We start from the raw sequence: 56,751 nt of genomic DNA, 5'->3' as shown, positions 1-56,751 counted from the left end.
TTGCGAGATCCAGCTGTGCGTGGAAGAGGGGCCCGCCGCGATCGCCGTGCACGACTCAGGCCCGGGCATTCCGGTGCAGCAGCGCGAGCAGGTGATCGAGCCCTTCCACCGCATCCATCCGCGCGGGCGCGGAGCCGGCCTGGGCCTGCACCTGGTGGCCGAGGTGGCCCAGATGCATGGCGGCCGGCTGGTGGTGGGAGAGTCCCCGCTGGGCGGCGCGCGCATGCAGCTGGTGCTGCAGGCGCCGCCCCAGGCCTTCGTCAGGGAATGATCTTCAGCTGCTGCGCATTGGGCGGCAGCTGGTAGCTCCAGGTCTCGGTGACGGGCCGGCCGTCGGGCTGGCGCAGCGCGGCGCGCAACTCCACGGGCTGGGCCGGGTCCTTCACGCGTGCGCGGATCAGCAGGCGCCAGCCGCGGATCGGCGGGTTGGGCTGCAGCTGCGTCTCGAGCACTTCGGCATTCGCGCTGACGCTCACGTCGGGCGTCAGCGTGGTGCCCGGCGGCAGGTTGGCCAGGGCCGGGCCTTCGAAGTCGATGTTCCAGGCCATGCTGCCGTCGAGCTGGCGGATCAGGTTGCGCTGCAGCCGCTCGCCCGAGGTGTGGAAGGTCTGGCGCACCCAGCCGTTGTTGGCCGCATGCAGCGCCGGCTCGTTCATGGTCCAGTGCATGCGGTAGGCGAACTGCAGCATCTGGCCGCGGCGCGCGGGCTCGGCCGGCACCCAGTAGGCCACGATGTTGTCGTTGGTCTCGTCGATGGTCGGGATCTCCACCAGCTCCACCGTGCCCGCGCCCCAGTTGCCGTGCGGCTCGATCCAGGCGCTGGGCCGCAGGTCGTAGCGGTCCTTCAGGTCTTCATAGCGCCAGAACTCGCGCCCGCGCTGCAGCAGGCCGAAGCCGCGCGGATTGCGCACCTGGAAGCTGCTGGCCTGCACCTGGTGCGGGTTGTTCAGCGGGCGCCAGATCCACTCGCCATCGCCCGTCAGCATGGCCAGGCCGTTGGAGTCATGGATGGCGGGGCGGAAGTTGCGCCGGTCGCTCAACTGGTTGGGCCCGTACAGGAACATGCTGGTCAGCGGCGCGATGCCGATGCGCGTGATGTCCGCGCGCAGGAAGATGTTGGACTGCACGTCCACCACCGTGTCGCTGCCCGGGCGCAGGATGAACTGGTAGGCGCCGGTGGCGCGCGGCGAATCGAGCAGCGCGTAGATCACCAGTTCCTGGTCCTGCGCGGCGGGGCGGCGCACCCAGAACTCGCGGAAGTTCGGGAACTCCTCGCCGCCCGGCGGCACGGTGTCGATGGCCAGGCCGCGCGCCGACAGGCCGTACCACTGGCCCTGGCCGATGACGCGGAAGTAGCTCGCGCCCAGCAGGCTCATCACTTCGTCCCACTTGCCGGGCTGGTTGACCGGCGAGAGCACGCGAAAGCCCGCATAGCCCAGCTGGGCCGTGCTTTCGCGGTTGAAGTGCAGGTCGCCGAAGTCGAAGCGGTCGGCTTCGTAGCGCAGCTCCTGCACCTGGTCGCCCACGATCTCGTTGATGCGCACGGGCGCGTTGAACTGCATGCCCTGGTGATAGAAGCTCAGGCGGAAGGGCGCCTGCTGGTCGGACCACAGCAGCCGGTCGTTGCGCGGCTGGATCTTCATGTAGTCGGCGAACTGCAGGCTGCTGAATTCGGGCGGCAGGTTGCTCTTTGGCGCCGCATAGGGCTGGTCGGCCAGCGCGCGGGCCTTGGCCGAGACCTCGTCGAGCGAGAAAGCCAGGGCCTGGCTGGCCAGCAGGGCTGAGGCGGCCAGGGCCGCCGCGAGGCGGGGCAGCAGGCGCTTTTTTGTGGTGGTGGTGGTGGTGCCGCTGCTGCGGCTGGAAGCGGGCAGGTTCATTCTTGGACAAAGTGGGGCGCCCGGTGGCAGGGCCTGGGTCGCAGGCAGGCGCCACCGCTTGGGCAATGGAGGCAAAGCTTAGCAGCGGCCGGCCCGGCCGGCGGGTCGGACAAGGGCGCAGGAGCCGTGTCACGAGGGGTCTGGTCCCACAGGCGCGCGTTGGACCATGGCCTAACATCCGGCGCACTTTTGTCTGTCACATACGAAGCGATGATCCCAACTTCCGCGCCGAAGACGCTTGCGCTGGCCGGCCTGGCCCTGGCCTGCGCCGCCGCCTGGGCCCAGCCCAAGCCTGCCCTGCTGAACGACAAGAAGGCCTTCGTGGCCGATCTGCTGGGGCAGATGACGCTGGAGGAAAAGGTGGGGCAGCTGCGGCTGATCAGCATCGGCCCCGAGATGCCTGCGCCCCAGCTCGAGAAGGAAGTGGCGGCCGGCCGCGTGGGCGGCACCTTCAACTCGGTCAACCGCAAGGAGCAGCGCCCGCTGCAGCAGGCGGCCGTGCAGCAAAGCCGCATGAAGATCCCCATGCTGTTCGCCTACGACGTGCTGCATGGCCACCGCACCTCCTTCCCCATCGGCCTGGGCCTGGCCTCGAGCTGGGACATGGACGCCGTGCGAAAGACCGCGCGCCATGCAGCCATGGAAGCCAGCGCCGACGGCATCGACGTGACCTTCGCGCCCACGGTGGACATCTCGCGCGACCCGCGCTGGGGCCGCACCTCCGAGGGCTTCGGCGAAGACCCGCACCTGGTGTCTCAGGTGGCGCGCGCGATGGTGCAGGGCTTCCAGAACGGCTCGCCGGCCAAGCCCGACAGCATCATGGCCTCGGTCAAGCACTTCGCGCTCTATGGCGCGGTCGAGGGCGGGCGCGACTACAACATCGTCGACATGAGCCCCATGCGCATGTACAACGACTACCTGCCGCCCTACAAGGCGGCCATCGACGCGGGTTCGGGCGGCGTGATGATCGCGCTCAACACCGTCAACGGCCAGCCCGCCACCTCCAACACCTGGCTCTTGCAGGACCTGCTGCGCAAGGAGTGGGGCTTCAAGGGCGTGACCTTCTCCGACCACGGCGCCATCACCGAGCTGCTGCGCCACGGCGTGGCCAAGGACGATGCGCAAGCGGCCGAGCTGGCCATCAAGGCCGGCGTGGACATGAGCATGGCCGACCAGGTCTATCTGAAGGAACTGCCGGGCCTGGTCAAGTCGGGCCGCGTGAAGATGGCGGTGCTGGACAACGCCGTGCGCGAGGTACTGGGCGCCAAGTACGACATGGGCCTGTTCCACGACCCCTTCCGCCGCATCGGCAAGGCCGAGGACGATCCGGCCGACCCCAAGGCCGCCAGCCGCCTGCACCGCGAGCCCGCGCGCGACGTGGCGCGGCGCTCGCTGGTGCTGCTGGAGAACAGGAACCGCACGCTGCCGCTGTCCAAGTCGGCCAGGGTGGCGCTGATCGGCCCGCTGGCCGACACGCCCATCGACATCATCGGCGTGTGGTCGGCCCAGGCCCTGCCTGCGCAGGCCGTGACCCTGCGCACCGGCATGGCCAAGGCACTCGAAGGCAAGGGCCAGCTGCTGTACGCGCGCGGCGCCAACGTGACCGAAGACAAGGCCGTCGTCGAATACCTCAACTTCCTGAACTGGGACGCGCCCGAGGTGGTGCAGGACAAGCGCACGCCGCAGCAGATGATCGACGAGGCCGTGGCCACCGCGAAGCAGGCCGACGTGATCGTGGCCGCCGTGGGTGAGGCGCGCGGCATGTCGCACGAATCGTCGAGCCGCACCCGGCTGGACCTGCCCGAGAGCCAGCAGGAGCTGCTCAAGGCGCTCAAGACCGTGTCGGTGGCCACGGGCAAGCCGCTGGTGCTGGTGCTGATGAACGGCCGCCCGCTGGCGCTGAACTGGGAAAAGGCCAATGCCGATGCGATGCTGGAGACCTGGTTCGCGGGCACCGAAGGCGGGCCGGCCATCGCCGACGTGCTCTTTGGCGACTACAACCCCTCGGGCAAGCTGCCCATCTCCTTCCCGCGCTCGGTGGGGCAGGTGCCCACCTACTACAACCACCCGCGCCTGGGCCGGCCCTTCACGCCGGGCAAGCCGGGCAACTACACCTCGCAGTACTTCGACGAGCCGCAGGGCGCGCTCTACCCCTTCGGCCATGGGCTGAGCTACACGCAGTTCGAGGTGTCCGACGTCCAGCTCTCCGGCGCGACGATGGCGCGCGGCGGCCAGGTGCAGGCCAGCGTGACGGTGCGCAACAGCGGCGACCGCGCGGGCGAAACCGTGCTGCAGCTCTACATCCAGGACGTGGCCGCCTCGGTGGTGCGGCCCGTGAAGGAACTCAAGGACTTCCGCAAGCTGATGCTGCAGCCCGGCGAACAGCAGGTGGTGCGCTTCACCATCGACGAGGCCAAGCTCAGCTTCTACAACGCCCAGCTCAAGCGCGTGGCCGAGCCCGGCGCGTTCAAGGTGCAGATCGGCCTCGATTCGCAGGCCGTGAAGGAAGGCAGCTTCGAGCTGCGCTGAAGGGTGAGGGGCGGCCTGGCCGTTGCCAAGGCCGCCGCCCGCTCACTTCAGGCCCTGCCACCACAGCCGGTTCTCGCGCGGCTGGCCCACCGTCATCACCTCGCCGATCACGGGCGTGGCCAGCGGCACCTGCTTTTGCGCGCTCAGCGCCGCGATGCGCTCCAGCGGGTCCTGCCAGCGATGGAAGGCCAGGTCGAAGGTGCTGTTGTGCACGCTGTAGAGCATGCGCGCGCGCAGGTCCTGCACGGCCTGCACGCTCTGCTCGGGCGTCATGTGGACTGAAGGCCAGTAGTCGTCATAGGCGCCGTTCTCGATCAGCGCGATGTCGAAGCCGCCGAAGCGCTCGCCGATCTGCGCAAAGCCAGGGAAGTAGCCCGAATCGCCGCTGTAGAAGATGCGCTGGCCGCCGCTTTCGATCACCCACGAAGCCCACAGCGTGCGGTCGCGGTCCCACAGCGTGCGGCCCGAGAAATGCTGGGAAGGCGTGGCCGTGACCTTGACGCCCGACAGCTCGTCGCCCTGCCACCAGTCGAACTCGCGGATGCGCGCGCTGGCCACGCCCATGTCCTGCAGCCGCGCCCCCACGCCCAGCGGCACGAAGTAGCGCTGCACCCGCTCGCGCAGGTACTCGATGGTGGGCACATCGAGGTGGTCGTAATGGTCGTGCGACAGGATCAGGCCCTCGATGGGCGGCAGCTCTTCCAGCTTCAGGGGCGGTGCATGAAAGCGCTTGGGGCCGACGAAGCTGAAGGGCGACACGCGCTCGCCGAAGACCGGGTCGATCAGCCAGTACCTGCCATGCAGCTTGAGCAGATGCGAGGAATGACCCAGGCGCACCAGGTGGTTGGCGTCAGCGGGCAGCGCGTCGAGCTGGGCGCGCGTGAGCGGCTGCACGGGGATGGGGTCCACCGGCACCGTGCCCTGCTTGGACTGCAGGAAAAAGCGCGCCCAGATGCGCAGCGCGCCCTGCGTGGCGCGGGCCTGCGGGTTGGGCGGGTTGTGGTAGGTGCCGTCGCGGAACTGCGGCGAGGGGGCGTTGCGCAGTTCCGCGCCGCCTGCGCTGCTGCAGGCCGCGAGGAACGCGCAGCCCGCCGCGGCGAGCGCTGCGCCGCATCGTCGCAGCCGGAGGAGAGGGGCGCCTTGCGCGTGCGGTTCGCCTGCCATGGGAATGCCCTTTGCATCGGGTGGTTTGGATGCGCGAGCGTAGCGGGAGCCGCCCCTTCAATGGTTTCAGTGACAGAAACATTCGGGGCCTGGGGCCATTCCCCCGGCCCGTGTGCACGCCCGCTCAGTCGGCCCCAGGCCGCCACACCCGCGCCAGCGTGGCCAGCTTGCCGCGCAAGCTCAGGCGGTCGTTCGACAGCGCGTCGATGAAGTCTGACAGCCGCTGCGACTTCACCATCGTGTAGATGGTCAGCCAGGTGGTGAGCATGAACACCAGGCCGAACAGGAGCGCCCTGCGCCACAGCGGGGCCTCGGCTTCGGCCAGCAGGTTCATGCCCAGGAAGCCGGTGGTGATGGTGCCGATCAGGCCGAACAGCGTCACCACGGTGAGCCGCACCACGGTGCTGGCCTGCCGCCGCAGGCTGTCGGCGTCCAGGTAGCTGTTCATGTCGGCAATGCGGGCCTTGACCTCGTCGTACAGCGGGTCGAGCCCGAGGTGCGCGGTGCACAGGTGCGAGAGCGCGCGCACCTGCGCCTGCTCGGAAATCTCGTGGAACCAGTAGCGGTGCGTGAAGCGCAGGAAGCGTTCGAAGCTCGCGCGGATCGCGCGCTTGAACTGCTTCACGCTGGGCGTGCTGCGGATGTCGAGCTTCTTCAGCGCCTCGACCAGCTGGTCCGAGAACATCAGCAGCGACGCCTTCTGGAAATGCGCGATGAGAAAGAGCAGGAAGTGCTGGTGCCTGAACTGCGCGAGCACGCCGCGGTCGCGGCAGCAGAAGAACGCGGAGTGCGCATCGCCCACCACCACGAGCGCGTGGCCGTTGCACAGGTAGCGCGTGTTGGGGGCCGCGCCCGCGTCCACCCAGAAGCGGTCGTAGCAGTACTTGTGCTCGAAGTCGGCCAGGTGCTGCTCGGCGTAGGGCAGTTGCGCGTCGGCCTTGCCCGCGCCGGTGACCAGCGCGAGCCGCACGAAGTCTTCGCGCGTGAGGCGGCGCGGATCGTCGAGCGACAGGTAGGCCATCACGGGCATGCGGTAGTACTCGATCTGGCGGTAGCGCAGCACCCCGGGGTCGTCCGAATGGTCGCTCACCAGCGGCTGCAGCAGCCAGGCCCAGTGCGCCGCGATGCGCGGCGCCCGGTGCTGGGCCACATGCGACAGGAAGAGCTCGCGCTGCTGCGCGTCGGAGGCGGCGAGCACGCGGCCATCGGCGCCCAGCCATTCGACGCTGGCCATGCAGTGCAGCGCCGCGCCATCGCTCTCCCAGCCCGAGGGGTAGGCACGGCCGAAGCGGTAGAGGATCTCCTGCGCCCGGGCCAGGCCCAGATGGTCGGCGCCGACTTCGAGGTTGAGCAGCACCACGTCGATGTCGAAGAAGAAGTACAGGTCGCAGTGCACCACCTCGAGGGTGACGGGCGCCTCCCCGGGTTGCGTCACCAGCCGCACGGCCGCGATGTCGTGCCGGCGGAACACCCGCATCGGGGAATCGCCGTCGTTGCCCGAGGGCGGGCTGCCGTTGCGCGTCTTCGAGCGGCCCTCGCCGTACAGGAAGCGCTGCACGTAGGGCAGGAAGCTCACGAACTCGTTGTAGTGGCGCTCGTGGAAGCGACTGCTGTCGCCCGTGTATTCGTCGACCTCCTCGCGCCAGGGCGAGGCCTCGCCCATGTCGCGCAGCACATGCCAGGGACCATGGTGCGCGGCCGCGGCGCCAGGGGCCTGCACCAGGCGCAGGGGCCATAGCAGCGCCTGCCTGAAATGCCGGACGATGGGGCCGCCGGCGCTGGGGGCGGCCGAGGGGGCGCTGGAGTCCGCATGGGGGTTCGGCATGGCCGCAGTTTAGGCAGCGGGGTCTGGCGGAACGGGGCATCTAAGGGGAATCCCTAGATGGTTCTGAAACCGGTTTCAGATACGCTTCGCGCATTCTTTCTCGGTCTGTGCGCGGCCTTGCCGTTCACGCTCCGCCATGAACTACCAGTTCCAATTCGACGCGGTCTTCGCCGCCTGGCCCCTTCTGCTCAAGGGGACCTGGATCACCATCCAGCTTTCGCTGACGGCCACCTTGCTGGGCCTGCTCGTGGCCGTGGTCTGCGCCTGGGGCAAGACCTCGGGCCCGGCCGTGCTGCGCTTCGTGATCAATGCCTACATCGAGCTGATCCGCAACACGCCCTTCCTGATCCAGCTCTTCTTTTTCTTCTTCGCCCTGCCGGCCATCGGCCTGCGCTGGTCGCCCTACACGGCCGCGCTGGTGGCCATGGTGGTGAACCTGGGCGCCTATGCGACCGAGATCATCCGCGCGGGCATCGAATCGATCCCCAAGGGCCAGATCGAGGCCGGCCGCGCGCTGAATCTCAAGGGCTGGGAGATCTTCCGCTTCATCATCATCAAGCCCGCGCTCAAGGCCATCTACCCGGCGCTGACCAGCCAGTTCATCCTGCTGATGCTCAGCTCGGCCGTGGTGTCGGTGATCTCGGCCGACGACCTGACCTCGGTGGCCGCCAACCTGCAGTCGCAGACCTTCCGCAGCTTCGAGATCTACATCGTGGTCACGGGCATCTACCTGGCGCTGGCGCTGGCGTTTTCGGCGCTGTTCAAGCTGATGTACCGCCAGTTCCTGCACTACCCCGACAAGCGATAAGGACCCGGAGCCTGACATGCGCACCTTCGGCTATTCCGAATTCCTCTTCATCCTCGAAGCCGCCAGGTGGACCCTGGCGCTGTCGGCCATCGCCTTCGTGGGCGGGGCCATCCTGGGGTTGATCATCGCGCTGGCACGCACCAGCGACAGCCGCGCGGCCCAGTGGCTGGCGACGGGCTTCATCCAGGTCTTCCAGGGCACGCCGCTGCTGCTGCAGCTGTTCCTGATCTTCTTCGGCGCGCCCGTGCTGGGTTTCGACATCAACCCCTGGATCGCGGCCGGCATCGCGCTCATCCTGAACAGCGCGGCCTTCCTGGGCGAGATCTGGCGCGGCTGCATCCAGGCCATTCCGGGCGGCCAGCGCGAAGCGGCCCTGGCGCTGAACCTCTCTTACGTGGACCGCATGCGCGATGTGATCCTGCCGCAGGCCTTCAAGATCGCGCTGCCGCCCACGGTGGGCTATGTGGTGCAGATCATCAAGGGCACCTCGCTGGCGGCCATCATCGGCTTCACCGAGATCACGCGCGCCGGCCAGATCATCAACAACGCCACCTTCCAGCCGCTGCATGTGTTCACCACGGTGGCTGCCATCTACTTCGTGATCTGCTGGCCGCTGTCGCTGCTGGCTGCGCGCATGGAGCGCCGGCGCGCCCGCGCCCTGGCGCGCTGAGCGGCGCTCAGCCCCGTCGCCGCCGCTGCTCTTTTCTTTTCACCGTTCGTGTCCGTTCCCTCGATCCAAGGAGACTTTTGAGATGACCACCACCCGCCGCACCGCCATCGCCCTGGGCCTGGGCGCCGCGCTGAGCACCCTGGCTCCCTTCGCTGCCGCGCAGAGCGTGGCCGATCTCAAGAAGAAGGGCGAGCTGACCATCGGCATGCTGGTGGACTTCCCGCCCTACGGCACCACCGACGCGAAGAACCAGCCCGACGGCTACGACGCCGACGTGGCCAAGCTGCTGGCCAAGGAGCTGGGCGTGAAGGCCAACATCGTGCCCGTCACCGGCCCCAACCGCATCCCCTTCCTGCTGACCAACAAGGTCGACGTGCTGGTGGCCTCGCTGGCCGTCACGCCCGAGCGTGCCAAGCAGGTGGACTTCTCCAAGCCCTATGCCGCCGCCACCATCGTGCTGTACGGCAAGAAGAGCGCCAACATCAAGAGCGCGGCCGACCTCAAGGGCGTGCGCGTGGGCGTGGCCCGCGCCAGCACCCAGGACGTGGCCGTGACCAAGGCCGCGCCCGAGGGCACCGAGATCCGCCGCTTCGACGACGACGCCTCGGCCATGCAGGCGCTGATGTCGGGCCAGGTCGATGCGATCGGCTGCTCGGTCACCGTGGCCGCGCAGATCGCCAAGCGCGTGCCGGCCAACACCTTCGAGAACAAGTTCAACCTGCTGCAGCAGGGCATGGGCATTGCGCTGCGCCCGGGCCAGCAGGAACTGCTCGCGGCCGTGAACGCCTTCATCGACAAGAACACGGCCAATGGCGAGCTGAACAAGCTCTACCAGAAGTGGCTGGGGGCCGATTTCCCGAAGTTCTAAGCACAACCCCCCAAGCGGCTTCGCCGCTCCCCCCTTCTGCTGCGCGAAGGGGGGCGCACCCGGTGGCCTGGCAGAGCCAGTTCCACGGGTGCCCTGGGTTTAAACCGCGCACATGTTTGCCTCTGTTTCCCTGTAAGCCTCCACGCCATGACGCCAGATTCCAACAGCGCTGCCGACCCGATCATCCGCATGCAGGGGGTGAACAAGTGGTACGGCGAATTCCAGGTGCTGACCGACATCGACCTGTCGGTGCGCACGGGCGAGCGGATCGTGATCTGCGGGCCTTCGGGCTCGGGCAAGTCCACGCTGATCCGCTGCATCAACCGGCTCGAGACGGTGCAAAAGGGCCAGATCACGGTCGATGGCATCGAGCTGACGGCTGGCGGGAAGAACGTGGATGCCGTGCGCGCCGAAGTGGGCATGGTGTTCCAGCAGTTCAACCTGTTCCCGCACCTGACCATCCTGCAGAACTGCACGCTGGCGCCGATGCGCTCGCGCGGCATGAGCCGTGCCGAGGCCGAAGAAGTGGCGATGAAGTACCTCACGCGGGTGCGCATCCCCGAGCAGGCCCACAAGTACCCGAGCCAGCTTTCGGGCGGCCAGCAGCAGCGCGTGGCCATTGCACGCGCGCTGTGCATGGCGCCGCGCATCATGCTGTTCGACGAGCCCACCTCGGCGCTGGACCCGGAGATGGTCAAGGAAGTGCTCGACACCATGATCGGCCTGGCCGAGGACGGCATGACCATGCTGTGCGTCACGCACGAGATGGGCTTTGCCCGCAGCGTGGCCGACCGCGTGATCTTCATGGCCGAGGGCAGGATCGTGGAGCAGGGGCCGCCCGCCGAATTCTTCGGCAACCCGAAGCACGAGAAGACGCGCCAGTTCCTGGGCCAGATCCTTTCGCAACACTGATGTTCAGCACGCTCATCTCCCTGTCCTCCTTCGGTGCGGCGGAACTGCTGCGCCATGGCCAGTCCTGGTGCACCGCGCTGGCCGCCGAGGCGGGCGCCGACAGCGTGGAAGTGCGCGGCGAGCTGCTGCGCGACGCCGCGCGCGAGCTGCCCGAACTGCGCGGCCGTGCCGCCGTCTACTCGAGCCCCGAGGGCCTGTGGCGTGCCGACGGCACGCTGGACACCGAGGCACTGGCACTGGGCCTTTCGCGCGCCGATGCGCTGGCCGCGCCGCGCCTGAAGATGGCCATCGGCGGCTTCGACGCGGGCCGCTCCCGCGGCTCGCTGGCCGAGCTGCGCGCGCGGCTGCAGGCGCAATCGGCCGTGGAGCTGCTGATCGAGAACGACCAGACCGTGCGCGCGGGCACGCTTTCGGCCATGCAGCGCTTCGTGGCCGCGCAGGCCGACGCGGGCCTGCAGCTGGGCCTGACCTTCGACATGGGCAACTGGCACTGGCTGGGCGAATGCCCGCTGCAGGCGGCGCGCGCGCTGGCGCCGCATGTGCGCTACGTGCATGCCAAGGGCGTGTTCCGCCGGCCCGACAAATGGGTGGCGGTGCCGCTGGCCCAGTCGAGTGCGCCCTGGCGCGCCGTGCTGCGCGAGCTGCCGGCCGACGTGCCCCATGCCATCGAATACCCGCTGGTGGGCGACGACCTGCTGGCCGTCACGCGCGCCGAGCTGGCCCAGCTGCGCGCCCTGCATGCCGAACGGAGCCTTGCGCATGACCTCGCCTGAGCGCCCCCCCGTGGCCTTCGACGTCGCCACTTTCGGCGAAGCCATGCTGCTGCTGGTGGCCGACGAACCCGGCCCCATCGAGAACGCGACCCTCTTTCACAAGCGCACCGCGGGCGCCGAGACCAACGTGGCCATCGGCCTGGCGCGGCTGGGCCTGAAGGTGGGCTGGGCCAGTCGGCTGGGCACCGATTCCATGGGCCGCGCGCTGCTGGCGGCCATGCAGGGCGAGGGCATCGACTGCTCGCATGTGGTGTGCGACCCCACGCAAAAGACCGGCTTCCAGTTCAAGGGCCGCGTGACCGACGGCAGCGACCCGCCGGTGGAATACCACCGCAAGGGCTCGGCCGCCAGCCAGATGCGGCCCGAAGACATCGACGAGGCCTGGCTGCGTTCTGCGCGCCACCTGCATGCCACGGGCGTGTTTGCCGCAGTGTCCGAGAGCACGCTGGCCACGGCCCTGCGCACGCTTGACGTGGCGCGCGCGGCCGGGCGCACCATCTCCTTCGACACCAACCTGCGGCCCACGCTATGGGGCAGCACCGAGCGCATGCGCCAGTGCATCAACGACCTGGCGGCGCGCGCCGACTGGGTGCTGCCGGGCATCGAGGAAGGCCGCCTGCTCACGGGCGAGACCACGCCCGAGGGCGTGGCCCGCTTCTACCGCGAGCGCGGCGCGAAGCTGGTGGTGGTCAAGCTCGGCCCCGAGGGCGCCTGGTACGACAGCGACACGGCAGGCACGGGCCATGTCGACGGTTTCCCGGTGAAGGAAGTCATCGACACCGTGGGCGCGGGCGACGGCTTCGCGGCCGGCGTGATCAGCGCGCTGCTGGAAGGCCGCAGCGTGCCCGAGGCCGTGCGCCGCGGCGCCTGGATCGGCGCGCGCGCCGTGCAGGTGCTGGGCGACACCGAAGGGCTGCCCACGCGTGCGCAACTGGAAGCGGCCGGTTTCTGAAATCCGATTTCGCGGCCCAGGGGCGGTGCCGGCTCGAATGACAATGCGGCACCCGCAGCCTCCTGCGCCGGTTCGATGCCAAACCTCATGAGCACACGCCAGAACATCCTCGTCTTTCGCGAACTCCCGGCCGACCAGCTGGCCCGCCTGCAGGCCGCGCACAGCGTCACGGTGGCCGACCCCAAGACCGACCGCGCCGCCTTCGATGCGGCGCTGCCCCTGGCCCAGGCGCTGATCGGCTCCAGCTTCCCCATTGACGCGGCCGTGCTCGAGCGGGCACCCGCGCTCAAGGTCATCTCCAGCGTGTCGGTGGGCGTGGACAACTACGCGCTGGCCGAGCTGCACCGGCGCGGCATCCTGCTGTGCCACACACCCGGCGTGCTCGACGAAACCGTGGCCGACACCGTGTTCGCGCTGCTGATGGCCACCAGCCGCCGCGTGGTGGAACTGTCCAACCTCGTGCGCGAGGGTCGCTGGACGCGCAACATCGGCGAGGAATTCTTCGGCTTCGACGTGCACGGCAAGACGCTGGGGCTGCTGGGCTTCGGGCGCATCGGCCAGGCCATCGCGCGCCGCGCCGCGCTGGGTTTTGGCATGCCGGTGCGCTACCACACGCGCCGGCCGGTCGACCTGGCCGTGCAGGCGCCCGCCCTGCTGGGCCATGCCGAACACCGCACGCTCGATGCGCTGCTGGCCGAATCGGATTTCGTGGTCGCGATGCTGCCGCTGTCGGACAGCACGCGCGGCCTGATCGACGCGCGGCTGTTCTCGCGCATGAAGCCGGGCGCGATCTTCATCAACGGCGGGCGCGGCGCCACGGTCGATGAAGCGGCGCTGCTGGCCGCGCTGGACAGCGGCCAGCTGCGCGCCGCCGGCCTGGACGTGTTCGCCAAAGAGCCCTTGCCCGGCGAGTCGCCGCTGCGCACGCACCCGCGCGTCACGCCGCTGCCGCACATCGGCTCGGCCACGCACGAAACCCGCTACGCCATGAACCGCCTGGCCGTGGACAACCTGCTGGCCGCGCTGGCCGGGCAGCGGCCCGCGGCGGTCTACGACACGGCCGCGGCATGAACCTCCACGTGCGCCGCGCCACCATCGCCGACGTGGCCAGCGCCGCGGGCGTTTCGAAGGCCACGGTCTCGCGCTTTCTCAACCACCGCGAGAAGCTGCTGAGCCCCGACATCGCCGCGCGCGTGGAAGCCGCCGTGGCCCAGCTGGGCTATTCGCCCAGCCCCATGGCGCAGGCGCTCAGCCGGGGCCGCTCGCGGCTGATCGGCCTGATCGTGGCCGACATCACCAACCCCTATTCGGTGGCCGTGCTGCGCGGCGCCGAGAAGGCCTGCCAGGACGCCGGCTACCTGGTGATGCTGTTCAACCTGGGCAACGAGCCGGGCCGCGAGCAGGAGGCCATCCAGGCCCTGGCCGGCTACCAGGTCGATGGCTTCATCCTCAACACGCTCGGCCGCGGCAGCGGCGTGGTCGATGCCATGGCCACGCAGGGCAAGCCCGCGGTGCTGGTGGACCGGCGCCACGTGGGCATGCATGCCGACTTCGTGTCGCTGGACAACCGCGCCGCCGTCCAGCAGGCCTGCGAGCACCTGCTCGACGGCGGCTGGCGCGAGCTGCTCTTCGTGAGCGAGCCGCTCAAGGGCGTGAGCACCCGGCGCGAGCGTGCGGCCGCCTTCAGCGCCTGCATGGAGGCGCATGCCAAGGCCGCGCGCGGCGAAGTCTTCGAAAGCGAGGAGGGCGATGACGAGGGCCTGCAGGCGGCCCTGCAGGCCCTGCACAGGCGCGCCCAGCGGCGCAAGGGTGTGCGCGCTGCGGTGCTGGCCGGCAATGCGGTGGTCACGCTGCGCGTGGCGCGCGCGGTGGCGAGCCTGGGCTGGCAGTTCGGCCAGGAACTGGGCTTCGTGGGCTTCGACGATCCCGAGTGGGCCTCGCTCATCGGCCCGGGCCTGTCCACCATCGCCCAGCCCACCGACGAGATCGGCCGCACGGCGGCGCGCTGCCTGATCGAGCGGCTGCACGGGCTCGAAGGCCCGCCGCGGCAGTCGCTGCTGCCCGGCGAGCTCAAGGTGCGCGGCTCGTCGGCGGCCGGGGCTTGAGAGGCTGAGCCGGGTCGCCCTGCCGCCCATGGCCAGCCCCACGCCCGTCGCGCCGGACCTGGCGCAGTTTGCACAGCAGGGCCTGCTGGCGCTTCGGGCCTTCATGCCCGCGCGCGAACTGCGGCCCCTGCGGCAGCAGATCGAGCAGGGGCTGGGGGGCCTGAATGCACCGGGGCGCGCGCGCAGTGCGCTGGCGCAACTGCCGGCCTTTCAACAGACCACGAGGTTGGCGGGCCTGATCCGGGTGCCGCAGTTGCAGGAGCGGCTGCTTTCGCCTGCGCTGCAGGCCGCGGTGGCGGCGCTTGCCGGCCGCCCGCCCGGCGCGGCCAGCAGCACGCAACTGCTGCTGTCGCTGCCACGCGCGCAGGCCTGGTCGCTCGATGCACTGAACTGGCATGTGGACCTCACCGCATCCGCCAGCGCACCGGTGCCGGGCGTGCAGGCCTTCTTCCTGCTGGCCGACGTGGCGCCGCACGGTGGTGCCACGCTGGCGCTGGCCGGCTCGCACCGGCTGGCGCCCGAGGCCCTGCGCGCGCTGCGCGCCACACTCAGGGCGGGCTGCGAGCCCGAAGCCCTGGCGCGCGAGTTCGGCGTACAGGTGGTCGAAATGAGCGGCAGGGCCGGCGACGTCTTCCTGATGGACATGCGCGTGCTGCACACGCCTTCCATCAACGCGTCGACCACCGCGCGCATGATGGCGACCACGCGCTTCGTGATGACGGCCTGAATACGTCAGCGCGTTCTGAAAGCCAGGCGCGCGCCGGCCCGAAAATCCGCGCACGGGCCACGCCCCGAAGCTCTTGCAGCTATCCCTCGATCCCTCGATCCCCTTTTTTCTTCTGGAGTCCTTCACGCATGCAATCCCTCGCCATCGGCATGATCGGCATCGGCCTCATGGGCCACGGCATCGCCACCAACATCGCACGCAAGGGCCATGCGCTGACGGTGCTGGAACACCCGGGCAACCAGCCGCTCGATGCGCTCAGGGCCGCGGGTGTCAAAAGCGTCGGCAGCATCGCCGCGCTGGCGCAGGTGTCGGAGGTCGTGATCCTGTGCGTCACCGGTTCGCCGCAGGTGGAGGCCATCCTCACGGGCGAGGCCGGCCTGATCGCGGCGCTGCGCCCCGGCACGCTCGTCATCGACTGCTCCACCGCCATCCCCACCTCCACCCAGAAGATGGCCGAGGCCGTGCAGCGCGCGGGCGGCCGCTTCATCGACGCGCCCATGACGCGCACGCCCAGGGAAGCGGCCGAAGGCCGGCTGAATCTGCTGGTGGGCGGTGATGCGGAGCTGGTGGAACAGTGCAGGCCGCTGCTGGCCTGCTTTGCCGAGAACATCACCCACACCGGCGCCGTGAGCACGGGCCACAGCATGAAGCTGCTGCACAACTACGTGTCGCTGGGTTCGGTGGCGCTCATTGCCGAAGCCGCGGCCTGCGCGCAGCGCGCGGGCGTGCCCGGTGAGGTGTTCGTGGACGTGCTGGCCAAGGGCGGCGGCGGCGGCGTGGCGCTGGAGCGCCTGAAGCCCTTCATCACGCAGCAGGACGCCAGCGGCCTGCGCTTTGCCATGAGCAATGCGCAAAAGGACCTGGACTACTACACCGAGATGGCCAGTGGCATGCAGGCTGCGCAGGCTATTGCCGATGCGGTGCAGGGCACCTACGCCGGCGCCGTGAAGCAGGGCGGCGCGCAGCGCTATGTGCCCGAGCTGGTGGCGCTGCTGGCCGACAAGGGCCGCTGAGCAGAGCCGCCCCGCGCCCGCCCAGGCTCAGTTGCCAGCCCGGCCCACGAGCCGCGCGATCTGCGCGGGGTCGGGCAGCACGCCGATGCCCGGGGCTTCGCCCAGGTCGATGCAGCCTTCGCCGTCGATGTGCTGCGCGGCCGGGCTCAGGGCCGTGCGCAGGGGGTTGTCATTGGCATCGACTTCGAGCATGCCCTCGCCGCCCGCGGCAGCCAGCAGGTGCGCGGAGGCCAGCAGCCCCACGCCCGCGCCCAGGTAGTGCGGGCAGTAGCGCAGGCCGGCCGCCTGCCCGCGCTGGATCACTTCCCAGTTGGCCGAGATGCCGCCCCACTTGGCGGCGTCGGGCTGCAGCACGCTGAACACGCGCGCCTGCAGCGCGACATCGAAGGCCGCTGCGCCCGCGATGTTCTCGCCACCCGCCAGCGCGATCGACGTGGCGGCCTGCAGCGCCTGCCATTCATGCCAGGGCCGGTCCGCGCGCAGCGGCTCTTCAAGCCACTGCAGGCCGTAGGGGCGCAGGCGTTCGGCCATGTGCAGCGCTTCGTCCAGCGACCAGCCCTGGTTGGCGTCGACCATCAGCGGCGTGGCATCGCCCAGGGCGCGGCGCATGGCGTCGAGGTTGGCCAGGTCCCGCTCTTCGCCAAAGCCGATCTTGAGCTTGAAGGCGCGATAGCCCTGCGCGCGGCAGCGCAGCGCGGTCTGCTCGGGCGCGTCGGGGTTGATGCCGCTTGCATAGACCGGCACGCGGCTGCGCGTGCCGCCCAGGTGCCGCCACAGCGGCTGGCCGGCGCGGCGCGCGCTGAGGTCCCACAGCGCCAGGTCGATGCCGGCAATGGCCTGGGCCAGCGGCCCCGGCTCGCCCGACTGGATGGCCAGCACCGCGGTGCGCTCGCTCAGGTGCTTCCAGGCCTCGGCGGGCCCCTGGAAGTGCTGCCCCAGCAGCAGCGGCGCCAGCACGGTGTCGATCAGCCGCGCGCGGTGCTCGGCGCCGCAGCCGGGGAAGTTGCACCAGACCTCGCCCCAGCCCGCGGCGCCGTCGTCGTCCTGCACGCGCACGAACAGGGCCGGCCGGTCGTGCATCACGCCGAAGGAAGTGCGCACCGGCGTGCGGATCGGGTGGCGGAACACATGCGCGTCGATGCGCGCCGGCGTGAGCGCGGGCGTGGGCAGGCTGGGCAGGGTCATGGCTTGAGGTTCATCTCGACGTGGATGGCGTCGCCGCGGTAGGTCACCTCGGCCACGTAGATGGCGCGGCCGGCTTCGTCGTGGAAGATGCGGCGCACCTCGGCCACCGGCGCATTCACCGCGATGCCGATCAGCCGCGCGACCTCCATGTCGGCGGTGCCGATGGTCAGCACCTGGTGGGCGCGCGCCACGGTCACGCTCTTGAGCGACATGAGCACGGGAATGATGGCTTCCTCGCGAAAGCGCCTGGGGCTGCGCCTGAAGATGCGCTCGTCGAGGTGGATCTGGATCACGCAGTAGGGCTGGCCGTCGCGCAGGTGCACGCGCCGCATGAACACATAGCGCTCGGCCGGCGTGCCCTCTTCGGGGCGCAGGGCGGGCGGCGTGGTCGATTCACTGATGGTGATGACCTGCGGCTCGGTGTCGCGGTACATGCGCGCCAGCTCGTCCAGCGTGGTGACGACGCTGAGCCAGCGCTCGTTGTCGGGCCGGCCCGTGACGAAGGTGCCGCGTCCCTGCTGGGGCGAGACCAGGCCGTCGCGCGAAAGCAGCTCGATGGCCTGGCGCAGCGTGACCCGGGCCACGCCGAACTCGGCCATCAGGGTCTCGAGCGAGGGCAGCCGGTGCCCCTGCGGCCAGGTGCCGCGCGCGATGCGCTGGCGCAGCACGTCGGCCACCTGCAGGTAGCGCGGGATCGGGCTGCTGGAGAAGTTGCCTGCCGCCCGGCCTTCAGGGTTCTTCATAGTTGCCACGACGTGAAGGTTAAAGGTATGGTTTATAGAACGACCAGATGACTAGATCTTCTGGGCCTCATTAAACCAGAACACCGCCGCCCCGGCAGTGCCAGAAAACCAGGAGACGCCTTCATGCCAAGCCGCCGGGTGCCGCTGCGCGCCGCCCTCATCCTTGCGCCGTGGCTGCTGCTGCTGGCGCTGTGGTACGCGGTGCGCGCCAGCGGCCTGGTCAGCCCCGCGCTGGTGCCCGCGCCGCACCAGGTGGCGCAGAGGTTCATCGAGCTGCTGCAGGACCGGCTGCTGATGGACATCTGGATGTCCACGCAGCGCGTGTTCATCGGCGTGGCGCTGGGCACGCTGCTGGCGGTGCCGGTGGGCTTCTGCCTGGGCTGGTACAGGGGCCTGCGCGGCTTCATCGACCCGGTCATCAACTTCTTCCGCGCGCTGCCGCCCATTGCGCTGATCCCGCTGGTGATCGTCTATTTCGGCATCGGCGAGGCGGCCAAGACGGTGATCCTCTTCTATGCCTCCTTCTTCGCCGGGGTGATCGTGATGTACGAAGGCATCGCGCAGATCAGCCCGATCTTCGTGCGGGTCGCGCGCACCCTGGGCGCCAGCGATTTCGAGATCTTCGCCAAGGTCATCGTGCCGCTGACGGTGCCGCACATCCTCACGGCGATCCGCGTCGCGCTGGGCGTGGCCTGGGCCACGCTGGTGGCTTCCGAGCTGATCGCCGCGCAGCAGGGGCTGGGGGCGCTGATCCAGAACGCCTCGGCCTTCTTCCAGCTCGACATCATCTACGTGGGCATCATCTGCATCGGCTTCATCGCGCTGGCGATGGACCTGGTGCTGCGTGCGCTGAGCAAGCGCCTGGTGGCCTGGCAGGATCGAATTGCATGACCACAGACCCTGGCAACGACGCGCCGGTGCGCGTCTCCTTCCGCGACGTGAGGGTGGAGTTCCCCACCGCGCATGGCCCGATGCGGGTGCTGGACGGCGTCTCGCTCGACATCCGCCAGGGCGAGTTCGTCTCCGTCATCGGCCCTTCGGGCTGCGGCAAGACGACGCTGATGAACATCCTGGGCGGCTTCGTGCAGCCCAGCGCCGGGCAGGTGCTGCTGGACGGCAGGCCGGTGCAGGGCCCGGGCCCGGACCGCGGCGTGATCTTCCAGGAGTACGGCGTCTTTCCCTGGCTCACGGTGCGCAGGAACATCGCCTTCGGGCTGAACCTGTCGGGCAACAAGGTGCCGCGCCAGGAGCAGCAGGCCATCGTCGAGCGCTACATGGGGCTGATGGGCCTGAAGGACTTTGCCGACCACTACCCCAAGCACCTCTCGGGCGGCATGCGCCAGCGCCTGGCGCTGGCGCGGGCCTACGCCGTGCGGCCGCAGTTCCTGCTGATGGACGAGCCCTTCGGCGCGCTGGATGCGCAGACGCGCAGCGCCATGCAGGACCTGCTGCTGGAAGTGCTGCAGACCGAGAACAAGACGGTGATGCTCATCACCCATTCGGTGGAAGAGGCGATCTACCTGTCCTCGCGCATCGTGGTCGTCACCGCGCGGCCGGCGCGCATCCGCACCGTGATCGACGTGCCCTTCGGCTACCCGCGCGCCGAGGACGTGCACGAAGACCCGCGATTCGCGCAGCTGCGCGCGCAGATCCGGGAACTCGTCATGCAGGAGTACGCGGCCCAGGCGCGCCAGGCCGTGCGCCTGTCCGATTGATCCCACGGCCTTCATTCCACCAGGAGACACCATGCCCATCCCGCGCAGAAACTTCATCGGCGGCGCGCTCGCCGCATCGGCCGCCGCCAGCCTGGGGCTGCCTGCCCTCGCGCAGGCCCGCGCCAAGGTCAAGGTCGGCTACCTGCACACGCCGGCCGTCGACGGGCAGATGTGGCTGGGCATCCAGTCGGGCAGCTTCGCCAAGCAGGGCCTGGAGCTGGAGCCCGTGCTGTTCACCACCGGCCTGGAGCTGTTCCAGGCCATGATCGGCGGCAGCCTCGACGTGCTGGCCACCGGCGCCGTGCTGTCGAACTTCCCGGCCCGCGGGCAGGGCAAGGTCTTCCTGATCAACAACATCGAATACGCCACGGCCCAGCTGTGGGTGCGCGAGGATTCGGGCATCAAGAGCATTGCCGACCTCCGGGGCAAGCAGATCTCCACCACCACCGGCACCACGGCGCATGTGTTCCTCGACCGCGCGCTGCGCTCGGCCGGACTGGACCCGACCAAGGACGTGCGCCTGGTCAACCAGCGCATGTCCGAGGCCGTGACCTCGCTGATCTCGGGCGCGGTGCCGGCCGTGGCGCTGTGGGCGCCCTTCGATTCGGTGGTGCGCAGCAAGCTGCCCGGCGCGCGCAAGATCGTCGATGCCTCGGCCTTCTTTCCGCAGGCCGCCATCGTCGGCGGCTGGGCTGCCCGCAACGACTACTACGAGAAGAACAAGGCCGTGTTGGGCAGGCTCATCGCCGGCTGGCTGCCGGCCAACGACCAGATCGTCGCCAACCCCGACGCCGCGGCCGAGCAGTTGCAGAAGACGCAGTACAAGGAAGTGCCGCTGGCCGATTTCAAGGAGCAGTTCAAGGCTTCCAAGTACCACTCGGCCGCCGAGTGGCGGGCCAAGTACGCGGACGGCACCGTCACCGGCTGGCTGCAGCAGGTGACGGACTTCTTCGTCCAGACGGCCAACATCCCCAACGCGCTGAAGGCACAGCAGTACTTCGATGCGTCGCTGTTCACGGGGCAGGTGAAGGCATAGGCCTGCGCACCGCCCCCCCTCCACAAGCTGTCACACCCCAATGCAGGCCAAGGCATGAGCCTGCACACCGAGATATCTCCACAAGCTGTCACACCCCAAAGGCCAACACCATGAACCCCAGCACCCGGAACGCCAGCACCACCCTTGCCACGGCAGACACGCAGCCCAGCGCGCAGCCCGCAAGTCCATCATCAATGAAGCGGCGAACCTTCGCCGGCTGGATGGCCGCCTCGGCCTGCCTGGGGGCCTCGCCCTCGATGGCAGCCGCCTATCCGGCCCGTGCCGTGCGCGTGGTCGTGGCCTGGCCTGGCGGCGGGCTGGTGGACATCCCGGCCCGGCTGGCGGCCGAGCACCTGCAAAAGACGATGGGCCAGCCTTTCGTGATTGACAACAAGGCCGGTGCCGGCGGCAACCTCGGCGCCGACCTGGTCGCGAAGGCGCCGCCCGATGGGCACACGCTGCTGGTGACGACGAGCGCGATCGCCATCAACCACGCGGTGGGCATGCGCATGCCCTTTGACCTGTTCAAGGACTTCGAGCCCGTGGCCTCGCTGGCGCGTGCGCCGCTGATCCTGGTGACGCACACGGACTCGGGTATCCAGTCGGTCGAAGGGCTGATCCGCACGGCGCGCGTGCGGCAGCGGCAGGGGCAGCTCAGCTATGCCTCGGCGGGCAACGGCAGCCCGGGCCATCTGGCCGGCGAATGGTTCAAGGCCGCGGCCAAGGTCGAGGCCGTCCACGTGCCGTACAAGGGCGCGCCGCCGGCCATGGTCGATCAGGTCGCGGGCCGCGTGGACTACCACTTCGCCAACGCGGCGGTGGCGCTGCCCCAGATCCAGGCCGGCAAGCTGCGTGCGCTGGCCGTGGCCACCGGAAAGCGCCTGGCGCTGCTGCCCGAGGTGCCGACCATGATCGAGTCCGGCCTGCAGAACTTCGACGCCGACCAGTGGATCGGCATGCTGGCACCGCGCGCCACGCCCCGTGCGGTGGTGGAGGCGCTCGCGGCCGAGATCCGCCGCGGCCTTGCCGGCGGCGCGGTGGAGGCGAACTTCGCGCGCAGCGGCCTGACCGTGGCCACGACGCAGGACCCCAAGCGCTTTGCGCAGGAGATCCGCGCGGACGCCCTGCGATGGGAGCGCGTGGTGCAGCATGCCGGCATCAAGGTCGAGTGAGCATGAAGACCATCTTCGTCCTCTTCGACTCGCTGGTGCGCAACGCGCTCGGCTGCTATGGCGGCAGCGCGATCCCCACGCCCTCGTTCTCGCGCTTCGCCGAGCGGGCCGTGGTCTTCGACACGCACTTCGTCGGCAGCCTGCCGTGCATGCCCGCCCGGCGCGAGATGCACACCGGGCGCCTGAACTTCCTGCACCGAAGCTGGGGGCCGCTGGAGCCCTTCGACCAGTCCTTCGCAGCGCTGCTGACGCAGGCGGGCGTGCACACGCACCTGGTGTCGGACCACTACCACTACTGGGAGGATGGCGGCGCCACCTACCACAACCGCTACAGCACCTGGGAGTTCGTGCGCGGGCAGGAGTGGGACAAATGGAAGGCGATGGTGCAGCCGCCGCTGGAGCGCTTTCGCACGCAGTACCACGCGATGCAGCAGCCCGCGGGCCCGGCCGACGGCCGGCTGCAGGCGATGGTCAACCGCGAGTTCATGCGCGACGAGTCGGACTACTGCTGCCCACGCACCTTCGCGGCCGGCTTCGAGTTCCTGGACGCCAACCGCGACGCCGACAACTGGCTGCTGCACCTGGAATGCTTCGACCCGCACGAGCCCTTCCATGCGCCGCAGCGCTTTCGCGAAGCCTTCCCCACGGGCTATCGCGGCCCCGTCCTCGACTGGCCGCGCTACAAGCGCTGCGCGGAGTCGCCCGAGGAGATTGCCGAGCTGCGCGCCAACTACGCCGCGCTGGTCAGCATGTGCGACGCCTACTTCGGGCGCCTGCTCGACTACATGGACCGCCACGACATGTGGAAGGACACGGCGCTGGTGCTCACCACCGACCACGGCTTCCTGCTGGCCGAACACGACTGGTGGGGCAAGAACCGCATGCCCTTCTTCAACGAGATCGCGCACATCCCGCTGATGATCCATCACCCGGCCCATGCGGCCCAGGGCGGCCAGCGGCGCCAGGCGCTGACGCAGACCGTGGACCTGATGCCGACGCTGCTGGCCATGCATGGCGTGGCTGCGCCCGCGACCTGCGAGGGCCACAACCTGCTGCCGCTGCTCGACGGTGAGAGCCGGCTGCGCGACGTGGCGCTCTACGGCATGTTCGGCGCCGGCACCAACGCGACCGACGGCCGCTACACCTACTTCCTCTACCCGGAGGACATGACGCGCCAGATGCTGTACGAGTACACGCTGATGCCGATGCACCTGAAGTCGATGTTCCACGTCGACGAGCTGCGCGGCGCGCAGCTTGCGCCGCCCTTTTCCTTCACGCAGGGCGTGCCGGTGCTGAAGGTGCCGGCGCGGCGCAACGACAAGGGCCAGCCCACCGGCCACCAGGGGCAGGGCGGGGGCTACGAGGACACCACCACCGTGCTGTTCGATCTGCAGAGCGACTACGAGCAGGCGCGGCCCTTCCGCGACGCGGCGATCGAGGCGCGGCTGCAGGCCTCGATGGCCGAGGTGATGCGCCGCAACGACGCGCCGCCGGAGGCTTATTCCCGCCTGGGGCTGGCGCAGCCATGAACGGCGTCGACCACATCATCGTGGGGGCCGGCTCCGCGGGCTGCGTGCTGGCCAACCGGCTCAGCGCCGCCGGCCGACGCGTGCTGCTGCTGGAGGCCGGTGGCGCGGGCGGGCATTTCTGGCTCAGGCTGCCGGTGGGCTACTTTCGCTCGATCTACGACCCGCGCTTTTCCTGGCAATTCCAGGTCGAGCCGCAGGCCGAGACGGGCAGCCGGTCCATCGTCTGGCCGCGCGGCCGGGTGCTGGGCGGCTCCAGCGCCATCAACGGGCTGATCTACATCCGCGGCCAGCATGCCGACTTCGACGACTGGGCGCGCGCCGGCGCCCCGGGCTGGGGCTACCGCGATGTGCTGCCCTTCTTCAGGAAGTCGGAGCGCTATGCGGGCGGCGAGAGCGACTACCACGGCACCACGGGCGAACTGTGCGTTTCCGACCTGCGCAACGACCATCCCTATTGCACCGCCTGGCTGGAAGCCGGCGCGCAGGCCGGCTTTGCGACCAGCGATGACTTCAACGGCGCGCAGGACGAAGGCCTGGGCACCTACCAGCTCACGCTGCGCGGCCACTGGCGCTGCGACGCGGCCACCGCCTTCCTCAAGCCGGCGCTGGCGCGGCCGAACCTCAAGGTCAAGACCGGCGTGCATGTGACGCGCGTGATCGTCGAGGGCGGGCGCGCCGTCGGCGTGGAGTGGATCGAAGGCGGCCAGCTGCAGCGCGCCATGGCCGAGGGCGACGTGATCCTCGCCGCGGGCGCGCTGCAGAGCCCGCAGCTGCTGCAGCTCTCGGGCATCGGGCCGGCCGATGAGTTGCGCCGGCATGGCATTGCGGTGCAGGTGGATGCGCCCGAGGTGGGCGCCAACCTGCAGGACCACTACCAGGCGCGCGTGATCGTGAAGCTGCGCGAGAAGATGTCGCTCAACGACCAGGTGCGCAGCCCGCTGGGCCTGGCGCGCATGGGGGCGCAATGGCTGTTCCAGCAGCGCGGGCCGCTCACCGTGGGCGCCGGCCAGGTCGGCGGCATGGTGCGCACCGCGGTGGCCAGGGACGCGCGCGCCGACGTGCTCTTCAACGTGATGCCGCTGTCGGTCGACAAGCCCGGCGATGCGCTGCATGGCTTCTCGGGCTTCTCGGCCTCGGCCGCGCAGTGCCGGCCCGAGTCGCGCGGCAGCGTGAGCCTGCGTTCGGCCGATCCGCTGGCGCCGCCGCGCATCGTCTCGAACTACCTCACCGAGCCGCAGGACATCCGCGTGCTGGTCGAGGGCCTGAAGATCCTGCGCGAGATCTATGCGCAGCCCGCCTTCCGCGACCTGACGACCGGGGCCGAGTACATGCCGGGCCAGGCCCTGCGCAGCGACGAGGACCTGGCCCGCTTCGCGCGCGAGAAAGGCGGCACGGTGTTCCACCCGGTGGGCACCTGCCGCATGGGCAGCGACGCGGGCGCGGTGGTGGACGCGCAACTGCGCGTGCAGGGCGTGCAGGGCCTGCGGGTGATCGACGCCTCGGTGATGCCGACGATGACCTCGGCCAACACCAATGCGGCGGCGATCATGATCGGCGAGAAGGGCGCGAGCCTGGTGCTGCAGGCGGCAGGCTGAGGCGCGATGGCCCGGCGCCCGTGGGCGCCGGGTGGGCTTCAATCCAGCGGGATGGGCATGCCCAGCAGCAGTTGCGCCATGCCCTTGCCCATCGGGTCCGGGCGCAGCGAACTCGGCCCGCCCCCGTCCAGGGCCTCGGTCATCAGGAAGTTGAAGGCCCCGAGCCCCGGCACTTCGTAGCGCGTGACTTCGCCCTTGACCAGGTGCGCCAGGTAGGCGCGCACGCGCTGGGGCGTGAGCACGCGCCGCAGCAGCGGCAGGTCTTCGGGGCGGCGGGCGATGATGGCGATGTTCGAGCTGTCGCCCTTGTCGCCCGAGCGGCCGTAGGCCAGCGCGATCAGCGGGGCCTGGCGCACCCCCTCGGGCGGGGGCTGCCAGGCAGCGCCGGCAGCGGCGGCCACGAGCCCGGCGGGGCCCGGGTTGATCGGGCTGCCGCCACCCGGCACGGGCACGCGCTGCTCGTGCGCGCCCATCACCACGCGCGGCGCAGGCAGGCGGTCCTTGGCGACCAGGCAGGTGTAGAGCCGGTAGCGCGGCTCCACCGCCGCGCGGCCGTTGAGGGTCAGCGCGCTGCCGCTGGTGGTGCCCGGCGCGAAGGACACGCCCGGCGCGCGGGCCTCGCGCGAGAACAGCTCCAGCGCGTCGCGGCGCGCGTGGGTCACGGCAACGCGGGCGAGTGCCTCGCGCAGGCTGGAGGGTGCCGCATGCGGGCCGTAGCTGTCCTCGGCACCCAGCACCGTGACCGAGGCTCGCTCGAAATCTCCCATGCCCTTGTCCTGCAGCAGCGCCTGCGCGCGCCGCAAGAGCGCCTCACCGGTGCGGCGCGCCTTGGCGACGGCCTGCGCACCGAACACCGAGACCTGCGCTGTGCAGCGCCAGCCATCCTGGTAGGTGGCGCAGAGCTTGTAGGTGGGCGGCGGCGCGAGGCCGCGCGCGCCGGTCACACGCACGCGGTCCGGGCCGGCCGGCTGCACCCGGACCTGCGTGAAGTCGCAGACCACGTCGGGCAGCACATAGCGCGAAGGGTCGCCGACCTCGTAGAGGATCTGCTCGCTGACCGTGGCCGGCGTGACGCAGCCACCGGTGCCCGCGGCCTTGCCGACCACGAAGCTGCCGTCGGCCTCGCAGAGCACGTAGGGGTAGCCGATGTTTTCCCAGTCGGGCACCTCGGCCCAGTCGGTGAAGATGCCGCCGGTGGCCTGCGCGCCGCATTCGAGGATGTGGCCCGCCAGCGAACCGGCCGCCAGGCGGTCGTGCGCATCGGCATCCCAGCCGAACTCGTGCATCAGCACGCCCAGGGTGGTGGCGCTGTCCACGATGCGGCCGGTGACCACGATGTCGGCGCCCATGCTCAACGCGCGTGCGATGGGCAGCGCACCCAGGTACACGTTCGCGCTGTCGATGCCCTGCGGCATCGCGCTGCCGGTGTAGAAGTCGCGCGTGTCCTCTGCGGCCAGCGCCGGCAGCAGCGCAAGGCTGTCGTCGCCCTCCACGAACGCGACGCGCGGCGAGCAGCCCAACTGCGCGGCCAGCGCCTCGATGGCCGCCGCGCAGCCGCGCGGGTTCAGGCCGCCCGCATTCGCGACCAGGCGGATGCCGCGCTGCAGGCAGCGCGCGAGGATCTCGCGCAGCGTCAGGTCCACGAAGTCGCTGGCGTAGCCGCTGGCGGGGTCGGTCTTGCGCGCCTGGGCGAAGCTCGACAGCGTCATCTCGGCCAGGTAGTCGAAGACCAGGTACTGCATGCCCTCGACCTCGACGAGCTGCCGCGGGCCGATCACGCTGTCGCCGATGAAGGCGCAGGCGCCCCCGATCATCACGGTGCGGGTCATGCGCTCAGTCCAGAGAGATGTTGAGTTGCCGGATCACGTCGCCGTTCACTCTGGCTTCCTGCGCAATGAAGCGCGCGAACTCGGCCGGCGTGCTGCCCACCGGCTCGGTGCTGATCGCCGCCAGGCGGGTGCGCAGTTCGTCGCCCTTCATCACCTGGGCGAACTCGTCAGCAAGCTTGCGCACGATGGCCGGGGGCGTGCGCGCGGGCGCCAGCACGCCCGCCCAGGCATAGGTGACCAGTTCGGGATGGCCCAGCTCCGTAAGGCTGGGCACCTCGGGCAGCAGGGGCGAGCGGTCCTGCCCGGTCACGGCCAGCGCGGCAAGCCGGCCCTGGCGGATGTGCGGGCCCATGGCCGAGATGGCGTCGAACATGAAGCCCACGCGCCCGCTCACCAGGTCGGTGGTCGCGTCGGCCGTGCCCTTGTAGGGCACGTGCATGGCGCCCTTCATGGCCGTGCTGCGCGCAAAGCGCTCGCCCAGAAGGTGGGCGGCCGAGCCCACGCCGCTGCTGGCGAAGCTCTGCGGCGAAGGGCCCTGGGCGCCCGAGCGCACCAGATCGTCCAGCGTGCGCAGGCCGGGGCGCGCCGTCACCAGCACCAGCGAGGTCCGCGTGAGCTGCGAGATGGGCACCAGCTCCGAGGACTTGTAGGGCAGCTGGCGGTACAGCGAGTCGTTGTTCGCATAGGCGCCGATGACGACCAGCAGCGTGTAGCCGTCGGGTGCGGCCTTGGCCGCCAGCTCCGTGCCCAGGATGCTGTTGGCGCCGGGCTTGTTGTCGATCACCACCGGCTGCCCCAGCCGCCTGGAAAGCTCCTTCATCACATCGCGCGCAATGATGTCGGTGTTGCCGCCTGCGGGGTAGGGAACGACCACGCGGATCGGCCGGTTGGGGTAGGCGTCCTGTGCGCTGGCGCCCGCGGCCGCCAGCGCCGCGGCCAGGCCGAATGCGAGGTAGAGGCTGTGGCGGGCGGCCAGGCGCAGCACGCTGCGCGCGCGCTGGGCGGATCTGTGCATGGTGGTCTGTCTCCGTGGTCGGCGTCGTCCGGGCGGCCCGCGAAAGGCGGCCGCCCTGCGCCGTGCAATCGATTATGGAAATCGACCCGGTGCGCTGCCAGACCTATCATGGGGTTTGTCGATAACCATCTGGAATCGCCCGCGACGGTGGCCATGCAGCTCAAGGACCTCGAATCGTTCCGCGTCGTGGCTGAGCTGGGCAATCTGCACAGCGCGGCCGATCTGCTGGGCGTGACGCAGCCCGCGCTGTCCAAGGCCGTGCAGCGGCTGGAAGGTTCGCTGGGCGTGCGCCTGTTCGAGCGCACGCCCAGGGGCGTGGCGCTCACGACCATCGGCCGCGCGCTCTATGCGAAGCAGCTCGCGCTGGCCCGCATGGTCAGGGACATCCGCAACGAGGTGCGCGATCTCAAGACCGGCGAGTCCGGGGAGCTGCGCATCGGCACGGTGCCGGCGGTGGTGGAGTCGGTCGTCACGCCCGTGCTGGCCTCTTTCCTCGGATCGGCGCGCCAGATCCGCTTCCACGCGCAGGTGCAGCTCAGCGGCGTGCTGCTGCATCAGCTGGAGACGGGCGCACTCGATTTCGCGATCGCCGCCGTGCAGGCCCAGACGCCGGCCGCGCTGTCGTGCCTGCTGCTGGGCGAGCAGCAGTCCTTCGTGGTGGCCCGCAAGGGGCATCCGCTGCATCGGCGCGCCTTCACGGTCGAGGACATGGCCGCCCAGCCCTGGGTGCTGCCCCCGGCGAACATCGCGCTGCGGGCCTGGGTGGAGTCGATGTTCGCCCAGGCGGGGATCGAGATGCCCGCCGCCTTCCTGCAGACCGACGCCTCGCCGGCCGTCTTCGCGTCCCTCGTGCGCGGCAGCAACCTGCTCACGGTGATGACGGCCGACTCGCTGAGCGCAGGGACAGGCACGGGCCTGGCCCCACTGGCGGCCCCGGCGCCCGTCTGGACGCTGCAGATCGGGCTGTTCTGGCGGCGCAACGCCTATTTCTCGAGTCCCATGGAAGCCTTCAGGGACAAGGTGGCCGAGGTCTTCCGGGCGCGCGATGCGCAGCTCCACCGCAGGCTCGGCCGGGGGCGCCCGGGCGCGGAAGGCTGAGCCGGCCCGCAGCCGCTCCGTGCTTTTTTATCAAGGCAGGCCCGGCGCGTGGTGCCGGATCCAGCGGATCAGGTCCTGCGCGGCGGGCGTGAGCGGCAGGTCATGCCGGCGCAGCACGTGCACGGTCGGCTGCGGCAGCGCATCGAGCACCGGCACCTCGTGAAGCTCGGCGCGAAAGGCGTTGAGTTCGAACACCGTGCGCGGCACCGTTGCCATGTAGTCGCCCCTGGCCACGATGGCGGGCAGGGCCAGGAAGGATTCGCAGGTCATGCCGCGCCGCGGCGGCGGCAGCCCGGCCCGCGCAAAGGCCTCCTCGATCATGGCGCCGGGCCCGCGCGGCGCGCTCGAATAGATCCAGGCGCAGTCGGCCAGCTCGGCCAGGCGCGTCGCGTGGCGCAGCGGGTGCTCGCGGTGGCAGACGATCACGATCTCGGTGACCAGCAGCGGGTCCGCCACCAGATCGGGTTCGATCTCCAGCCGGTGCACCGGCGTCAGGCCGAAGTCCAGCGTGCCGTCGCGCAGCGCCGGCGTGATGCCGGGGTACAGGCCGTCGCGGCACTCCACATGAACGCGCGGGTACTTCTGCTGGAAGGCCTGCAGCGCCTTGGGAAGCAGTGACAGCGCCACGGCCGGAGAGCTTGAAAAGCGCACGCTGCCTTCCCAGTGGCCGCGCAGTTGGTCGATCTCCTCGCGCGCGCGGCGGCTTTCCTCCACCATCAGCCGGGCCCGGACCAGGAAGGCGCGGCCGAAGGCCGTGAAGCTGGCGCCCTGCTTCGTGCGCACCAGCAAGGGCGCGTTCAGTTCCTGCTCCAGCTGCTGGATGGCGGCCGTGAGCGCGGGCTGGGACAGGTTCACCCGCTGGGCGGCGGCGCGGATGCTTCCCAATGCCTCGATGTGGAGCAGGGCCTGCAGGGTCTGGAACTTCATAGTGATCGGAATTCTGGATCAATCTCGACAAAAAGCGATTTCCTCCTTTCACCGGTGCCTTCCTAGCATGCGGACATCAGATCAGGAGACAAGAAGATGTTCGTTCGCAACTGCTGGTACGTGGCCGCGTGGGATGAGGAAATCCCGGCCCAGGGGCTGGTCTCGCGCGTGCTGCTCGGCGAGCCGGTGCTGCTCTACCGCGACACGCAGGGCCGCGCCGTCGCGCTGGAAGACCGCTGCTGCCATCGTGCCGCGCCCCTGCACCTGGGGCGGCAGGAAGGCGACTGCGTGCGCTGCATGTACCACGGACTCAAGTTCGATCCCTCGGGCGCCTGCGTCGAAGTGCCGGGTCAGGCCAGCGTGCCGCCGCGCACCTGCGTGCGCAGCTACCCCGTGGTGGAAAGGGACCGGCTGGTCTGGATCTGGATGGGCGATGCTGCGCGCGCCGACGCCGCGCAGATCGCCGACTTCTTCTGGCACGACTCGCCCGAATGGCGCATGAAGCCGGGCTACCTGCACTACCAGGCCAACTACAAGCTCATCGTCGACAACCTGCTGGACTTCACCCACCTGGCCTGGGTGCATCCCACCACGCTGGGCACCGGCAGCGCCGCCGATCTCAAGCCCCAGATCGAGCGCGACACCACCGGCAACGGCATGCTCACCATCCGCCGCTGGTACCTGGACGACGAGATGCCCAACCTGCACAAGCGGGTGGCGAGCTTCAGCGGCAAGGTCGACCGCTGGCAGATCTACCAGTGGTCGCCGCCCGCGCTGCTGCGCATGGATGCGGGCTCGGCGCCCGCGGGCACGGGCGCGCCCGAGGGGCACCGCGTGCCGCAGGCACTGCAGTTTCGCCACACCTCCATCCAGACGCCGGAGACCGCGACCACCAGCCACTACTGGTTCTGCCAGGCCCGCAACTTCGCGCTGGACGACGAGGCGATGACCGAGCAGATCTACCAGGACGTGCTGGTCGCCTTCGAGGAAGACCGCCGCATGATCGAGGGCCAGCAGAAGGTGATGAACCTCGTCCCCGACCGGCCCATGGTGGCCATCGGTGCCGATGCCGGCCTGAACCAGGCCCGCTGGCTGATGGACCGCATGGCCCGGAACGAGGCTGCCGCGGAGTCGCCATGACGACCACGCAGCCGGTGGTGGTGCAGGCCGTGCGGGCCGTGGCGCGCGACGTGCTGCAGGTGCAACTGCGCCACGCGGCCGGCCGGCCGCTGCCGGGCGGTGCGCCGGGCGCCCACATCGACCTCGCCCTGCCCAACGGCCTGGTGCGCCAGTACTCGCTGGTCAATGCGGCTGGCGCGGCCACGCAGGACATGTACGAGCTTGCCGTGGGCTGGGACGAGCGCAGCCGCGGCGGATCGCGGTGGGTGCACGAGAAGCTCAAGGTGGGGCAGGCGCTGGGCGCCAGCGCGCCGCGCAACCTGTTCGCGATGGCGCCGGGCGACCGGCGCGTGCTGCTGGTGGCCGGCGGCATCGGCATCACGCCGATCTGCGCCATGGCGCGCCACTGCGAGCGCGCCGGCCTGGACTGGGAGCTGCTGGTGTGCGCGCGTTCCGCGGCGCGGGTGGCCTACCTGGAGGAGCTGCGCGCACTGGCCGGCCCGCGGCTGCGGCTGCATCTGGACGACGAACACGGCGGCCCGCCCGCGCTGGCGCAGCAGCTTGAAGAGCCGCGCTGGGACGGCCTTTACGTGTGCGGCCCCGCGCCCATGCTGGAGGCCGTGCAGGCGGCCACGCAGCACTGGCCGCCGGGCCGGCTGCACCTGGAGCGCTTCCAGGCGGCGCCCGTGGCGGCGCACGCATCGACGGCTTTTGAGCTGGTGCTGGCCCGCAGTGGCTGCGCCACCCGTGTCGAGGCCGGCGAGAGCGTGCTGGCGGCGCTGGAGCGGCTGGGCATCGAGCACCCCAGCGCCTGCCGCGAAGGGCTGTGCGGCACCTGCGAGGCGCCGGTGCTGGACGGCGAGGTCCGGCATTTCGATTCGGTGCTGGACGCGGGCGACCCCGCGGCCCGGCAGCGCATGATGGTCTGCGTCTCCCGCTGTGCGGGGCCGCGGCTGGTTCTGGATATCTGAGGAGACAGCATGGAACTCAAGGACAAGGTCGCCATCGTCACGGGCGGCGCGTCGGGCTTCGGCGCGGAGATCGCACGGCAGTTCGGCCGGCGCGGCGCCGCGGTGATGGTGGCCGATCTCAACGGCGAGGGCGCCCAGGCAGTGGCCGCGGGCATCCGCGCGGCGGGCGGCCAAGCCGCCGCATTCGCCTGCGACGTGGCGCGCGAGCAGCCCTTTCGCGAACTCGTGGCGCACACGCTCGCGCAGCTCGGGGGGCTGCATGTGATGGTCAACAACGCGGGCACCACGCACCGCAACAAGCCGGCGCTGGAGGTGACGGAAGCCGAGTTCGATCGCGTGCTGCAGGTCAACCTGAAAAGCGTGTTCTGGTCGGCCCAGGTGGTGGCGCCACACTTCGTGCGCCAGGGCGGCGGCTGCTTCGTCAACGTGGCCTCGACCACCGGCGTGCGCCCCGGCCCGGGCCTGACCTGGTACAGCGCCAGCAAGGCCGCGATGATCAACCTCACCAAGGGCCTGGCGCTGGAGCTGGCGCGCCATGGCGTGCGCGTGAATGCGGTCAATCCGATGATCGGCGAGACGGCCATGCTGGGTGACTTCATGGGCATGGAAGACACGCCCGCCAACCGCGAGCGTTTCCTCTCGCGCATTCCGCTGGGGCGCTTCACGCGCCCGGCCGATGTGGCCAGCGCCGCGGCCTTCCTCGCCTCCGACGAGGCGAGCTACCTCACGGGCGTCTGCCTGGACGTTGACGGGGGGCGCAACATATGAGCGCCGCCCGGCCGCCCGAAGGCGCTCGCACCGCAGCGCGTAGCGCGAAGGTTTCTCTATGAGCGTCGCTATTTATCGCTGCCCGGAACTGCTGGTGGCCGGGCGCTGGCGCGCCGGCCGGGGCGAGGGCCGCCATGTCGTGGTCGACCCGGCCACGGCCGAGCCCCTGGGCGAGCTGCGCCTGGCCAGCCGGGCCGACCTGCAGGAGGCCCTGGATTGCGCCGGCCCGGCTTTCGAGGCCTGGAAGGCCGTGCCCGCCCACGAGCGCTGCGCGCGGCTGGAGCGCGGCGTGGCGCGCCTGCGCGCCCGCGCCGACGACATTGCGGCGCTGCTCACCGCCGAGCAGGGCAAGCCCCTGGCCGAGGCGCGCGCCGAATGCCTGATGGCGGCCGACCTGATCAAGTGGTACGCCGAGGAAGCCCGCCGCGTGCATGGGCGCGTGCTGCCGGCCCGCTCGGCCGACGCGCGCATGGACGTGCTCAAGGTCCCGGCCGGGCCGGTCGCGGCCTTCTCGCCGTGGAACTTCCCGCTCGTGCTGTCGGCGCGCAAGATCGGCGGCGCCCTGGCTGCCGGCTGCTCGATCATCCTCAAGGCCGCCGAAGAAACGCCCGCCAGCGTGGCCGCGATGGTGGCCTGCCTGGCCGAGGAACTGCCCGAAGGCGTGTTGCAGCTCGTCTACGGCGTGCCGGCCGAGGTGTCCACGGCGCTGATCGAATCGCCGGTCATCCGCAAGCTGAGCTTCACGGGCTCGGTGCCGGTGGGCCGCCACCTGGCGCAGATGGCGGCGGCGCAGCTCAAGCGCATCACGCTGGAGCTGGGCGGCCACGCGCCCGTGATCGTCTGCGAGGACGCGGACATCGAAAGCACGGTGGCCCTGATGGTGCCGCACAAGTTCCGCAACGCCGGCCAGGCCTGCCTGGCGCCCACGCGCTTCTTCGTGGCCCGCAGTCGCTACGCCGACTTTCTCGAGGCCTTCCAGGCAGCGGCAGACGACCTGCGCATCGGGCCGGGCGATGCGCCCGGCACCCAGATGGGCCCGCTGGCGCAGGCGCGCCGGCTGCATGCGGTGCAGGACCTGGTGGCCCGCTCGGCGGCCTGCGGTGCGCGTGTGCTGACCCGGGCCGGCCGCGTGCCCGAGGCCGGCTACTTCGCCGCGCCCACCCTGCTGGCCGACGTGCCGCTGGACGCGCCGGCCATGGTGGAGGAGCCTTTCGGCCCGGTCGCCTGCGCCTTGCCCTTCGACAGCCTCGATGAGGCCATCGCCCTGGCCAACCGCAGCGACTACGGCCTGGCGGGCTACCTCTTCACCGATTCGGCGCGCACCATCCAGGCCGTCTCGCAGCGGCTCGAAGTCGGCAGCCTCGCCATCAACGGCATCGGTGTCTCGGTGCCCGAGGCGCCTTTCGGCGGCCTCAAGGCCAGCGGCTGGGGCAGCGAATCGGGCATCGAGGGCATGGAAGCATTTCTGGAAACGCGGTTCACCCACTACAGCGTCCCGAAGGACGCACGGAGACAAGCATGATGAAACGACGCCAAATCATCACCCGCGCGGGCGCGCTGGCCGCCTCGGCCCTGGCCGGCCCCGCACTGGCCCAGCCCGAGCGTCTGCTGAAACTGCTGGTCGGCTTCCCGGCCGGCGGATCCATCGACGTGGTCTCGCGCATCGTCGCGGAGAAGCTGGGCGAGGAGCTCAAGCGCACGGTCATCATCGACAACCGCACCGGCGCCGGCGGCAGGCTGGCGGCTGATCTGCTCAAGGCCGCGCCGCCCGACGGCGGCACCATGATGATCACGCCCATCGTCGTGCCGGTGCTGGCGCCCATGGTGTTCACCAAGCTGAACTACGAACCCCGGCGGGACTTCGCGCCCGTGGTGCGTCTGTGCGACTTCGCGTTCGGGCTGGCGGTGTCGCCGCAGACGCCGGCGCGCACGCTGCAGGAGTACGTCAGCTGGATCAAGGCGAACCCGCAGAACGCCAGCTTCGGATCACCTGCCGCGGGCAGCCTGCCGCATTTCTTCGGCGAGATGATCGGCAGCGCCCTGGGCGTGAACATGATCCACGTCCCCTTCAACGGCGGCGCCGCGCTGCAGTCGGCGGTGCTGGGCAACCACGTGCCCGCGGGCATCGACGTGGTGATGGAATGGGAGCAGAACGCCAGGGCCGGCAAGGTGCGCATGCTCGCCACCTCGGGCGAGGCGCGCAGCCCGGTGATGTCGGAGGTGCCGAGCTTCAAGGAGCAGGGCTATCCCAACATCGTCGGCAAGGGCTGGTTCGCCATGTACGCGCCGGCGCGCACGCCTTCGGCGGCCATCGGGCAGGTGAACGCGGCGGTCAACAAGGTGCTGCTGCGGCCCGACGTGCGCGAGCGCTTCGCCGCGCTGGGCCTGGACGTGGGCGGTGGAAGCCCGGCCGACCTGCAGCGCACCATGCAGGAGGACACGCTGCGCTGGGAGCCGATCGTGAAGAAGACCGGCTTCAAGGTTTCCTGAGCGGGGCCGCAGGCCCGCCCTTCACACCGAGCGCGTGATCCCTCCGTCGATGCGGATGTTCTGCCCCGTGATGTAGCTGGATTTTTCCGAGGCGAGGAACACGATCAGATCGGCCACTTCGGCCGATGTGCCGTAGCGGCCCATGGGAATGCGCGCGCGGCGCTCCTGCTTCTCGGGCAGGCTGTCGATGTAGCCGGGCAGCACGTTGTTCATGCGGATGCCTTCGGCCGCGTAGCGGTCGGCATAGAGCTTGGTGAAGGCGGCCAGGCCGGCGCGGAAGACGCCCGAGGTGGGGAAGGCGGCTTCGGGCTCGAAGGTGGCGTAGGTGCTGATGTTGACGATGGCGCCGCTGTTCTGCGCCTGGAAGATGGGCGTGACCAGGCGCGCGATGCGCACCACGTTCATCAGGTAGAAGTCCATGCCCGAGAGCCATTGCGCGTCGCTGATGGCCAGCAGCTCGCCCTTGGGGCCATGGCCGGCGCTGTTGACCACCGCGTCGATGCGGCCCCAGCGCGCCATGGCGCCGTCGACCAGGCGCTGCAGGTCGGCCGCGGACTGGTTGGAGCCCGTGATGCCCAGCCCGCCCAGCTCGGCGGCCAGGGCCTCGCCCTTGCCCGAGGAGGACAGCACGGCCACGTTGAAGCCCGCGGCATGCAGCGCGCGCACGGCTGCGGCCCCCATGCCGCTGCCGCCGGCCGTGACGAGTGCGACGCGCGCGTCTGCCGGGCCATCCACTGGGGACCCTTCGGGCGGCCGGGTGGCGCTCATGCCACTTCGGCGATCAGCTCGATCTCGACGCAGGCGCCCAGCGGGATCTGCGCCACGCCGAAGGCGCTGCGTGCATGCGCGCCCTTGTCGGGGCCGAAGACCTGGGCGAACAGCTCGCTGGCGCCGTTGGTCACCAGGTGCTGCTCGGTGTAGGTGGGCGCGGAATTGACCAGGCTCATGACCTTGACGATGCGCGAGACCTGGTTGAGGTCGCCCACGGCCGCGTGCAGCGTGCCCAGCAGGTCGATGGCGATGGCGCGCGCGGCGGCCTGGCCGTCTGCGGTCTGCAGGTTCACGCCCAGCTGGCCGACCCAGGGCTTGCCGTCCTTTTTGGCGATGTGGCCCGAGAGGAACACCAGATTGCCGGTGCGCACGAAGGGCACATAGGCCGCCGCGGGCACCGACACGGGGGGCAGCTCGATGCCCAGCTTCTTGATCTGGTCGTAGACGCTCATGCAAACAACTCCTTGGAAAAAAGCAGCGCGCAGCCTAACGCAGTTGGCCGGCCCCGGGCGCGGCGGGGGCTTGCTGGCCCAGCTGGGTCTGGAACTGCGAGAAGCGGGGTTGCGCCGGCGGCAGGGGCTGGGCGCCGGGCAGCCATTGCTGCTGCTGCTGCGTGCTCATTTCCTCGAAAGGCATTACGGTCACGGCCACCTTCAGCACATGGCTGGCGCCGCCATGCAGGATGCCGCGGATGGGCGAGACATCGGCGAAGTCCCGGCCCACGGCCAGCTTCACGTAGTCCTGGCCGGGCTGGCGGCCGTTGGTGGGGCAAAAGCCCACCCATTCGCCCATCTGCGGCTCGCCCTCGCTCGCGCCCTCGGCCTGCGCCACGGGCGGCAGGTACAGCTCCACCCAGGCATGCGACGCATCGGCGCCGATCAGCCGCGGCTGCCCCGGCGGCGGCTGCGTGAGCAGATAGCCGCTGACGTAGCGCGCGGCCAGGCCCAGGCCGCGCAGGCAGGCGATGAGGATGTGCGAGAAGTCCTGGCACACACCCCGGCGCTGGGCCAGCGCCTGGATGGCCGGGGTGTTGATCTCGGTGCTGCCGCTGTCGTAGTCGAAGTCCACGTACATGCGACGCGTCAGGTCCAGCGCGGCGTCGAACAGCGCCCGCCCGGGGGTGAAGCTGGCGCGCGCATAGGCCACGAAGTCGTCATGCAGCGGCACATGGGTGGAGGGGAACAGGAAGTCCGAGGCCGCATCGTCGTGCAGGCCCTTGTGGTAGCGGAAGGCTTCGCGCACGGCCTCCCAGGGCTGCTCGCGCAGCGCCGCGGGCGGCACGGCGGGCTCCTGCGTCTGCACCACGCTCTCGGCCGTCACCACCAGCTGTTCGTGCGTGGATTCAAAAGCGAAGAAGGCCCGCGTGTTGCCGTAGATGTCGATGGACTCGCTGCGCTGCGCGGGCTCGGGCAGCAAGCGCAGCGCGTGCCGCAGCAGTTGCTGCGAGCCCGTGACCAGCGGCTTGAGGTGGGCCATGTGCTGCGCCGTGGCGACCGGCGGCGCGTAGTCATAGCGGGTTTCGTGGGTGACGAGCAGCAGCATGGGTTCAGGAGGGAGGCTTCAGACCCCGACGGGTTTGAGCGGCTCGAAAGTCAGCGTGAAGTAGCGCGTGCCGATGGCGTCCGACACCTGCCAGGCGGCCTGCTGCAGCGCGTCCAGCAGCGCCAGCAGCGCTTCGTGCCGGCCGTCTTCACGCACTTCGCACAGCGTATCGATCGACCAGCCGGCCGGATCGGGCAGCGCATGCGACAGCGCGGCCAGCTCGCCCGGCGCGCTGCCGGCCAGTTTGGCGATGCGCCCGCGCAGCGTCTGCGTGACCCAGGCCAGCGAGCGCGGGTTGTCGCCGTCGAGCACCAGCAGGTCGACCAGCGGCGCCATGTCGCGCCGCTGCTGGTAGCGGCCATGGAAGGTGATGGTGCTGTCGAACAGCGCGACCACGGCCTCGAAGCCGCTGGCTTCGTCCAGCACGCCGTGGGCCACCGCCTCGGACAGCGCATGGGCCAGGAAGCCCAGGCGCTCGATGTGCCGGCCGATGGACAGCAGGCGCCATGCGTCGTCGCGCGTCATGCGGTCGGTCTGGGCGCCGGTGATGGCCGCCAGCAGCATGCTCGCGCCTTCCAGCGTGCGCTGGATGGCGCCCAGCGCGTAACGGCCTTCGCCGCCTTCGCCGGCCTGTTCGGCAGTGCGGCGCAGGAACTCGTTCTCGGCGCGCTCGATGTGCGTCCAGTGCTCGCGCGAGAGGCGCTCGCGCACGGCGGCCGCGGCCTCGCGCAGGCAGCGCAGGTTGAAGCCCACGCTGCGCCCGCCCTGCACGTCGCCCAGTTCGGCGATCAGTGCGCGCTCGAACACGCGGCGCGACTGCAGCGCGTGCGGGCCTTCCTGCAGCAGCGAGGCCTGGGGCACGGCCTCGGGCACCAGCGCGTTGCGCTGCGCCAGGCCGTGCAGCCAGCCCACCAGGGCCGGCGTGGCCTGGTCCTCGCCGCCCAGGCTGTCCAGCGTCATGCGCGCCAGGCGCAGGGTGTTCTCGGCCCGCTCGGTGTAGCGGCCCAGCCAGAACATGTTCTCGGCCGCGCGGCTGGTCACGGGCGCGCGGTGGCGCGCCAGCGAGGCCGGCGTGGCCTGCGCCGCGATCAGCGAGGTGCGGTCCACTTCGCCGTGGGTCTGCACCCACACGTCGGCACTGCTGCCGCCGCGCTGCATGGACGCGATCTGCGCATCGGGCCCGGCCAGCCGCGCCAGCCCGCCGGGCAGCACGCGCCAGGACTGCGGGCCGTCGTTGAGCGCGAACACGCGCAGCAGCACCGAGCGCGGTGCGATGCGGCCGGCGCCGTCCAGGTCGGGCGCCCAGGTGGGCATCTGAGACAGCGGCATGTAGCGCTGCACGGTGTGCGCATCGCTGCGGCGCATGATGCGGCCGGCCCATTCGTCGAGCTGGCGCTGGTCCATCTGCGTGCCCAGTGCGGCATCGAAGCTCGGGTGTGCGGTCGAGCCCGGGTAGGTGGGCTTGATGGCGCATTCGGCCAGCTGGGGCAGGGCCGCCTCCATGGCCGCGCGCTCGCCGCACCACCAGGTGGGCAGGGCGGGCAGTTCCAGCGCCTCGCCCGTCAGGGCCTGCGACAGCGCGGGCAGGAAGCCCAGCAGCGCGGGCGATTCCAGAAAGGCCGAGCCCGGCGTGTTGGCCACCAGCACGTTGCCCGCGCGGATGGCCTGCAGCAGCCCGGGCACGCCCAGCGTGGAGTCGGGGCGCAGCTCCAGCGGGTCGAGGAAGGCATCGTCCACGCGCTTGATCAGCCCGTGCACGGGGCGCAGGCCCTGCAGCGTCTTGAGGTACAGGCGGTCGCCCCGCACCGTGAGGTCGTTGCCCTCGACCAGCGTGATGCCCAGGTAGCGCGCCAGATAGACGTGCTCGAAGTAGGTTTCGTTGTAGGGGCCGGGCGTGAGCAGCGCGATGTGCGGCGGCGTGCCGGCCGGGCACATGGCCTGCAGCCCCTGCATCATGGCGCTGTAGGTGGCGGCCAGGCGCTGCACGTGCTGCGCCTCGAAGGCTTCGGGGAACTGGCGCGAGACGGCCAGCCGGTTCTCGATCAGGTAGCCCAGGCCCGAAGGTGCCTGGGTGCGCTGCGATACCACCCACCAGTGGCCGTCGGGGCCGCGCGCGAGGTCGAAGGCCGCGATGCGCAGCCAGGTGTCGCCGGGCGGCTTCACACCGTGCAGGGCGCGCAGGTAACCCGGATGCCCGCGCACCAGCGCGGCCGGCAACAGGCCTTCGCGCAGCAGCCGCTGCGGGCCGTAGACATCGGCCATCACGCGGTCCAGCAGCCGGGTGCGCTGCAGCACGCCGGCCTCGATGCGGGCCCAGCTCTCGGGCGAGACGATCAGCGGAAACAGGTCCAGCGCCCAGGGCCGCTGCGGGCCATGGCTGTCGGCATAGACGTTGTAGGTGACGCCGTTGTCGCGGATCTGCCGCTCCAGGCTCACGGCGCGCCGCGGCAGGTCGGCGAAGCCTTCGGGGCCCAGGGTGTCGAAGAAATCGGCCCAGGGCGCGGCCAGGGGGGCTGGCGCTTCGGCGGGCGCCGGTGCGGGCTGGCCGGTCGCGGCCGGTGGCTGGGCAGCGTCGTGCAGCGCGGGCGCGGCGGCGGGCGCAGCAGCAGGCGTGCGAGGGGCTTCGGGCACCGGCGTGGGCGCGCCGCGCAGTTCGTCGAAATGCCCCGGCCGCGCGGCAGGGGCAAGGGCAGACGCAAAGGCCGCCGGCGATGCGGCGGTCTCGGGATCTTGGTCGAAAAGCGATTGTTCGCGGGGGGTCACAGAGGCGGCATTGTCGCCGCTTGGGCCCGGGCCCGTTCGCAGGGGTTGTACGAAAGGCTTACTTCTGGCCTTGGAGTGCGCAGGATCGACGGGTTTCAAGCCTGCCGGGCATGCAGGAACGGTGCCTGCTGCCCCGCATCTTTTCGGTGCGCGTCATCGGCGCAGATCGAGGGTGAAGGGGAACTCGCGGCTGCCCGTCACTTCGATGTTGGCCGGCGGCGTGCGCAGCAGGCCCGGCGTGTGGCCCATGCGCGAGAAGCGCGCGAGGCGGCGGCTCTCGGCCTCGTAGGCGTTGACCGGGAAGGTCGTGTAGTTGCGCCCGCCCGGGTGCGCCACGTGGTACTGGCAGCCGCCCAGCGAGCGCTTCATCCAGGTGTCGACGATGTCGAAGGTCAGCGGCGCATGCGGGTAGATGGTGGGGTGCAGCGCGGAAGGCGGGTTCCAGGCCTTGTAGCGCACGCCGGCCACGTATTCGCCGGCCACGCCCGTGGGCTGCAGCGGCAGCACCTGGCCGTTGACGGTGACCACGTAGCGGCTCTGGTTCAGGCCCGTGACGCGCACCTCGATGCGCTCCAGCGATGAATCCACGTAGCGCACGGTGCCGCCGGGCGCGCCTTCCTCGCCCATCACGTGCCAGGGCTCCAGCGCGTTGCGCAGGCTCAGCGCCACGCCCATGGCCTGCACCTGGCCCACCAGCGGGAAGCGGAATTCGAGATGCGGCGCGAACCATTCGCTCTCAAAGGCAAAGCCGGCCTGGCGCATCTCGGCGATCACGTCCTCGAAGTCCATCCGGATGAAGGTGGGCAGCAGGAAGCGGTCATGCAGCTCGGTGCCCCAGCGCGTAGCGGGCGCCGCGTAGGGCTCATCCCAGAAGCGCGCGACCAGCGCACGCAGCAGCAACTGCTGCACGATGCTCATGCGCGCATGCGGCGGCATCTCGAAGGCGCGCAGCTCCAGCAGGCCCAGGCGGCCGGTGGCGCTGTCGGGCGAGTAGAGCTTGTCGATGCTGAACTCGCTGCGGTGCGTGTTGCCCGTGACATCGATCAGGATGTTGCGCAGCGTTCTATCTACCAGCCAGGGCGGCATGCTCTGGCCGTAGATCTCGCGGTTCTTCGCAATCTCCTTGAGCGCGATTTCCAGCTCGTAGACCTGGTCGTTGCGCGCCTCGTCCACGCGCGGTGCCTGGCTGGTGGGGCCGATGAACAGGCCCGAGAACAGATAGGACAGCGAGGGATGGTTGTGCCAGTACAGCAGCAGGCTGGCCAGCACTTCGGGCCGGCGCAGGAAGGGGCTGTCGGTGGGCGTGGCGCCGCCCAGCACGAAGTGGTTGCCGCCGCCGGTGCCGGTGTGGCGCCCGTCGGTCATGAACTTCTCGGCCGTCAGGCGCGTCTGGAAGGCCGCGTCGTAGAGGAACTCGGTGTGCTCGACCAGCTCGCCCCAGCTGTGGGCCGGGTGGATGTTGACCTCGATCACGCCCGGGTCGGGCGTGACGGCCAGCAGTTTCAGGCGCGAATCGCGCGGCGGCGGATAGCCTTCCAGCACGATCTGCATCTGCGTTTCTTCGGCCGTGGCTTCGACGGCGGCCAGCAGATCGAGGTAGTCCTCCAGAAAGGCCAGCGGCGGCATGAAGACATAAAGAATGCCCGAGGCCGTGCCCACCTTTTCCGCCGCCGGGCCGTTGGCGCGGCGCGGGTCGCGCGCTTCCACGCAAAGGGCCGTGCGCGTGATCCAGTGGGCCGACTGGAAGCGGTTGGGAAAGCGCGTGTTCTCGTCGGCTTCGGGCAGCGGTGGGGTGCTCGCCCGGCCCGGGTGCTGCATGCGCAGCGCGGCGGCCGGGTGGGCCGACGCGCCGAAGGCATAGGGCACGTCGCTGCGGTCTGCACTGCCTGCTGCACCATGGCCGGCACCCGGCACCAGCGTCTGGCCATAGCGCTGGCGGAAATCAGCCGCCGCGGGCAGGCCGGTCTGCGGCGCGTTCGGGTCCCGCTCGATCAGGTAGGGGAAGTCGCCCTTGGCCGTCCAGGGTTGCGAGTCCAGCGGCAGGCGATAGCCCATGGGCGAATCGCCCGGGATCAGGTACAGCCGGTCGTCGCGCAGGAACCAGGGGCCGGTCTTCCAGCGCGGGCCCGCCAGGCCCGGGTTGCCGGTGGCGTTGGAGCTGGGCTCCAGCGGCAGCACGTAGCCGATGACCGAATCGAGCTTTTGCGTGAACACGCGGCGCAGGCGGGCGCGCTCGAGTTCGTCGTCCAGCCGCGAATCGAAGGGGTCCACGTTGACGGGCAGCCGGCGTTCACGCCAGAGGTAGTAGTACACGTCTTCGTAGCCGGGCTGCACGAACTCATCGGTCAGCCCCAGCTTGCGCGCCAGATGCGCCGTGAAGTGCTGCGCGTCCACGGCCGTGTAATTGGCGGGCTTGGATTCGTCGGCGAACAGGGCCGGGTTGCGCCAGATCGGCTGGCCGTCGGCGCGCCAGAAGATCGACAGCGCCCAGCGCGGCAACTGCTCGCCCGGGTACCACTTGCCTTGGCCGAAATGCAGGAAGCCGCCCTGGCCGTACTGCTCGCGCAGGCGGTGCACCAGCTCGGTCGCGTAGTTGCGCTTGGTGGGGCCCAGCGCATCGGTGTTCCATTCGGGCGCATCGCGGTCGCTGTTGGCCACATAGGTGGGCTCGCCGCCCATGGTCAGGCGCACGTCGCCCGCGGCCAGGCGCGCATCCACGGCCTCGCCCAGGGCCAGCACCTGCGCCCACTGGTCTTCGGTGTAGGGCTTGGTGACGCGCGGCGATTCGTACACGCGCGTGACCTTCATCTCGTGGCCGAACTCCACCTCGGCCTCGTCGATCAGGCCCTCGATGGGCGCGGCGCTGCTGGGCGTGGGCGTGCAGGCCAGCGGGATGTGGCCTTCGCCGGCCAGCAGGCCCGAGGTGGCGTCCAGCCCGATCCAGCCGGCGCCGGGCAGGTAGACCTCGCACCAGGCGTGCAGGTCGGTGAAGTCCACTTCGGTGCCGCTGGGGCCGTCGAGCGATTTCACGTCGGGCGTGAGCTGGATCAGATAGCCCGAGACAAAGCGCGCGGCCAGCCCCATGTGGCGCAGCAGCTGCACCAGCAGCCAGCCCGAGTCGCGGCAGGAGCCCGAGGCGTTTTCCAGCGTCTGCTCCGGCGTCTGCACGCCGGGCTCCATGCGGATCAGGTAGCGCACGTCCTGCTGCACCTGCTGGTTGATCTTCACGAGGAAGTCGATGGTGCGCTGTTCGCTGCGGTCGATCTTGTCGAGGTAGGCCTGCACCCGTGGCGTGGCGGGCTCGGCCACCAGGTAGGGCGCCAGTTCCTCGGCCTGTTCTTCCGTGTACCTGAACGGGAAGTTCTCGGCATGCGGCTCGAGGAAGAAGTCGAAGGGGTTGTAGACCGCCATTTCGACCACGAGGTCCACCGTGACCTTGAAGGCCGTGGTCTTTTTGGGGAAGACCAGCCGCGCCTGGTAGTTGGCGAAGGGGTCCTGCTGCCAGTTGACGAAGTGCTCGCCGGGCTCCACGCGCAGCGAATACGACACGATGTTGCTGCGGCAATGCGGCGCCGGCCGCAGTCGGACCACCTGCGGGCCCAGTTGCACCGGCCGGTCGTACTGGTAGTGGGTGACGTGGTGAAGTGCAGCGTGGATGGACATGTGCGTTTTGTGCGGCGAGTCTTTTTTTGCTGGGCTGGCGCAGGTGTGAACAGCACCTGTTGACGCCATACTAGCCGAGAAGAAAAGCAAGGAATGCGCCATCGCGCCGGGCTGCCCGCCCGCCCGGCCGCGGCCCCTGGCGCTGCATCTTCAGGGAGTTTGATGACGCAAACGCGACTGCAGCCGGGCCATGGCCCGGCCGGAGGAGGGCTGCGGGCGCCGCCGGCCGGTGCCCGCGGGCGCGGCGCCACGGCCGCCTTCTTCTTCGCGCTGCTGGCCGGCAGCCTGGCGGGCACGGCGGTGCAGCTGCAGCAGCCGCGGCTGTGGCCGCTGTGGGCCTATGGCGCCCTGGCGCTGGCGGGTGGGAGCCTTGTGCTGCTGTTGGTGCTGGGGCGCGGGAGCAAGCCTGCGCGTTCGCTGCTCGTGGCGCTGGCCCTGGCCCTGGCCCTGGCCGCGGGCGCGCTGCTGGGGGCTGCGCAGACCGGCCTGCGGGCCGCGCACTTCGAGGCCCGCGCGCTGGCGCCCGCGCTGGAAGGGCGCGATCTGCTCGTCAGCGGCGTGGTCGCGCAGATGCCCCAGCGCCACGACACGGGGCTGCGCTTCGAGTTCGAGCTGGAGAGCGTGCGCCTGCTGCCCGCCGAGGGCGGCGCGGGGCCGGGCACGCCTGTCGACACGCCCGCACGCGTGGCGCTGAGCTGGTATGCCGAGGGCAGCTGGGCCCAGTCGCCCACGCCCCTGCCTGCCGCGCAGCAGCCGGCGGTGGCGCTGCATGCGGGCGAGCGCTGGCAGTTCATCGTGCGGCTGAAGGCGCCGCATGGCAGCCGCAACCCGCATGGCTTCGACCACGAGCTGTGGCTGTGGGAGCAGGGCGTGCAGGCCACCGGCCATGTGCGCAGCGCCGATCGCCGTGCGCCGCCATCCTCCGCGGGCCAGACCTGGCGCCATCCCGTGGAGCGGGCCCGCGAGGCGGTGCGCGATGCGATCCTGGCCCGCGCCCAGGCCATGCCCGAGGACCCGGCCCGGGCGCGCGCGCTCGGCGTGGTGGCGGCCCTGGTCACGGGCGACCAGGCGGCCATCGAGCGCGCCGACTGGGACGTCTTTCGCACCACCGGCGTGGCGCATCTGATGAGCATCTCGGGCCTGCACATCACCATGCTGGCCTGGCTGGCCGCGGCGCTGGTGGGCCTGCTCTGGCGGCGCAGCAGCGCGCTGATGCTGTGGCGCCCCGCGCCGCAGGCGGCGCTGGCCGGCGGCGTGCTGCTGGCCGCGGCCTATGCGCTGTTCAGCGGCTGGGGCGTGCCGGCGCAGCGCACGGTCTGCATGCTGGCGCTGGTGACGCTGCTGCGCAGCGGCGCGCGCCAATGGCCCTGGCCCTTCGTGTGGCTGACGGTGTGCGCGGCGGTGACGGCGCTGGACCCATGGGCCCTGCTGCAGCCGGGCTTCTGGCTCAGCTTCGTGGCCGTGGGCGTGCTGTTCGCCAGCGATGCGGGCCGGGTCGCGGCCCCGCATGAACTGCAGCCCGGCACGGCCCGCCGCCTGGGCCGCCAGGCGCTGCGCCTGCTGCGCGAGCAGGGGGTGGTCACGGTGGCGCTCACGCCCTTGAGCCTGCTGCTGTTCCAGCAGGTGTCGGTGGTGGGCTTTGTCGCCAACCTGGCGGCCATCCCCTGGGTCACGCTGGTGGTCACGCCGCTGGCGATGCTGGGGCTGGCGCTGCCCGTGCTGTGGGACGCGGCGGCCCTGGCCGTGCGCGCGCTGGGCACGGCCCTGGCCTGGCTGGCGGCCTGGCCCCTGGCCACCTGGAGCGTGGCCGCGGCGCCGCTGTGGGCTGGCGTGGCGGGCGTGCTGGGCGGCCTGCTGCTGGCCATGCGCCTGCCCTGGGCGCTGCGGCTGTGGGGCCTGCCCCTGATGCTGCCGGTGTTGCTGTGGCAGCCGCTGCGCCCGCCTGAAGGCGAATTCGACCTGCTGGCCGCCGACGTGGGGCAGGGCAACGCGCTGCTGCTGCGCACCGCCCGCCACAGCCTGGTCTACGACGCCGGCCCGCGCTACAGCCTGGAGAGCGATGCCGGCCATCGCGTGCTGGTGCCGCTGCTGCGCGCCTTGGGCGAGCGCCCCGACATCCTGGTGCTGAGCCACCGCGACAGCGACCACACCGGCGGCACCGCCGCCCTGCTGGCCACGCAGCCGCAGATGCAGGTGCTGGGCTCGCTCGAGCCCGGCCACCCGCTGCAGGCGCTGCGCCCGGCCACGCGCTGCGAAGCCGGCCAGCGCTGGGAATGGGATGGCGTGCGCTTCGAGCTGCTGCATCCGCAGCCCTTCGACTACGCGCACCTGGGGGCCAGGCCGAACACGCTGTCGTGCGTGCTGCGCGTGAGCAACGGCCGCGCGGCCGTGCTGCTGGCCGGCGACATCGAGCGGCTGCAGGAACTGGCGCTGGTCTGGCGCAGCCAGGAGGCGGGACGGCCGTTGCACGCCGACCTGCTGCTGGTGCCGCACCATGGCAGCAAGACCTCGTCGAGCGATGCCCTGCTCGAGGCCGTGGCGCCGCGCCTGGCGCTGGTGCAGGCCGGCTGGCGCAACCGCTTCGGCCACCCGGCGCCGGAGGTGGTGGCGCGCTACCGCGCGCGCAGCATCGTTCTGGCCGACACGCCCCACTGCGGCGCGGCCCGCTGGCGCAGCGGGCAGCCGCAGGCCCTGCAGTGCGAGCGCCAGCAGGCGCCGCGCTACTGGCAGCACCGTCCGGCGGCAGCCGCAGGCCCGCCGTAGCGGCACGGCGTCGCGCGCCTTGATGGGCGGGCTGGGATGAGCTTCGCGACCCCTGAAATAGTGTTAACAGGCCCTAGGCACGCCGCAAGTGCCGCACCCGCGCCCCTGCGCGCCAGGAAGGTGGTCCTGAACTTGCTAAGCTATGCCCAAGGAGATGGTCGTTCAAATGCACAAGTTCGATGAAATGTATGAACGGCTGCCGTATGACGGCGCCGCGATTCGGCAGCACTACCAACGCTACGACCAATGGCTCGCGAAGCAACCGCAGGAGGTGATGAACTCCCGGCGCGAGGAGGCGGAAATGATCTTCCGCCGGGTGGGGATCACCTTTGCCGTCTACGGCGCGAAGGACGAGGACGGCTCGGGCACCGAGCGGCTCATTCCTTTTGACCTGCTGCCGCGCATCATTCCGGCCGACGAATGGAGCGAGATGGAAAAGGGGCTGGTGCAGCGCGTGAACGCGCTCAACCGCTTCATCCATGACGTCTACCACGGCCAGGAAATCGTCAAGGCCGGCATCATCCCGGCCGAGCAGATCAACAACAACGCCCAGTTCCGCCCCGAGATGATCGGGGTCGATGTGCCCAACGGCATCTACTCCAACATCTCGGGCATCGACATCGTGCGCGCGCCCGACAGCAGCGGCAAGGGCGAGTACTACGTGCTCGAAGACAACCTGCGCGTGCCCAGCGGCGTGAGCTACATGCTCGAGAACCGCAAGATGATGATGCGGCTGTTCCCCGAACTGTTCGCGCAGAACCGCGTGGCGCCGGTGGCCCACTACCCCGATCTGCTGCTCGAGACCCTGCGCGCCAGCGCGCCGCCGGCCACGGCCGAGCCCACGGTGGTGGTGCTCACGCCCGGCATGTACAACAGCGCCTACTTCGAGCATGCCTTCCTGGCCCAGCAGATGGGCGTGGAGCTGGTCGAGGGGCAGGATCTGTTCGTGAAGGACGACTTCGTCTACATGCGCACCACGCGCGGCCCGCGCCGCGTTGACGTGATCTACCGCCGCGTGGACGACGACTTCCTCGACCCCGAGGTCTTCCGCCCCAACTCCACCCTGGGCTGCGCCGGCCTGATGCGCGCCTACAAGGCCGGCAACGTGGTGATCTGCAATGCGGTGGGCACGGGCGTGGCGGACGACAAGTCCATCTACCCCTACGTGCCCAAGATGGTGGAGTTCTACCTGGGCGAGAAGCCCATCCTCAAGAACGTGCCCACCTGGATGTGCCGCAACAAGGACGACCTGGACTACGTGCTGGCGCACATGGAGGAGCTGGTCGTGAAGGAGGTTCACGGCGCGGGTGGCTACGGCATGCTGATCGGCCCGGCCTCCACCAAGGCCGAGATCGACGAGTTCCGCGAAGTGGTGCGCGCCAAGCCCGACGGCTACATCGCCCAGCCCACGCTGAGCCTGTCGACCTCGCCCACCTTCGTCGAATCGGGCATCGCGCCGCGCCACATCGACCTGCGGCCCTTCGTGCTGTCGGCCAAGGAGGTGCAGATGGTGCCGGGCGGCCTCACGCGGGTGGCGCTCAAGGAAGGCTCGCTGGTGGTCAACTCCTCGCAGGGCGGCGGCACCAAGGACACCTGGATCCTCGAATCGGGCAAGCGCTTCAACACGCAGTCACAGACGCAGACGCAGGGCGCCGAGGGTCAGTCGCAGTCCCAATCCCAATCCCAGTCTCAATCGCCGACTGCCTGAGGCCGAAGGGAGAACCACACCATGCTTTCACGCACCGCCGACCATCTCTACTGGATGTCGCGCTACACCGAGCGGGCCGAGAACACCGCGCGCATGCTCGACGTCAACTACCAGACCTCGCTGCTGCCGCAGTCGGCCGAAGTCGCCCAGCTTGGCTGGCAGGGCGTGCTGTCGATCAGCGAACTGCGCCCGGCCTACTTCGCCAAGTACGACGCGATCACGCCCGAGGGCGTGATGGAGTTCATGGTCAAGGACGAGAGCAATCCGTCTTCCATCATCTCCTGCCTGCGCGCGGCGCGCGAGAACGCCCGCGCCGTGCGGGGCGCGCTCACCACCGAATCCTGGGAAACGCAGAACACCACCTGGCTGGACGTCAACCGCATGCTGCGCATCGGCCAGTTCGAGCGCGACCCGGGCGCCTTCTTCGAGTGGGTCAAGTTCCGCTCGCACCTCTCGCGCGGCGTGACCCTGGGCACCATGCTGCAGGACGAGGCCTTCTACTTCTCGCGCCTGGGCACCTTCCTCGAGCGGGCCGACAACACGGCCCGCCTGGTCGACGTGAAGTTCCACGCCATGAACAGCGAGTTCTTCGGCGCCGGCACCGAGGAGCACCAGGAATACGACTTCTATCACTGGAGCGCGATCCTGCGCAGCGTCTCGGCCTTCGAGGTCTACCGCAAGGTCTACCGCGACGTGATCAAGCCCGAGCGCGTGGCCGAACTGCTGATCCTGCGCGCGGACATGCCGCGCTCGCTGCACCACAGCCTGGGCGAGGTGGTGGCCAACCTGACCAAGGTGGCCAACGACCAGAGCGCCGAAACGCTGCGCCGTGCGGGCAAGCTGCTGGGCGAGCTGCAGTACGGCCGAGTCGACGAGATCCTGGCCACCGGCCTGCATGCCTACCTCACGCAGTTCCTGGACCGCGTGAACGAACTGGGCGGCCGCATCAGCCAGGACTTTCTCGTTCCCGCGCATTAAACGGCCCCCACGCTCCCCCGCTGCGCGAGGTCCGCTGCCCCCCGAGGGGGGCGTTTTTCCTTGGGGCGGCCCGGCGGAAAAACATATGCCACCGCGCATGCCGCGAAGTAGCATCCCGCCCGTGAACCCGCTCGCTCCCACCCTTCCTGCCTGCCCCTCTTGCCGCAACCCGATGGAGGTGCACCAGCTGCGCACGCACCTGGGCCTGGTGACGGAGCTGGACATCTGCTTCGGCTGCCAGGGCATCTGGTTCGATCCGAAGGAAAGCCAGCGGCTGGCGCCCGAAGCGGTGCTGCAGCTGTTCGAGCTGCTGCATCGCCACCGCGACGACGCCCACATGCCGCTGGCCGAGCAGTTGCATTGCCCGCATTGCCGGCGCACGCTGGCCCATGGTTTCGACGTGGTGCGCAGCGGCCGCTATGTGACCTATCGCTGCCCGCAGCAGCACGGGCGCTTCACCACCTTTTCGTCCTTCATGATCGAAAAGGGTTTTGTGCGCATGCTCACCCGGCCCGAGATCGAGGATCTGGCGCGGCGCGTGGACGCCATCAATTGCAGCGGCTGCGGCGCGCCGGTGGACATCCGCCGCGACCATGCCTGCCCGTTCTGCCGCGCGCCCTTTTCGCTGCTCGATCCGCAGGCCGTCGATCAGGCCCTCAAGCGCCATGGCGCCAATGCGGCCGCCGCCAGCCGCGGCCCCGTGGCACGCCCGGTCGGCACGGTGGACATCGCCGATGCGCTGACGGCCATCGAACGCGACCGCCAGCGTGCGCTGCGCGAAGAAAAGGAAAGCAGTCCTGCGCGCGCAGATCTCTGGTCGGCCGGGCTGGAGCTGGTCTGGCAGGTGCTGGTGCGCTGAAGCGGCGCTGATGACAAAGCGGCGCGCCCGGCGCGCCTACTGCGCCGTCGCCTGCCGCACCGCCTGTTCCCAGCGTTCCATGGCCGCCTCGGCCTGGGCGCGCGGCAGGGTGGGCATGAAGCGGCGCTCGGCCCGCCACAGGGCGCTGAGTTCTTCGGTGCCGCCATACACGCCGCAGGACAGGCCCGCCAGGTAGGCGGCGCCCAGTGCGGTGGTTTCGGTCACGGCGGGCCGCACCACGGGAATGCCCAGCAGGTCGGCCTGGAACTGCATCAGCAGGTCGTTCACGCAGGCGCCGCCGTCCACGCGCAGCTCGCTCACGCTCTGGCCGCCCGCGGCGACCACGTCGCGGCTCATGGCCTGCAGCAGCGCGGCGCTCTGGTAGGCGATGCTTTCGAGCGCCGCGCGCGCGATGTGGGCCACCGTGGTGCCGCGCGTCAGGCCCGTGATGGTGCCGCGCGCGTCGGCCTTCCAGTAGGGCGCGCCCAGGCCCGTGAAGGCGGGCACGAACATCACGCCGCCCGCGTCGGGCACGCTTTCGGCCAGGCCCTGCACCTGGGCGCTGCCCTTGATGGCCTGCAGCCCGTCGCGCAGCCACTGCACCACCGCGCCGCCGACGAAGACGCTGCCTTCCATCGCGTATTCGGGCCGGGCCGTGGTCTGGGCCGAGCTGGTGACCAGCAGGCCGTTGCGCGAGGGCTGGAACGCCTCGCCCGTGTGCATGAGCAGGAAGCAGCCCGTGCCATAGGTGTTCTTGGCCATGCCGGCGCCAAAGCAGGCCTGGCCGAAGAGCGCGGCCTGCTGGTCGCCGGCCACGCCGCCGATGGGCAGCGCGGCGCCCAGCAATGGTGCATCGGTGGTGGCGAAATGGCTGGACGAGGGCAGCACCTCGGGCATCAAGGCGGCCGGGATGTCCAGCGCCGCGAGCAGCTCGGCGTCCCATTCATTGCGATGCACGTTGAACAGCATGGTGCGCGAGGCGTTGCTCACGTCGCTCACATGCACCTTGCCGCCCGTCAGCTGCCAGATCAGCCAGCTGTCCACGGTGCCGAAGGCCAGCTCGCCGCGTTCGGCCTGGGCGCGCACGCCCGGCACGTTGTCGAGCAGCCAGCGCAGCTTGGTGCCCGAGAAGTAGGCGTCGATCACCAGCCCGGTCTTCTCCTGGATGGTGGCTGCCAGGCCCTGCTCGCGCAGCCGGACGCACAGCGGCTCGGCGCGCCGGTCCTGCCAGACGATGGCGTTGTGCACGGGCAGGCCGGTCTTGCGGTTCCACACCAGCGTGGTCTCGCGCTGGTTGGTGATGCCGATGGCCGCGATCTCCCGGGCCTGCAGCCCGGCCTTTTGCAGCACTTCGCGCGCGGTGGCCAGCTGGCCTTGCCAGATCTGCATCGCATCGTGCTCCACCCAGCCGGGCTGCGGGTAGTGCTGCGGCAGCTCCTGCTGCGCCATGGCCACGATGCGGCCCGCGCGGTCGAAGACGATGCTGCGCGAACTGGAGGTGCCCTGGTCCAGGGCCAGCAGGTAGTCGGTCATGGCGTTTTTGTCCTGAAGGTGTCGGGTCCGCGGGCGATTTCGCAGCGGACCTGGGCAGTTTCGAGCAGTTCGGGGAAAGGCGGTGGCGGTTCCTCGTCGGTGAAGAGGCAATCGATCTGCGACAGCTGCGCCAGCTGCACCATGGCCGGCCGGTTGAACTTGCTTGCATCGGCCGCCAGCCAGACCTGGCGGGCCTGCGCAATGATGGTCTGCGCCACCTTCACCTCGCGCAGGTCGAAGTCGCGCAGCGAGCCGTCGGCCTCGATGCCGGAGATGCCGATCACCGCGATGTCGACCTTGAACTGGCGGATGAAGTCCACCGTGGCCTCGCCGACGATGGCGCGGTCACGCGCGCGCACCGAGCCGCCGGCCACGATCACCTCGCAGTGGGGATTGCCCGACAGGATGGCCGCCACGTTCAGGTTGTTGGTGATCACGCGCAGGCCGGTGTGCCGCAGCAGCGCATGCGCGATCGCCTCGGTGGTGGTGCCGATGTTGAGGATCAGCGAGCAGTCGTTGGGCACCTGCTGGGCCACCGCGCGCGCGATCCGCGCCTTTCCCTCGGCGTTCAGTGCGGCGCGCTGCGAGTAGCCGATGTTTTCGGTGGTGGAGCTGGGCACCCGCACGCCGCCGTGAAAGCGGGTCAGCAGCCCGCCATCGGCCAGGCGCTGCACGTCGCGGCGCACGGTCTGCAGGGTGACGCCGAGCATCTCGGCAAGCTGTTCGACGCTCAACGCGCCACGCGCGCGCACGGCGTCGAGGAGTTTGATCTGGCGGGGGTTCGAATTCACGAAAAAAGAAGGGGCACAGGAGGGCTTCTGGAGTGTTCCCGCAGGCGCGAGTCACTTTAAAGCGAAGCAAAACGAAGGATGCTAAGGGAAAACTCGGGGCAAAATCGCGCCAAAAGGAACCAAAGAGAAAATCATGCGCCCCATAATCGCCGCCGGACACGCTCACGAACCGAATCGGGAACTCGTCTCCATGACCGCGACCTCCGCTGCTCCTACGCCAGAGTCATCGGCCCATTGCGATGTGCTGATCGTCGGCGGCGGCATCAATGGCTGCGGCATTGCGCGCGACCTGGCCGGCCGGGGCTTTCGCGTGCTGCTGTGCGAGAAGGACGACCTGGCCTCGCACACCTCGTCCTCGTCCACCAAGCTGATCCACGGCGGGCTGCGCTATCTGGAGTACTACGAGTTCTCGCTGGTGCGCAAGGCGCTGCAGGAGCGCGAGGTGCTGCTCAAGAGCGCGCCGCACATCATGTGGCCGCTGCGCTTCGTGATGCCGCACGACCCGGCCCAGCGGCCGGCCTGGATGATCCGCATCGGCCTGTTCATGTACGACCATCTCGCGCGCCGCGAGGTGCTGCCGGCCTCGCGCGGCATCGATCTGCGCGAGCATGTGGCGGGCGAGCCGCTGAAGAAGGAATTCGAGCGCGGCTTCGTCTACTCGGACGGCTGGGTGGACGATGCGCGCCTGGTGGTGCTCAACGCCATGGATGCGCGCGAACGCGGCGCGCAGGTGCTCACGCGCACCCGCTGCACCGGCGCCACGCGCGATGCGGACGGCTGGACCGTGACGCTCGAAGGGCCTCAAGGTGTGCGCGAAGTCCGCGCGCGCGCCGTGGTCAACGCCGCCGGCCCGTGGGCCGAATCCTTCCTGCGCGGCGTGGCGCGGCCGGCCGCGGGCGAGGCGCTGGCCACCAAGAGCCTGCGGCTGGTCAAGGGCAGCCACATCGTGGTGCCGCGCCTCTTCACGCACGACCACGCCTACATCTTCCAGAACCCCGACAAGCGGATCATCTTCGCCATTCCCTACCAGGAAAGCTTCACGCTGATCGGCACCACCGACATCGAGATCGATGGCGACGACCCCGGCGCCGCACGCATCGAACAGGACGAGATCGACTACCTGTGCGCGCAGGCCAGCCGCTACTTCGACAAGCCGGTGACGCCGTCGGACGTGGTGTGGACCTACTCGGGCGTGCGGCCGCTGCTGGACGATGCCTCGGGCGATCCCTCGGCGGTCACGCGCGACTACCTGCTCGAGTCCAACACCAGCGCCGCGCCGCTGCTGTCGGTGTGGGGCGGCAAGATCACCACCTTCCGCAAGCTGGCCGAGGACGCGGCCGACGAGGTGAGCCGCATGCTGGGCGAGCCGCGTCCGGCCTGGACCGAGGGCGCCTTCCTGGCCGGCGGCGACCTGTCGCCCTGGATCGGCAAGGCCGAGCGGCCCGATGCGGACTTCGAGCGCTTCGTGGATCTGCTGCATGTGCGCTACCCCTGGCTGGGCGGCACGCTGGGCCGGCGCCTGGCCCGGGCCTACGGTACGCGGGTCGATCGCGTCCTGGGCGATGCCAGGTTCGTGTCCGATCTCGGCGCCCAGGTGGCGCCGGGGCTGTACGAAGCCGAACTGCGCTATCTGCAGCGCGAGGAGTGGGCCCTGACCGGCGAGGACGTGCTGTGGCGCCGCTCCAAGCTGGGCCTGCACCTGGCGCCCGCGGCGCGCGAGCAGGTCGAGCGGTGGATGCGCTCGCATGCCGCCGCGCCGAACGACAACAACGATGCACCGAAGGAGGTCCAACTTGCAGCTCAGCCTTGAGCGCGTCACCAAACGGGTGGGCGCCCAGACCTGGTTGTACGAACAGAGCATCGCGCCGCAGCCCGGCGCGGTGACGGTGCTGCTGGGCGCCACGCAGGCCGGCAAGACCAGCCTGATGCGCCTGATGGCGGGGCTTGACGCGCCCACCACCGGCAAGGTGTTCGTCGACAAGCGCGACGTGACGGGCATGCCGGTGCGCGAGCGCAACGTGGCCATGGTCTACCAGCAGTTCATCAACTATCCCTCGCTCACGGTGGCGCAGAACATCGCCTCGCCGCTCAAGCTGCGCGGCGAGGCGAACATCGCCGGCCGCGTGGGCGAGCTGGCCGAGAAGCTGCACATCACGCCCTTCCTGAACCGCCTGCCGTCCGAACTCTCGGGCGGCCAGCAGCAGCGCGTGGCCCTGGCGCGCGCGCTGGCCAAGAATGCGCCGCTCATGCTGCTGGACGAGCCCCTGGTCAACCTCGACTACAAGCTGCGCGAGGAGCTTCGCGAGGAGCTGAGCCTGCTGTTCGCCTCGGGTGATTCCACGGTGATCTACGCCACCACCGAGCCCGGCGAAGCGCTTCTGCTGGGCGGCTACACCGCCGTGCTCGATGCGGGCGAACTGCTGCAGTACGGGCCCACGGCCGAGGTCTTCCACGCGCCGAAGTCGCTGCGCGTGGCGCGCGCCTTCAGCGACCCGCCGATGAACCTGCTGCCCGGCGAGGCCAGCAGCGCCGGCGTGCAGCTGGGCGGCGGCCTGGCGCTGCCGCTGGACCTGCCGGCCGCGGCGCAAGGCCAGGTGACGGTGGGGCTGCGCGCCAGCGCGCTGGCCGTGGGGCGGCCCGACGGGGCGCAGTCCAACGGCGTCGAATTGCCGGCCCGCATCACGCTGGCCGAGATCGCGGGCTCCGACACCTTCGTGCACCTGGACAGCCAGGCGGGCGAGCTGGTGGCGCAGCTCACGGGCGTCCATCGCCTCGAACCCGGGCTGCTGGTGCTGCTGCGCTTTTCGCTGGCCGATGTCCATGTGTTCGACGCGCGCGGCGAGCTGGTGCTGGCGCCGCATCGCCGCAACAACAAGGGATAGAAAGCGTGGCCCGCATCGACCTCGACCTGGCCCATGCCTACCGGCCCGATCCGAAGCAGGACAGCGACTATGCGCTGCTGCCGCTGAAGATGAGCTTTGCCGACGGCGGCGCCTATGCGCTGCTGGGGCCCTCGGGCTGCGGCAAGACGACGATGCTCAACATCATCTCGGGGCTGCTCGCGCCTTCGCAGGGCAGTGTCAGCTTCGACGGGCGCGACGTCACGCGGCAGACGCCGCAGCAGCGCAACATCGCGCAGGTGTTCCAGTTTCCCGTCATCTACGACACGATGACCGTGGCGCAGAACCTCGCCTTTCCGCTGCGCAACCGGGGCATGCCGCAGGCGCGCATCCGCGAGCGGGTGGGGCGCATTGCCGAGATGCTGGAGCTGTCGGGCCAGCTGGGCCAGCGCGCCGCCGGCCTGGCGGCCGACGCCAAGCAGAAGATCTCGCTGGGCCGCGGCCTGGTGCGCGAGGACGTGTCGGCTGTGCTCTTCGACGAGCCGCTCACGGTGATCGACCCGCACCTCAAGTGGCAACTGCGGCGCAAGCTCAAGGAAATCCACCGCGAGCTCAAGCTCACGCTGATCTACGTGACGCACGACCAGGTCGAGGCGCTGACCTTCGCCGACGAGGTGGTGGTGATGTCGCGCGGCCGCGCGGTGCAGGTCGGCACGGCCGAGGCGCTGTTCGAGCGGCCGGCCCACACCTTCGTGGGCCACTTCATCGGCTCGCCGGGCATGAACTTCCTGCCCGCCGAATGCAGGGGCGGGCGCCTGCAGGTGGCCGGCATCGAGCTGGCCGCGCCGGTGTCGCTGCCCGACGGGCCGCTCAAGGTGGGCATCCGCCCCGAGCACCTGAGCCTGAGCACCGAGCACCATCCGGGCGCGGTGCCGGCCACGGTGCGCAGGCTGCAGGACATCGGCACTTGCAAGCTGCTGACGGCGCAGGCGCAGGGCGGCGACATGAAGGCCCGGCTGGCCAATGGCACGGCGCTGCCGGCCATCGGCCAGACCGTGTGGCTGCAGGTGCTGGACCTTCGCACCTGCTTCTACCGCAACGAGGAGCTCGTTTCATGAACACGAC

General features: G+C 70.2%; 47 protein-coding genes (2 of these 47 only partly in view). 32 read left to right on the top strand and 15 right to left on the bottom strand.

The window, feature by feature from the left end; translation table 11 throughout:
* Window positions 1-271, top strand: partial view of a sensor histidine kinase gene (locus PGB34_RS08530; protein WP_271427629.1) — the 3' portion only. Its footprint begins 1,109 nt before the window's first position; the window shows 271 of its 1,380 coding nt (coding positions 1,110-1,380); the start codon falls outside the window, past its left edge; the stop codon is at window positions 269-271.
* Here the strand turns inward: PGB34_RS08530 and PGB34_RS08525 are convergent.
* On the bottom strand, window positions 261-1,877 hold the full coding sequence (locus PGB34_RS08525) for a glucan biosynthesis protein G (RefSeq protein ID WP_271427628.1): 1,617 nt from the start codon (window positions 1,875-1,877) through the stop codon (window positions 261-263). The genes PGB34_RS08530 and PGB34_RS08525 overlap by 11 nt on opposite strands.
* Before the next feature lie 210 nt (window positions 1,878-2,087).
* On the opposite strand from PGB34_RS08525, the gene bglX reads away from it, so the two are divergent.
* Window positions 2,088-4,406: a beta-glucosidase BglX gene (gene bglX, locus PGB34_RS08520; RefSeq protein WP_271427627.1), complete on the top strand. Its 2,319-nt coding sequence runs from the start codon at window positions 2,088-2,090 to the stop codon at window positions 4,404-4,406.
* A gap of 42 nt (window positions 4,407-4,448) precedes the next feature.
* On the opposite strand, the gene PGB34_RS08515 is transcribed toward bglX, so the two are convergent.
* Window positions 4,449-5,570, bottom strand: a complete 1,122-nt coding sequence (locus tag PGB34_RS08515) for an MBL fold metallo-hydrolase (protein WP_271427626.1) — start codon at window positions 5,568-5,570, stop codon at window positions 4,449-4,451.
* A 124-nt stretch (window positions 5,571-5,694) separates the two neighbouring features.
* Window positions 5,695-7,395 carry a magnesium transporter CorA family protein gene (locus PGB34_RS08510; RefSeq protein ID WP_271427625.1) on the bottom strand — a complete coding sequence of 567 codons (1,701 nt, stop codon included), beginning with the start codon at window positions 7,393-7,395 and terminating at the stop codon, window positions 5,695-5,697.
* A gap of 136 nt (window positions 7,396-7,531) precedes the next feature.
* Between PGB34_RS08510 and PGB34_RS08505 the strand changes: the two genes are divergently transcribed.
* The 10 genes from PGB34_RS08505 to PGB34_RS08460 all read left to right on the top strand — a co-directional run bounded on the left by PGB34_RS08505 (window position 7,532) and on the right by PGB34_RS08460 (window position 16,223).
* A complete protein-coding gene (locus PGB34_RS08505) occupies window positions 7,532-8,203 on the top strand; it encodes an amino acid ABC transporter permease (protein WP_271427624.1) in 672 nt (223 codons plus the stop codon).
* A gap of 16 nt (window positions 8,204-8,219) precedes the next feature.
* On the top strand, window positions 8,220-8,873 hold the full coding sequence (locus PGB34_RS08500; protein ID WP_271427623.1) for an amino acid ABC transporter permease: 654 nt from the start codon (window positions 8,220-8,222) through the stop codon (window positions 8,871-8,873).
* Window positions 8,874-8,955: 82 nt separating this feature from the next.
* Window positions 8,956-9,741 (top strand): transporter substrate-binding domain-containing protein, encoded by a 786-nt coding sequence (locus tag PGB34_RS08495; RefSeq protein ID WP_271427622.1) that lies wholly within the window; start codon window positions 8,956-8,958, stop codon window positions 9,739-9,741.
* Between the two features lie 147 nt (window positions 9,742-9,888).
* Complete coding sequence (locus tag PGB34_RS08490; protein WP_271427621.1) at window positions 9,889-10,653, top strand: amino acid ABC transporter ATP-binding protein; 765 nt, start codon at window positions 9,889-9,891, stop codon at window positions 10,651-10,653.
* Window positions 10,650-11,426 carry a sugar phosphate isomerase/epimerase family protein gene (locus PGB34_RS08485; RefSeq protein WP_271427690.1) on the top strand — a complete coding sequence of 259 codons (777 nt, stop codon included), beginning with the start codon at window positions 10,650-10,652 and terminating at the stop codon, window positions 11,424-11,426. Before PGB34_RS08490 ends, PGB34_RS08485 begins: the two co-directional genes overlap by 4 nt.
* Complete coding sequence (locus tag PGB34_RS08480; protein WP_271427620.1) at window positions 11,413-12,378, top strand: sugar kinase; 966 nt, start codon at window positions 11,413-11,415, stop codon at window positions 12,376-12,378. The genes PGB34_RS08485 and PGB34_RS08480 overlap by 14 nt, the downstream gene beginning before the upstream one ends.
* Window positions 12,379-12,465: 87 nt before the next feature.
* The gene (locus PGB34_RS08475) at window positions 12,466-13,449 is read left to right on the top strand and encodes a 2-hydroxyacid dehydrogenase (protein ID WP_271427619.1); all 984 of its coding nucleotides are present in this window, start codon (window positions 12,466-12,468) and stop codon (window positions 13,447-13,449) included.
* Window positions 13,446-14,483 (top strand): LacI family DNA-binding transcriptional regulator, encoded by a 1,038-nt coding sequence (locus PGB34_RS08470; protein ID WP_271427618.1) that lies wholly within the window; start codon window positions 13,446-13,448, stop codon window positions 14,481-14,483. Before PGB34_RS08475 ends, PGB34_RS08470 begins: the two co-directional genes overlap by 4 nt.
* Window positions 14,484-14,511: 28 nt before the next feature.
* Entirely contained in the window at window positions 14,512-15,210 is a 699-nt protein-coding gene (locus tag PGB34_RS08465) for a phytanoyl-CoA dioxygenase family protein (protein WP_271427617.1), read from the top strand.
* Between the two features lie 128 nt (window positions 15,211-15,338).
* The gene (locus tag PGB34_RS08460) at window positions 15,339-16,223 is read left to right on the top strand and encodes an NAD(P)-dependent oxidoreductase (protein WP_271427616.1); all 885 of its coding nucleotides are present in this window, start codon (window positions 15,339-15,341) and stop codon (window positions 16,221-16,223) included.
* A 27-nt stretch (window positions 16,224-16,250) separates the two neighbouring features.
* Here PGB34_RS08460 and PGB34_RS08455 read toward each other — a convergent pair whose 3' ends face one another.
* Window positions 16,251-17,408: a mandelate racemase/muconate lactonizing enzyme family protein gene (locus tag PGB34_RS08455; RefSeq protein ID WP_271427615.1), complete on the bottom strand. Its 1,158-nt coding sequence runs from the start codon at window positions 17,406-17,408 to the stop codon at window positions 16,251-16,253.
* Window positions 17,405-18,151 carry a GntR family transcriptional regulator gene (locus tag PGB34_RS08450; RefSeq protein WP_271427614.1) on the bottom strand — a complete coding sequence of 249 codons (747 nt, stop codon included), beginning with the start codon at window positions 18,149-18,151 and terminating at the stop codon, window positions 17,405-17,407. The genes PGB34_RS08455 and PGB34_RS08450 overlap by 4 nt, the downstream gene beginning before the upstream one ends.
* A 123-nt stretch (window positions 18,152-18,274) precedes the next feature.
* Here PGB34_RS08450 and PGB34_RS08445 point away from each other — a divergent pair, with 123 nt between their 5' ends.
* The 6 genes from PGB34_RS08445 (at window position 18,275) to PGB34_RS08420 (ending at window position 25,198) form a co-directional block, all read left to right on the top strand.
* Window positions 18,275-19,042, top strand: coding sequence for an ABC transporter permease (locus PGB34_RS08445; RefSeq protein ID WP_271427613.1), 768 nt, complete (start codon window positions 18,275-18,277; stop codon window positions 19,040-19,042).
* Entirely contained in the window at window positions 19,039-19,866 is an 828-nt protein-coding gene (locus PGB34_RS08440; RefSeq protein ID WP_271427612.1) for an ABC transporter ATP-binding protein, read from the top strand. The genes PGB34_RS08445 and PGB34_RS08440 overlap by 4 nt, the downstream gene beginning before the upstream one ends.
* A gap of 31 nt (window positions 19,867-19,897) precedes the next feature.
* The gene (locus PGB34_RS08435) at window positions 19,898-20,902 is read left to right on the top strand and encodes an ABC transporter substrate-binding protein (RefSeq protein ID WP_271427611.1); all 1,005 of its coding nucleotides are present in this window, start codon (window positions 19,898-19,900) and stop codon (window positions 20,900-20,902) included.
* A gap of 110 nt (window positions 20,903-21,012) precedes the next feature.
* Window positions 21,013-22,074 (top strand): Bug family tripartite tricarboxylate transporter substrate binding protein, encoded by a 1,062-nt coding sequence (locus PGB34_RS08430; protein WP_271427610.1) that lies wholly within the window; start codon window positions 21,013-21,015, stop codon window positions 22,072-22,074.
* Window positions 22,075-22,076: 2 nt separating this feature from the next.
* On the top strand, window positions 22,077-23,603 hold the full coding sequence (locus PGB34_RS08425) for a sulfatase (protein ID WP_271427609.1): 1,527 nt from the start codon (window positions 22,077-22,079) through the stop codon (window positions 23,601-23,603).
* Window positions 23,600-25,198 carry a GMC family oxidoreductase gene (locus PGB34_RS08420; protein ID WP_271427608.1) on the top strand — a complete coding sequence of 533 codons (1,599 nt, stop codon included), beginning with the start codon at window positions 23,600-23,602 and terminating at the stop codon, window positions 25,196-25,198. The genes PGB34_RS08425 and PGB34_RS08420 overlap by 4 nt, the downstream gene beginning before the upstream one ends.
* 38 nt (window positions 25,199-25,236) lie before the next feature.
* Here PGB34_RS08420 and PGB34_RS08415 read toward each other — a convergent pair whose 3' ends face one another.
* Window positions 25,237-27,027, bottom strand: a complete 1,791-nt coding sequence (locus PGB34_RS08415; RefSeq protein WP_271427607.1) for an acyclic terpene utilization AtuA family protein — start codon at window positions 27,025-27,027, stop codon at window positions 25,237-25,239.
* A 4-nt stretch (window positions 27,028-27,031) separates the two neighbouring features.
* Window positions 27,032-28,042 carry a tripartite tricarboxylate transporter substrate binding protein gene (locus PGB34_RS08410; RefSeq protein ID WP_271427606.1) on the bottom strand — a complete coding sequence of 337 codons (1,011 nt, stop codon included), beginning with the start codon at window positions 28,040-28,042 and terminating at the stop codon, window positions 27,032-27,034.
* 108 nt (window positions 28,043-28,150) lie between these two features.
* On the opposite strand from PGB34_RS08410, the gene PGB34_RS08405 reads away from it, so the two are divergent.
* Complete coding sequence (locus tag PGB34_RS08405; RefSeq protein WP_271427605.1) at window positions 28,151-29,140, top strand: LysR family transcriptional regulator; 990 nt, start codon at window positions 28,151-28,153, stop codon at window positions 29,138-29,140.
* 30 nt (window positions 29,141-29,170) lie between these two features.
* Here the strand turns inward: PGB34_RS08405 and PGB34_RS08400 are convergent, their stop codons facing one another.
* On the bottom strand, window positions 29,171-30,067 hold the full coding sequence (locus PGB34_RS08400; protein ID WP_271427604.1) for a LysR substrate-binding domain-containing protein: 897 nt from the start codon (window positions 30,065-30,067) through the stop codon (window positions 29,171-29,173).
* 96 nt (window positions 30,068-30,163) lie between these two features.
* Between PGB34_RS08400 and PGB34_RS08395 the strand changes: the two genes are divergently transcribed.
* The 5 genes from PGB34_RS08395 to PGB34_RS08375 are packed head-to-tail and all read left to right on the top strand — an operon-like array spanning window position 30,164 to window position 35,415.
* A complete protein-coding gene (locus PGB34_RS08395; RefSeq protein WP_271427603.1) occupies window positions 30,164-31,207 on the top strand; it encodes an aromatic ring-hydroxylating dioxygenase subunit alpha in 1,044 nt (347 codons plus the stop codon).
* Window positions 31,204-32,157, top strand: a complete 954-nt coding sequence (locus tag PGB34_RS08390) for a PDR/VanB family oxidoreductase (RefSeq protein WP_271427602.1) — start codon at window positions 31,204-31,206, stop codon at window positions 32,155-32,157. The genes PGB34_RS08395 and PGB34_RS08390 overlap by 4 nt, the downstream gene beginning before the upstream one ends.
* Window positions 32,158-32,166: 9 nt before the next feature.
* The gene (locus tag PGB34_RS08385) at window positions 32,167-32,925 is read left to right on the top strand and encodes a glucose 1-dehydrogenase (RefSeq protein ID WP_271427601.1); all 759 of its coding nucleotides are present in this window, start codon (window positions 32,167-32,169) and stop codon (window positions 32,923-32,925) included.
* Between the two features lie 58 nt (window positions 32,926-32,983).
* Window positions 32,984-34,447, top strand: coding sequence for an NAD-dependent succinate-semialdehyde dehydrogenase (locus tag PGB34_RS08380; protein WP_271427600.1), 1,464 nt, complete (start codon window positions 32,984-32,986; stop codon window positions 34,445-34,447).
* Window positions 34,444-35,415, top strand: coding sequence for a Bug family tripartite tricarboxylate transporter substrate binding protein (locus tag PGB34_RS08375; RefSeq protein ID WP_271427599.1), 972 nt, complete (start codon window positions 34,444-34,446; stop codon window positions 35,413-35,415). The genes PGB34_RS08380 and PGB34_RS08375 overlap by 4 nt, the downstream gene beginning before the upstream one ends.
* A gap of 21 nt (window positions 35,416-35,436) precedes the next feature.
* Here PGB34_RS08375 and PGB34_RS08370 read toward each other — a convergent pair whose 3' ends face one another.
* From PGB34_RS08370 to PGB34_RS08350, 5 genes are all read right to left on the bottom strand, one after another.
* Entirely contained in the window at window positions 35,437-36,183 is a 747-nt protein-coding gene (locus tag PGB34_RS08370; protein ID WP_271427598.1) for an SDR family oxidoreductase, read from the bottom strand.
* Window positions 36,180-36,638, bottom strand: coding sequence for a RidA family protein (locus PGB34_RS08365; RefSeq protein ID WP_271427597.1), 459 nt, complete (start codon window positions 36,636-36,638; stop codon window positions 36,180-36,182). The genes PGB34_RS08370 and PGB34_RS08365 overlap by 4 nt, the downstream gene beginning before the upstream one ends.
* A 34-nt stretch (window positions 36,639-36,672) precedes the next feature.
* A complete protein-coding gene (locus PGB34_RS08360) occupies window positions 36,673-37,728 on the bottom strand; it encodes a transglutaminase family protein (RefSeq protein WP_271427596.1) in 1,056 nt (351 codons plus the stop codon).
* Window positions 37,729-37,746: 18 nt separating this feature from the next.
* Entirely contained in the window at window positions 37,747-40,491 is a 2,745-nt protein-coding gene (locus PGB34_RS08355) for a circularly permuted type 2 ATP-grasp protein (protein ID WP_271427595.1), read from the bottom strand.
* 153 nt (window positions 40,492-40,644) lie between these two features.
* Window positions 40,645-44,154: a transglutaminase family protein gene (locus PGB34_RS08350; protein WP_271427594.1), complete on the bottom strand. Its 3,510-nt coding sequence runs from the start codon at window positions 44,152-44,154 to the stop codon at window positions 40,645-40,647.
* A 162-nt stretch (window positions 44,155-44,316) separates the two neighbouring features.
* Here PGB34_RS08350 and PGB34_RS08345 point away from each other — a divergent pair, with 162 nt between their 5' ends.
* The 4 genes from PGB34_RS08345 (at window position 44,317) to PGB34_RS08330 (ending at window position 50,462) form a co-directional block, all read left to right on the top strand.
* Complete coding sequence (locus PGB34_RS08345; RefSeq protein WP_271427593.1) at window positions 44,317-46,917, top strand: DNA internalization-related competence protein ComEC/Rec2; 2,601 nt, start codon at window positions 44,317-44,319, stop codon at window positions 46,915-46,917.
* Between the two features lie 166 nt (window positions 46,918-47,083).
* Window positions 47,084-48,625 carry a circularly permuted type 2 ATP-grasp protein gene (locus PGB34_RS08340; RefSeq protein ID WP_271427592.1) on the top strand — a complete coding sequence of 514 codons (1,542 nt, stop codon included), beginning with the start codon at window positions 47,084-47,086 and terminating at the stop codon, window positions 48,623-48,625.
* Window positions 48,626-48,646: 21 nt separating this feature from the next.
* Entirely contained in the window at window positions 48,647-49,603 is a 957-nt protein-coding gene (locus tag PGB34_RS08335; RefSeq protein WP_271427591.1) for an alpha-E domain-containing protein, read from the top strand.
* 121 nt (window positions 49,604-49,724) lie between these two features.
* A complete protein-coding gene (locus tag PGB34_RS08330) occupies window positions 49,725-50,462 on the top strand; it encodes a zf-TFIIB domain-containing protein (RefSeq protein WP_271427590.1) in 738 nt (245 codons plus the stop codon).
* Between the two features lie 36 nt (window positions 50,463-50,498).
* Here PGB34_RS08330 and glpK read toward each other — a convergent pair whose 3' ends face one another.
* Window positions 50,499-51,995, bottom strand: coding sequence for a glycerol kinase GlpK (gene glpK / locus PGB34_RS08325; RefSeq protein WP_271427589.1), 1,497 nt, complete (start codon window positions 51,993-51,995; stop codon window positions 50,499-50,501).
* A complete protein-coding gene (locus PGB34_RS08320; RefSeq protein ID WP_271427588.1) occupies window positions 51,992-52,786 on the bottom strand; it encodes a DeoR/GlpR family DNA-binding transcription regulator in 795 nt (264 codons plus the stop codon). Before PGB34_RS08320 ends, glpK begins: the two co-directional genes overlap by 4 nt.
* Window positions 52,787-52,976: 190 nt before the next feature.
* Between PGB34_RS08320 and glpD the strand changes: the two genes are divergently transcribed.
* The 4 genes in view from glpD to PGB34_RS08300 are tightly spaced (at most 5 nt apart) and all read left to right on the top strand, a layout consistent with a single transcriptional unit that may run on beyond the window.
* Window positions 52,977-54,596, top strand: coding sequence for a glycerol-3-phosphate dehydrogenase (gene glpD / locus PGB34_RS08315; protein WP_271427587.1), 1,620 nt, complete (start codon window positions 52,977-52,979; stop codon window positions 54,594-54,596).
* Entirely contained in the window at window positions 54,580-55,668 is a 1,089-nt protein-coding gene (locus PGB34_RS08310; protein WP_271427586.1) for an ABC transporter ATP-binding protein, read from the top strand. Before glpD ends, PGB34_RS08310 begins: the two co-directional genes overlap by 17 nt.
* Before the next feature lie 5 nt (window positions 55,669-55,673).
* On the top strand, window positions 55,674-56,744 hold the full coding sequence (locus tag PGB34_RS08305) for an ABC transporter ATP-binding protein (protein WP_271427585.1): 1,071 nt from the start codon (window positions 55,674-55,676) through the stop codon (window positions 56,742-56,744).
* Window positions 56,741-56,751, top strand: the 5' end (the start) of a protein-coding gene (locus PGB34_RS08300; protein ID WP_271427584.1) for a carbohydrate ABC transporter permease. The gene runs 880 nt beyond the window's last position; 11 of the gene's 891 nt are visible here — the first part of the coding sequence; it begins with the start codon at window positions 56,741-56,743; its stop codon lies beyond the right edge, outside the window. Before PGB34_RS08305 ends, PGB34_RS08300 begins: the two co-directional genes overlap by 4 nt.

It is taken from the genome of Xenophilus arseniciresistens (genome assembly GCF_028023875.1).
Taxonomy (GTDB): Bacteria; Pseudomonadota; Gammaproteobacteria; order Burkholderiales; family Burkholderiaceae_C; genus Xenophilus; species Xenophilus arseniciresistens.
The sequence above is the reverse complement of the archived record's forward strand: the minus strand, read 5'-3'. Positions and strand labels throughout refer to the sequence as shown.

Excerpts from the sequence above, each read along its gene's own strand:
- PGB34_RS08525 (WP_271427628.1), bottom strand. The coding sequence starts at position 1,877 with ATGAACCTGCCCGCTTCCAGCCGCAGCAGCGGCACCACCACCACCACC.
- bglX (WP_271427627.1), top strand. The coding sequence starts at position 2,088 with ATGATCCCAACTTCCGCGCCGAAGACGCTTGCGCTGGCCGGCCTGGCC.
- PGB34_RS08515 (WP_271427626.1), bottom strand. The coding sequence starts at position 5,570 with ATGGCAGGCGAACCGCACGCGCAAGGCGCCCCTCTCCTCCGGCTGCGA.
- PGB34_RS08510 (WP_271427625.1), bottom strand. The coding sequence starts at position 7,395 with ATGCCGAACCCCCATGCGGACTCCAGCGCCCCCTCGGCCGCCCCCAGC.
- PGB34_RS08505 (WP_271427624.1), top strand. The coding sequence starts at position 7,532 with ATGAACTACCAGTTCCAATTCGACGCGGTCTTCGCCGCCTGGCCCCTT.
- PGB34_RS08500 (WP_271427623.1), top strand. The coding sequence starts at position 8,220 with ATGCGCACCTTCGGCTATTCCGAATTCCTCTTCATCCTCGAAGCCGCC.
- PGB34_RS08495 (WP_271427622.1), top strand. The coding sequence starts at position 8,956 with ATGACCACCACCCGCCGCACCGCCATCGCCCTGGGCCTGGGCGCCGCG.
- PGB34_RS08490 (WP_271427621.1), top strand. The coding sequence starts at position 9,889 with ATGACGCCAGATTCCAACAGCGCTGCCGACCCGATCATCCGCATGCAG.
- PGB34_RS08480 (WP_271427620.1), top strand. The coding sequence starts at position 11,413 with ATGACCTCGCCTGAGCGCCCCCCCGTGGCCTTCGACGTCGCCACTTTC.
- PGB34_RS08475 (WP_271427619.1), top strand. The coding sequence starts at position 12,466 with ATGAGCACACGCCAGAACATCCTCGTCTTTCGCGAACTCCCGGCCGAC.
- PGB34_RS08470 (WP_271427618.1), top strand. The coding sequence starts at position 13,446 with ATGAACCTCCACGTGCGCCGCGCCACCATCGCCGACGTGGCCAGCGCC.
- PGB34_RS08465 (WP_271427617.1), top strand. The coding sequence starts at position 14,512 with ATGGCCAGCCCCACGCCCGTCGCGCCGGACCTGGCGCAGTTTGCACAG.
- PGB34_RS08460 (WP_271427616.1), top strand. The coding sequence starts at position 15,339 with ATGCAATCCCTCGCCATCGGCATGATCGGCATCGGCCTCATGGGCCAC.
- PGB34_RS08455 (WP_271427615.1), bottom strand. The coding sequence starts at position 17,408 with ATGACCCTGCCCAGCCTGCCCACGCCCGCGCTCACGCCGGCGCGCATC.
- PGB34_RS08450 (WP_271427614.1), bottom strand. The coding sequence starts at position 18,151 with ATGAAGAACCCTGAAGGCCGGGCGGCAGGCAACTTCTCCAGCAGCCCG.
- PGB34_RS08445 (WP_271427613.1), top strand. The coding sequence starts at position 18,275 with ATGCCAAGCCGCCGGGTGCCGCTGCGCGCCGCCCTCATCCTTGCGCCG.
- PGB34_RS08440 (WP_271427612.1), top strand. The coding sequence starts at position 19,039 with ATGACCACAGACCCTGGCAACGACGCGCCGGTGCGCGTCTCCTTCCGC.
- PGB34_RS08435 (WP_271427611.1), top strand. The coding sequence starts at position 19,898 with ATGCCCATCCCGCGCAGAAACTTCATCGGCGGCGCGCTCGCCGCATCG.
- PGB34_RS08430 (WP_271427610.1), top strand. The coding sequence starts at position 21,013 with ATGAACCCCAGCACCCGGAACGCCAGCACCACCCTTGCCACGGCAGAC.
- PGB34_RS08425 (WP_271427609.1), top strand. The coding sequence starts at position 22,077 with ATGAAGACCATCTTCGTCCTCTTCGACTCGCTGGTGCGCAACGCGCTC.
- PGB34_RS08420 (WP_271427608.1), top strand. The coding sequence starts at position 23,600 with ATGAACGGCGTCGACCACATCATCGTGGGGGCCGGCTCCGCGGGCTGC.
- PGB34_RS08415 (WP_271427607.1), bottom strand. The coding sequence starts at position 27,027 with ATGACCCGCACCGTGATGATCGGGGGCGCCTGCGCCTTCATCGGCGAC.
- PGB34_RS08410 (WP_271427606.1), bottom strand. The coding sequence starts at position 28,042 with ATGCACAGATCCGCCCAGCGCGCGCGCAGCGTGCTGCGCCTGGCCGCC.
- PGB34_RS08405 (WP_271427605.1), top strand. The coding sequence starts at position 28,151 with ATGGGGTTTGTCGATAACCATCTGGAATCGCCCGCGACGGTGGCCATG.
- PGB34_RS08400 (WP_271427604.1), bottom strand. The coding sequence starts at position 30,067 with ATGAAGTTCCAGACCCTGCAGGCCCTGCTCCACATCGAGGCATTGGGA.
- PGB34_RS08395 (WP_271427603.1), top strand. The coding sequence starts at position 30,164 with ATGTTCGTTCGCAACTGCTGGTACGTGGCCGCGTGGGATGAGGAAATC.
- PGB34_RS08390 (WP_271427602.1), top strand. The coding sequence starts at position 31,204 with ATGACGACCACGCAGCCGGTGGTGGTGCAGGCCGTGCGGGCCGTGGCG.
- PGB34_RS08385 (WP_271427601.1), top strand. The coding sequence starts at position 32,167 with ATGGAACTCAAGGACAAGGTCGCCATCGTCACGGGCGGCGCGTCGGGC.
- PGB34_RS08380 (WP_271427600.1), top strand. The coding sequence starts at position 32,984 with ATGAGCGTCGCTATTTATCGCTGCCCGGAACTGCTGGTGGCCGGGCGC.
- PGB34_RS08375 (WP_271427599.1), top strand. The coding sequence starts at position 34,444 with ATGATGAAACGACGCCAAATCATCACCCGCGCGGGCGCGCTGGCCGCC.
- PGB34_RS08370 (WP_271427598.1), bottom strand. The coding sequence starts at position 36,183 with ATGAGCGCCACCCGGCCGCCCGAAGGGTCCCCAGTGGATGGCCCGGCA.
- PGB34_RS08365 (WP_271427597.1), bottom strand. The coding sequence starts at position 36,638 with ATGAGCGTCTACGACCAGATCAAGAAGCTGGGCATCGAGCTGCCCCCC.
- PGB34_RS08360 (WP_271427596.1), bottom strand. The coding sequence starts at position 37,728 with ATGCTGCTGCTCGTCACCCACGAAACCCGCTATGACTACGCGCCGCCG.
- PGB34_RS08350 (WP_271427594.1), bottom strand. The coding sequence starts at position 44,154 with ATGTCCATCCACGCTGCACTTCACCACGTCACCCACTACCAGTACGAC.
- PGB34_RS08345 (WP_271427593.1), top strand. The coding sequence starts at position 44,317 with ATGACGCAAACGCGACTGCAGCCGGGCCATGGCCCGGCCGGAGGAGGG.
- PGB34_RS08340 (WP_271427592.1), top strand. The coding sequence starts at position 47,084 with ATGCACAAGTTCGATGAAATGTATGAACGGCTGCCGTATGACGGCGCC.
- PGB34_RS08335 (WP_271427591.1), top strand. The coding sequence starts at position 48,647 with ATGCTTTCACGCACCGCCGACCATCTCTACTGGATGTCGCGCTACACC.
- glpK (WP_271427589.1), bottom strand. The coding sequence starts at position 51,995 with ATGACCGACTACCTGCTGGCCCTGGACCAGGGCACCTCCAGTTCGCGC.
- glpD (WP_271427587.1), top strand. The coding sequence starts at position 52,977 with ATGACCGCGACCTCCGCTGCTCCTACGCCAGAGTCATCGGCCCATTGC.